At 61.7% G+C, this 57,671-nt stretch carries 45 protein-coding genes, 1 tRNA gene and 6 pseudogenes; 17 read left to right on the top strand and 35 right to left on the bottom strand.

The genetic code is table 11. The annotated features are described in order from the left end of the window. Positions 1-889: 889 nt before the first annotated feature. A pseudogene (locus tag ACOIX3_RS29440) lies at positions 890-1,280 on the top strand (helix-turn-helix domain-containing protein); the annotation flags it as partial. Here the strand turns inward: ACOIX3_RS29440 and ACOIX3_RS29445 are convergent. Then, positions 1,279-1,461, bottom strand: a pseudogene (locus ACOIX3_RS29445) (IS256 family transposase); the annotation flags it as partial. The pseudogenes ACOIX3_RS29440 and ACOIX3_RS29445 sit on opposite strands and share 2 nt — an antisense overlap. A 450-nt stretch (positions 1,462-1,911) precedes the next feature. Between ACOIX3_RS29445 and ACOIX3_RS29450 the strand changes: the two are divergent. From ACOIX3_RS29450 to ACOIX3_RS29460, 3 genes and pseudogenes are all read left to right on the top strand, one after another. After that, entirely contained in the window at positions 1,912-5,007 is a 3,096-nt protein-coding gene (locus tag ACOIX3_RS29450; RefSeq protein WP_420965471.1) for a Ulp1 family isopeptidase, read from the top strand. Between the two features lie 1,151 nt (positions 5,008-6,158). Further along, positions 6,159-6,368: a hypothetical protein gene (locus tag ACOIX3_RS29455; protein ID WP_420965472.1), complete on the top strand. Its 210-nt coding sequence runs from the start codon at positions 6,159-6,161 to the stop codon at positions 6,366-6,368. Positions 6,369-6,916: 548 nt separating this feature from the next. Next, positions 6,917-7,849, top strand: a pseudogene (locus ACOIX3_RS29460) (class I SAM-dependent methyltransferase). 749 nt (positions 7,850-8,598) lie between these two features. On the opposite strand, the gene ACOIX3_RS29465 reads toward ACOIX3_RS29460, so the two are convergent. Next, positions 8,599-8,853 (bottom strand): membrane dipeptidase, encoded by a 255-nt coding sequence (locus tag ACOIX3_RS29465; protein WP_420971821.1) that lies wholly within the window; start codon positions 8,851-8,853, stop codon positions 8,599-8,601. Then, complete coding sequence (locus ACOIX3_RS29470; protein WP_420965473.1) at positions 8,799-9,161, bottom strand: membrane dipeptidase; 363 nt, start codon at positions 9,159-9,161, stop codon at positions 8,799-8,801. Before ACOIX3_RS29470 ends, ACOIX3_RS29465 begins: the two co-directional genes overlap by 55 nt. A 239-nt stretch (positions 9,162-9,400) precedes the next feature. On the opposite strand from ACOIX3_RS29470, the gene ACOIX3_RS29475 reads away from it, so the two are divergent. Both ACOIX3_RS29475 and ACOIX3_RS29480 read left to right on the top strand, forming a co-directional pair. Continuing rightward, complete coding sequence (locus ACOIX3_RS29475; RefSeq protein ID WP_420965474.1) at positions 9,401-9,670, top strand: hypothetical protein; 270 nt, start codon at positions 9,401-9,403, stop codon at positions 9,668-9,670. An 88-nt stretch (positions 9,671-9,758) separates the two neighbouring features. After that, positions 9,759-10,037, top strand: coding sequence for an HU family DNA-binding protein (locus ACOIX3_RS29480; RefSeq protein ID WP_060910361.1), 279 nt, complete (start codon positions 9,759-9,761; stop codon positions 10,035-10,037). 263 nt (positions 10,038-10,300) lie between these two features. Here ACOIX3_RS29480 and ACOIX3_RS29485 read toward each other — a convergent pair whose 3' ends face one another. Beyond that, positions 10,301-10,741: a hypothetical protein gene (locus ACOIX3_RS29485; protein WP_420965475.1), complete on the bottom strand. Its 441-nt coding sequence runs from the start codon at positions 10,739-10,741 to the stop codon at positions 10,301-10,303. A gap of 295 nt (positions 10,742-11,036) precedes the next feature. Between ACOIX3_RS29485 and ACOIX3_RS29490 the strand changes: the two genes are divergently transcribed. Continuing rightward, positions 11,037-11,705, top strand: a complete 669-nt coding sequence (locus ACOIX3_RS29490; RefSeq protein ID WP_028343832.1) for a hypothetical protein — start codon at positions 11,037-11,039, stop codon at positions 11,703-11,705. A 68-nt stretch (positions 11,706-11,773) separates the two neighbouring features. Here ACOIX3_RS29490 and ACOIX3_RS29495 read toward each other — a convergent pair whose 3' ends face one another. From ACOIX3_RS29495 to ACOIX3_RS29540, 10 genes and pseudogenes are all read right to left on the bottom strand, one after another. Continuing rightward, complete coding sequence (locus tag ACOIX3_RS29495) at positions 11,774-12,703, bottom strand: DUF2493 domain-containing protein (protein ID WP_420965476.1); 930 nt, start codon at positions 12,701-12,703, stop codon at positions 11,774-11,776. A 329-nt stretch (positions 12,704-13,032) separates the two neighbouring features. Beyond that, complete coding sequence (locus tag ACOIX3_RS29500) at positions 13,033-14,100, bottom strand: DUF7146 domain-containing protein (protein ID WP_420965477.1); 1,068 nt, start codon at positions 14,098-14,100, stop codon at positions 13,033-13,035. Continuing rightward, the gene (locus tag ACOIX3_RS29505) at positions 14,100-18,428 is read right to left on the bottom strand and encodes a strawberry notch-like NTP hydrolase domain-containing protein (protein WP_420965478.1); all 4,329 of its coding nucleotides are present in this window, start codon (positions 18,426-18,428) and stop codon (positions 14,100-14,102) included. Before ACOIX3_RS29505 ends, ACOIX3_RS29500 begins: the two co-directional genes overlap by 1 nt. Before the next feature lie 274 nt (positions 18,429-18,702). After that, entirely contained in the window at positions 18,703-19,116 is a 414-nt protein-coding gene (locus ACOIX3_RS29510; RefSeq protein ID WP_420965479.1) for a hypothetical protein, read from the bottom strand. 99 nt (positions 19,117-19,215) lie between these two features. Continuing rightward, complete coding sequence (locus ACOIX3_RS29515) at positions 19,216-21,354, bottom strand: ParB/RepB/Spo0J family partition protein (protein ID WP_420965480.1); 2,139 nt, start codon at positions 21,352-21,354, stop codon at positions 19,216-19,218. 256 nt (positions 21,355-21,610) lie between these two features. Continuing rightward, complete coding sequence (locus ACOIX3_RS29520) at positions 21,611-22,579, bottom strand: ArdC family protein (protein WP_420965481.1); 969 nt, start codon at positions 22,577-22,579, stop codon at positions 21,611-21,613. Positions 22,580-22,678: 99 nt separating this feature from the next. Continuing rightward, positions 22,679-23,174: pseudogene (locus ACOIX3_RS29525) on the bottom strand (DUF932 domain-containing protein); the annotation flags it as partial. Positions 23,175-23,869: 695 nt separating this feature from the next. Continuing rightward, the gene (locus tag ACOIX3_RS29530) at positions 23,870-25,285 is read right to left on the bottom strand and encodes a DUF6035 family protein (protein WP_420965482.1); all 1,416 of its coding nucleotides are present in this window, start codon (positions 25,283-25,285) and stop codon (positions 23,870-23,872) included. 71 nt (positions 25,286-25,356) lie between these two features. Continuing rightward, complete coding sequence (locus ACOIX3_RS29535) at positions 25,357-25,824, bottom strand: hypothetical protein (protein ID WP_420965483.1); 468 nt, start codon at positions 25,822-25,824, stop codon at positions 25,357-25,359. 117 nt (positions 25,825-25,941) lie between these two features. Continuing rightward, positions 25,942-28,437 (bottom strand): AAA family ATPase, encoded by a 2,496-nt coding sequence (locus ACOIX3_RS29540; protein ID WP_420965484.1) that lies wholly within the window; start codon positions 28,435-28,437, stop codon positions 25,942-25,944. 333 nt (positions 28,438-28,770) lie between these two features. Between ACOIX3_RS29540 and ACOIX3_RS29545 the strand changes: the two genes are divergently transcribed. The 5 genes from ACOIX3_RS29545 to ACOIX3_RS29565 are packed head-to-tail and all read left to right on the top strand — an operon-like array spanning position 28,771 to position 30,800. Further along, positions 28,771-29,001, top strand: coding sequence for a type II toxin-antitoxin system RelE/ParE family toxin (locus ACOIX3_RS29545; protein ID WP_420965485.1), 231 nt, complete (start codon positions 28,771-28,773; stop codon positions 28,999-29,001). Between the two features lie 17 nt (positions 29,002-29,018). Further along, positions 29,019-29,198 (top strand): hypothetical protein, encoded by a 180-nt coding sequence (locus tag ACOIX3_RS29550; RefSeq protein ID WP_420971822.1) that lies wholly within the window; start codon positions 29,019-29,021, stop codon positions 29,196-29,198. Between the two features lie 31 nt (positions 29,199-29,229). Next, positions 29,230-29,400 carry a hypothetical protein gene (locus tag ACOIX3_RS29555; RefSeq protein WP_420971823.1) on the top strand — a complete coding sequence of 57 codons (171 nt, stop codon included), beginning with the start codon at positions 29,230-29,232 and terminating at the stop codon, positions 29,398-29,400. Then, positions 29,354-29,464: a hypothetical protein gene (locus ACOIX3_RS29560; RefSeq protein ID WP_420965486.1), complete on the top strand. Its 111-nt coding sequence runs from the start codon at positions 29,354-29,356 to the stop codon at positions 29,462-29,464. The genes ACOIX3_RS29555 and ACOIX3_RS29560 overlap by 47 nt, the downstream gene beginning before the upstream one ends. A gap of 22 nt (positions 29,465-29,486) precedes the next feature. Continuing rightward, entirely contained in the window at positions 29,487-30,800 is a 1,314-nt protein-coding gene (locus tag ACOIX3_RS29565; protein WP_420965487.1) for a DUF2130 domain-containing protein, read from the top strand. A gap of 62 nt (positions 30,801-30,862) precedes the next feature. Here ACOIX3_RS29565 and ACOIX3_RS29570 read toward each other — a convergent pair whose 3' ends face one another. From ACOIX3_RS29570 to ACOIX3_RS29580, 3 genes are all read right to left on the bottom strand, one after another. Next, entirely contained in the window at positions 30,863-31,264 is a 402-nt protein-coding gene (locus ACOIX3_RS29570; protein WP_420965488.1) for a hypothetical protein, read from the bottom strand. Between the two features lie 210 nt (positions 31,265-31,474). Beyond that, positions 31,475-31,747, bottom strand: a complete 273-nt coding sequence (locus tag ACOIX3_RS29575; RefSeq protein WP_420965489.1) for a WGR domain-containing protein — start codon at positions 31,745-31,747, stop codon at positions 31,475-31,477. A gap of 17 nt (positions 31,748-31,764) precedes the next feature. After that, positions 31,765-31,899, bottom strand: a complete 135-nt coding sequence (locus tag ACOIX3_RS29580) for a helix-turn-helix domain-containing protein (RefSeq protein WP_420971824.1) — start codon at positions 31,897-31,899, stop codon at positions 31,765-31,767. Positions 31,900-32,460: 561 nt separating this feature from the next. On the opposite strand from ACOIX3_RS29580, the gene ACOIX3_RS29585 reads away from it, so the two are divergent. Next, on the top strand, positions 32,461-32,763 hold the full coding sequence (locus ACOIX3_RS29585; protein ID WP_420965491.1) for a helix-turn-helix domain-containing protein: 303 nt from the start codon (positions 32,461-32,463) through the stop codon (positions 32,761-32,763). 1,185 nt (positions 32,764-33,948) lie between these two features. Here the strand turns inward: ACOIX3_RS29585 and ACOIX3_RS29590 are convergent. From ACOIX3_RS29590 to ACOIX3_RS29605, 4 genes and pseudogenes are all read right to left on the bottom strand, one after another. Next, positions 33,949-34,216 (bottom strand): annotated as a pseudogene (locus ACOIX3_RS29590) (integrase); the annotation flags it as partial. Between the two features lie 9 nt (positions 34,217-34,225). Next, positions 34,226-35,167 (bottom strand): restriction endonuclease, encoded by a 942-nt coding sequence (locus ACOIX3_RS29595; protein ID WP_420965492.1) that lies wholly within the window; start codon positions 35,165-35,167, stop codon positions 34,226-34,228. Next, the gene (locus ACOIX3_RS29600) at positions 35,164-35,613 is read right to left on the bottom strand and encodes a type II toxin-antitoxin system VapC family toxin (RefSeq protein WP_420965493.1); all 450 of its coding nucleotides are present in this window, start codon (positions 35,611-35,613) and stop codon (positions 35,164-35,166) included. Before ACOIX3_RS29600 ends, ACOIX3_RS29595 begins: the two co-directional genes overlap by 4 nt. Continuing rightward, the gene (locus ACOIX3_RS29605) at positions 35,610-35,912 is read right to left on the bottom strand and encodes a hypothetical protein (RefSeq protein WP_420965495.1); all 303 of its coding nucleotides are present in this window, start codon (positions 35,910-35,912) and stop codon (positions 35,610-35,612) included. Before ACOIX3_RS29605 ends, ACOIX3_RS29600 begins: the two co-directional genes overlap by 4 nt. Positions 35,913-36,451: 539 nt before the next feature. Between ACOIX3_RS29605 and ACOIX3_RS29610 the strand changes: the two are divergent. The 3 genes and pseudogenes from ACOIX3_RS29610 to ACOIX3_RS29620 all read left to right on the top strand — a co-directional run. Continuing rightward, positions 36,452-36,724, top strand: a pseudogene (locus ACOIX3_RS29610) (recombinase family protein); the annotation flags it as partial. 852 nt (positions 36,725-37,576) lie between these two features. Beyond that, positions 37,577-37,813 carry a hypothetical protein gene (locus tag ACOIX3_RS29615; RefSeq protein WP_420965496.1) on the top strand — a complete coding sequence of 79 codons (237 nt, stop codon included), beginning with the start codon at positions 37,577-37,579 and terminating at the stop codon, positions 37,811-37,813. A gap of 58 nt (positions 37,814-37,871) precedes the next feature. Beyond that, positions 37,872-39,398: a hypothetical protein gene (locus ACOIX3_RS29620; RefSeq protein WP_420965497.1), complete on the top strand. Its 1,527-nt coding sequence runs from the start codon at positions 37,872-37,874 to the stop codon at positions 39,396-39,398. 345 nt (positions 39,399-39,743) lie between these two features. Here ACOIX3_RS29620 and ACOIX3_RS29625 read toward each other — a convergent pair. The 9 genes from ACOIX3_RS29625 to ACOIX3_RS29665 all read right to left on the bottom strand — a co-directional run bounded on the left by ACOIX3_RS29625 (position 39,744) and on the right by ACOIX3_RS29665 (position 49,255). Beyond that, a tRNA-Lys gene (locus ACOIX3_RS29625) sits at positions 39,744-39,819 on the bottom strand. Between the two features lie 165 nt (positions 39,820-39,984). Beyond that, positions 39,985-40,566: a Spy/CpxP family protein refolding chaperone gene (locus ACOIX3_RS29630; protein WP_420965498.1), complete on the bottom strand. Its 582-nt coding sequence runs from the start codon at positions 40,564-40,566 to the stop codon at positions 39,985-39,987. 211 nt (positions 40,567-40,777) lie between these two features. Further along, positions 40,778-42,061: a TRAP transporter large permease gene (locus ACOIX3_RS29635; RefSeq protein ID WP_420965499.1), complete on the bottom strand. Its 1,284-nt coding sequence runs from the start codon at positions 42,059-42,061 to the stop codon at positions 40,778-40,780. After that, positions 42,061-42,633 carry a TRAP transporter small permease gene (locus ACOIX3_RS29640; protein ID WP_420965500.1) on the bottom strand — a complete coding sequence of 191 codons (573 nt, stop codon included), beginning with the start codon at positions 42,631-42,633 and terminating at the stop codon, positions 42,061-42,063. Before ACOIX3_RS29640 ends, ACOIX3_RS29635 begins: the two co-directional genes overlap by 1 nt. Before the next feature lie 151 nt (positions 42,634-42,784). Next, entirely contained in the window at positions 42,785-43,789 is a 1,005-nt protein-coding gene (locus ACOIX3_RS29645) for a TRAP transporter substrate-binding protein (RefSeq protein WP_420965501.1), read from the bottom strand. Between the two features lie 1,138 nt (positions 43,790-44,927). Further along, positions 44,928-45,704: a DUF4239 domain-containing protein gene (locus ACOIX3_RS29650; protein WP_420965502.1), complete on the bottom strand. Its 777-nt coding sequence runs from the start codon at positions 45,702-45,704 to the stop codon at positions 44,928-44,930. Between the two features lie 197 nt (positions 45,705-45,901). After that, on the bottom strand, positions 45,902-46,303 hold the full coding sequence (locus tag ACOIX3_RS29655) for an Imm1 family immunity protein (RefSeq protein ID WP_420965503.1): 402 nt from the start codon (positions 46,301-46,303) through the stop codon (positions 45,902-45,904). 986 nt (positions 46,304-47,289) lie between these two features. Then, entirely contained in the window at positions 47,290-48,501 is a 1,212-nt protein-coding gene (locus ACOIX3_RS29660) for an ABC transporter substrate-binding protein (RefSeq protein WP_420965504.1), read from the bottom strand. Between the two features lie 115 nt (positions 48,502-48,616). Beyond that, entirely contained in the window at positions 48,617-49,255 is a 639-nt protein-coding gene (locus tag ACOIX3_RS29665; RefSeq protein ID WP_420965505.1) for an exopolysaccharide biosynthesis protein, read from the bottom strand. A gap of 38 nt (positions 49,256-49,293) precedes the next feature. Between ACOIX3_RS29665 and ACOIX3_RS29670 the strand changes: the two genes are divergently transcribed. Then, on the top strand, positions 49,294-49,830 hold the full coding sequence (locus tag ACOIX3_RS29670) for a hypothetical protein (protein ID WP_420965506.1): 537 nt from the start codon (positions 49,294-49,296) through the stop codon (positions 49,828-49,830). Positions 49,831-49,868: 38 nt separating this feature from the next. On the opposite strand, the gene ACOIX3_RS29675 is transcribed toward ACOIX3_RS29670, so the two are convergent. The 5 genes from ACOIX3_RS29675 to glp all read right to left on the bottom strand — a co-directional run bounded on the left by ACOIX3_RS29675 (position 49,869) and on the right by glp (position 57,484). Further along, positions 49,869-50,564 carry a substrate-binding domain-containing protein gene (locus tag ACOIX3_RS29675; RefSeq protein WP_420965507.1) on the bottom strand — a complete coding sequence of 232 codons (696 nt, stop codon included), beginning with the start codon at positions 50,562-50,564 and terminating at the stop codon, positions 49,869-49,871. 70 nt (positions 50,565-50,634) lie between these two features. Further along, a complete protein-coding gene (locus tag ACOIX3_RS29680; protein WP_420965508.1) occupies positions 50,635-51,429 on the bottom strand; it encodes a dienelactone hydrolase family protein in 795 nt (264 codons plus the stop codon). A gap of 56 nt (positions 51,430-51,485) precedes the next feature. Next, positions 51,486-54,272, bottom strand: a complete 2,787-nt coding sequence (gene fdhF, locus ACOIX3_RS29685; protein ID WP_420965509.1) for a formate dehydrogenase subunit alpha — start codon at positions 54,270-54,272, stop codon at positions 51,486-51,488. Positions 54,273-54,308: 36 nt separating this feature from the next. Continuing rightward, a complete protein-coding gene (locus ACOIX3_RS29690; protein ID WP_420965510.1) occupies positions 54,309-56,021 on the bottom strand; it encodes an NAD(P)H-dependent oxidoreductase subunit E in 1,713 nt (570 codons plus the stop codon). 209 nt (positions 56,022-56,230) lie between these two features. Next, positions 56,231-57,484 carry a gephyrin-like molybdotransferase Glp gene (glp, locus tag ACOIX3_RS29695; RefSeq protein WP_420965511.1) on the bottom strand — a complete coding sequence of 418 codons (1,254 nt, stop codon included), beginning with the start codon at positions 57,482-57,484 and terminating at the stop codon, positions 56,231-56,233. Positions 57,485-57,671: the final 187 nt, after the last annotated feature.

Here is a 57,671-nt window from a genome sequence, read left to right on the forward strand (position 1 = left end):
CACAACACCGCCACGAAGCATGCCCCTCTGCGACGACCGGTCGAGCCTATATGCCCGCACGACTCTTCGTCCAATTTCGACGATGAGGAGCACAAGTACGCTGGAGGCCTTGTCCCATCCCGCTCCAATCGATATGACGCTATCAGCCACAGCAATCATTGCCCAGCAGGTTCGGGCGCGGCCGTCCCGGTGAAGCGGATGAACGCAGTGATGCTGACTGCAATGGCGGCAGCAACAGCATATTTCGTCTGCCAGATCGGTGAAGCCATCGCCATCAGCTCGATTCCGTCACTGTAATCGGCTGCAGTTGCGGGCGCGACATTAGGAGCCGAAGCGTATTGCGGAATTTTGGAATAACCGCTTCAATGGCAAGAACATCTCAATTGTTCGCTCAAGGTCCATCCTGAACATCACGCCCACGCCCGACATGCTGCCAACGTCGCTCCGGGCCAAGAACGGCAACTCCCGTGACATCAAGTCGGGAGCGCGATGACCACAATTATTCGGCACTGCCCGCGGTCATGACGGGAAAGTGCCTTCTGGTCGTCCCCGAAATCAGCGTCAGCGATCTAGCACGCGAGCGTGTTTTAGCTGTGGCAATTGGACCTTCGCCCTCAGCTACGATCGCTTGCTGTGCATTGGCTCACTGTGCTCTCGCATCAGCGAAGCCGCGCGGCGCGAGGCGGTGTGGCTGCCCCAGCGCCGCTACCTGCACGCCAGTTTCGGCGACAGGATTCGCCCTTGGCATCTGCTCTTGAAATGGTCGATCGGCGTCGACCAATGTGACTGCACCAATACAGTCGCGGATCGGCAAATCAGGACTCACCGGCGGCTTCGGAAACCCTAGTACCCACTTTTCTTGGAGCATGAGTCATGATTCATGGTCGGGATGATACCCGAAGCAAGAGAAGTCCACCTTTCCAGGAAAGATCGCAAGGTGCTTGAGGCATGTTGTCGCTCGCCAATGACATTGCAGCGCGATTTGAAGCGAGCGCGGATAGTTCTGTTGGCGGCGGCCGGGCGCAGCCGCGGATTGTCAGCCTTTGGCGGCATCGCTATGCCGATCATGGCCTTGAAGGGCTGCAAGACAAGCCGCGGCCGGGCAAGCAGCCGATCTATACGAAGGCCGCCGACAAGCGGATACGGAGGCTGCCGGACAAACCGGCACCGGAAGGGTTTGCACGCTGGACCGGGCCCCTGCTGGCCGGGGCGCTGGGCGATGTTGACGTGCAATATGTCTGGCGGTTCCTGCGCACAACAGGATTGACCTCGCTGCCCGCGCGCTGCGTCGCGATCGTGGCGCGGCCCGCAGGCCGCCGTGAAATCCGCCTCCATCATCGTGCCGAGCGCCTCGATCCCTGCCGCAAAGGCAGAACCGATCGAAGCTCGCCCGCACTTCTGCGAACGCTTCGTCCACAGCCCGGTCGCCGGCGAACCAGCCGGTGTGATATCTCTCGTCATGGCGTTGCTCTCCTTTGTGGAATCAGCACCCCGAGCCTACCGGCTCAAAGTGGGCAACGCCGACCGCTTCGGAAATTCAACAGAACCCGGGACATCCCCGTTGCCTATCTTGCAGTCGGATAGTCATCGCCTGATAGTCCTGAGACAAGCTCCCCCAATCATTCTTCCCGCATTCGAACGCCAGCGCCCTTCCCGCCCTTCGGCGCAATTAGTTTGACACCCGCTTCCTCAAGCGCGCGTTGAATTGCTTTTGCTGAAAAGCTTGTTGGGAGGCAGCGTGTCGACCTGGTTTGCCTACGGAGCAAAAAGAAACGCAGCATGAAAAAAGGCCTTGAACCCCACTTAACGTCAAGTTGTAGCCTCGAAGTATGCTGACCGGAAGATATGTCACGCCAGATCCGAGCTCAGCTCGCGAGCTTGCGAAGTCTGTCTGTTCAAGGGAGAGAGTGTGTGAATCCGATCAATTCAATCGACCCATGGAATACGGAATCTTGGGTGCAGAGGTACGCTGCTCGGCAAGAGCAGCAGCCGGCGAGGCAACAGGCGGGTAACATGCCCGCGGGTCAAGCGGGATTTGAGCAGCAGCTGAGTGAACTGCAACTCAGTTCCTCTGATGAGAGCTCCGCAGAGGGTAGTTCGCCTGATGCGAGCCCCGCAGACGGCGATGCGACCGCCGCGGAGGGCGAGGCATACATCCAGCGCACTGATATCGGCGATTCCATACGGTCGCGGTCCAACCTGCCGACCAAGCTGTTCCCCAGCACGCGCTACGGCCTGGATGCCCCTGATGCGGATTCAAACAGCTTGCAATTCAGGCCATCAACATCATTGGTGGACCCGTATCAGGCTTCATCGGAGGCTCGTGAATCCTCCTCAAGGCCGCACAGCGAGCGCCACCGACTGCTGTCGCGCTTTAAAGAAGGGGTCAAGGGCATCAAGAAAGCGTTGGGGCTAAGCAGCCGAAACAGCCTGTCCCGGGCTTCGAACCAGGAAGAGCTACCTTCGACAGAGCTTCGCATGTATTTCGCCAAGCGGCGCAACGCGATTGAGCCCTTTGAGTCGGACCAAGTGCTTATTTCCAGGTTCATGAGGGCGTCCGTCGGCAGTGTGTTCATGCACACCGCCCAGAGGAATGCATCTTATTTACGCAACTTCAGTGCCTGGCTTAACGAGCACGAGAGGAGCCCTATTGCCGATCGGCTGAACGAGCCTGGGTTGGAGAACGATGCGCTGGACTACGCGCAGGAAATGGACCCCGCTGGCAACAAAGAGATCAAAGATCAAGTCATTGAGGCGTTGACAAATGTCCGGCAGTCCGATCTTCCACCAGTCGAGCTCTCAGATGACGAGAAACTCATTTCCGAGTTCAGGGAGGCGGCCAAATCTGCCGGCCGCAAGCGCGACACTGTTAGTCGGTGGGTGTTGAATCTGCAGAAATTCGTCATCTGGCTTCGGTCCAAGACCTTGACGCTGTCCAGCTTGCTTGACCGTCCTGATGAGTTGAAACGACTTGCGACACTCTATGTGGAGAAGGGTGGCAAAAAAGACGTCCATCCGGCGTTGAAGGTGCTTCGGGAGTTCCACATCGCAAAAGCCCAGGGACGCTCCGCAAATTTCAACCCTCTCCTACGACAGCGCTTGGCTGCCCCTCCGGCCGAAGACGCTGAGCTCATGAGCAGGTTCAAGACGGCAGCCCGAGAAGCCGGAGTTCCCAAAAACACCATTGACAGTATTCTCATCCATGCAAAAAAATTCGCTAACTGGCTCCATGAAAACAACAAGGACCTCTTGGCTTCTCGGTTTCGCGATGACACGCTTGCGGACGATATCGATGAGTATAAAGCGCAAGGGAACGACCCTAAGAACCTTCTTGATTCGACGCTGGCTCATCTCCGCAGGCTTGGGCCAGGAGGAGAAAATATCGAACAGATGGGACCAGGCCCGCGTCTCATGGGACGCCGCCTCCTGCACCCCTATCCAGCAGATGGCCGCCTCATCGACGGTATGCTCGATGAAGCCCTGCGCGGCGTTGTGGGCTGGAAGCAGAGGTGGCCTTTTCAACAAAAGGCCAGCCGACTTCGTGGTTTCAGTGACTGGCTCCAAAGGGAAGGTAGGGGCAGCATAGTTGGCCGACTCAGCGGGGACGGGCAGCAGCATGCGTTCGACCAAGATCTTGAGGAGTTTGAGAAGACCAACACTAAATTGCCGCGCGCAGCTTTGAGGATGCTTCAAAACTACCTACAAGCTGTTGAGGCGAATCGGGCGCTTGGGTTACCCGTCGCTGGGCAAGAGGATTCGCCGGCCGAAGCTCACGCCGGAAGCTACGATGGGGAGTACCCGTGGGAGGTGGAACAAGCCAGCGGACAGGAACCTGCCGGGTCAACCTCCACGTGGTCGCCGCAGTTGCCACAGGACTTCAATATGAGTGAGTGGCCCACGCCGGAAGCCATGCCACTGTCGCCTGTCGCGGCTCGGTCGTCCGACATCTACGGCGGTCTAGAGTCTCTGGTTGATTTGCCATCCACACCGCACGAGTTACGTAATGATGCTCGCTCAGTTCCTGTGCCTAGCGCTTCCGCGGCTCGGTCGTCCGACGCCTACGGCGGTCTAGAGTCTCTGGTTGATTTGCCATCCACACCGTACGAGGTGCGTGATGATGCTCAGTCTGCGCCGGTGGTTAGCCTCGCGAGACCACCATTCGTCGTCGGGCCATCTGGCGCGCCTCAGGAGCTACAGGATATTGGATATCTCATCGGCGATGACTGGGGGGAGCACGGCTCCCGACCGGTCTCGGACGTCCAGATCGACATACTGGAGAACCTCGACCTCCTGCCAAACCGGTTCAGCGGCCCTAGCCCGGTCTTGATCAATGGTGAGCTCTACTTGGTCTCGTCGGGGCCGGGAGGGCGCAGAGACTTTCAATTCGTTTATCAGCCTCGTCAGATCGGCGCTTCGGTTACCGGCGCCTCTTCCGTCGACAGCGCACGGCTGCTGGGTCACACGGACTGGCTCGGTGACGAGCATATCCAGCGGGACTATGAGCTCCTGGAGCAGGAGTTGCGCCGGAGCAATCCGGATCTCGCCGCCCGGACGCGGTTCGTGGATCCCCTGATCGCCACTATGCTGAGTCACGGCGACCCTGGAACCGTCTCACGCGAATTGCGTCGCCTTGCGAGCGCCGCTATCCTGTTCGTGCCGGTGAACGATGCTGCCCCTGGGGGCAGGAACCGCGGCTCCCATTGGTCGTTTCTGCTGGTCGACCGCCGCAATCAGGCAAGGCCGGTTGCCTATCACTATGATTCCAACTGGGGGTACAATGCCGGACCCGCAGCGCGGCTCGCAGACCAGCTGGGGGCCAACCTGGAACGGGCCACAATGAGACAGCAGGACAACGGCTATGATTGCGGCGTCTTTGTCTTGGACGGTACCCGGGAGCTGGTTAGGCGATTGGCGGCGACACAATGGCCAGACCTGAGCCTCAACAATCTCGACGTCAATCGGCGGGCACTGCAGGAGCGACTGAACAGGCCGCGCGCAGCTGATTGAAGTGCGACTTCTTGCCGCCTGAAGCTCTGCAATCGGCGCGTTTGCAGATCCTCATGGTGGCTCACAATGTGGAGCGGACGCCGGAGCTAAGGTTGCTTCCAAAACAGCGAAACAGCGGAGGAGCCCGACGGGCGATTTCGGAGCCAGCGTCTCCGGTGGTCGCACAGCCGTCATCAAGCTCTCCACTATCGTCGCACCACGTAGCCGCAGCTGGGACTGAAATCCCAGCTGCGCGCAAGGCGGATAAACCTAGACGTTGTGGCAGAAGCGCCCGCGAGGTTTTTAGCTACCAGGATGGAATTATCCTTTGGCCAGCGGTCGGTCACCGTCAAGAGTTTATGATCGACATAAACGGCGCCGCCTTGATGCGACTCAGACGCCAAATCTTGTGTGTGGTGGTGAAGCGCACTCATCCTTTCACCACCGAGATGAAAGAAATCGCGGCTGGGTCGCTAAGTTCTGATAGGCCTCTGGGAGCATGAGCTGGCCTCGGGGTCGGGTTCGTTTAGTGTCTCGACTTCACCGCGTCGAACATGACGTGAATCGGACGATGCCAGAAGCGCATCGTGGCCTTCCCACCGCCTTGCCAGGTTTCACTGAAGTTATAGTTCACGAAATAGTTCTCGTGACTGGCCAGCAGGGGGTCCATGAAAGGTGGTGCGCGGAGAATACTAAAGGGCCGCCTTACGGTAGCGGCCGGTTGATTCCGAAATGGGGCGTGACCAATGGGAAGCTAGTGCATGACGAGCGAGGCGAGAATCAAATTAAAGGAAACTTGTCATCAGCGCGTCGAGATTCCTAGTCAGGCATTCGGCCGCCTCGCCGTATCTAACCCGCTCACCCGACGATGACGGGCCGAGCCTCGGCGCCGACCGCCGCGAAAACTGTCTGCCAGGTGGTGAAGCTATTATCATCTGTTCTGAGGCGGGGATCATCCCCGCGCGACAGGCGCCCGCGTGTCCGGGCGTGGGCCGCAATCACCGCGCAGGCGAAGACAAAGCGGCGGCACGCTTCCGCGTAAGCCGACCCCTTTGCGGGTTGATGGCGCCAAGCCTGCGCGGCTCTCGGCCGGAACATTGTTGCCGTCACGGTGCGGTATGGCTGATTGACTAGAATGGATTGTGAATCGATGTGCGGTTAAGGAGGCCGGCGTGGCGGCGTTCACAGGACGCGATCTGCATCTGGTGAAAAAAGCGCTCGCGATCGCGGTGCTGACAATCGAGCGTCAACCTGGGCCGTTTCAGTCGGCTTGCGATCAAAGTGACATGAAGACGTTGCTCGATCATATGATCGAGAACGACACCGAGTTGGCGTTTTACGCGCACGTGGCAAGGATCGCCGTGACCGGCGAGCCCGACTGAAAGGGGGCCGATCACCAATGCGGAGCAGTCCATCGAGCCTCTGGGCGCGAATGAGGAAGCAAAAGTCCTCGCATTTTAAATCGCCGTTCAAGGAAACGGTAGTGAAGCAATCGATTACGATGTGATGGCTGCCGCCTATCGGAATGACAATGAGCACAGCGCTTGGAACACGCTATACGAAAGGTGCGCCATTCTCGCCTTATTCGGCGCTTGCCTATACCCAACGATCGAGACGATAGCAATCGACAGGATCGAACGACGCAGCGCATCGCTCTGCGCTCACTCCGGCCATCATCGTGCCATCAACGTGTGGTCATTGCGATCGCTGCCGATCGACACTCAAGAAGTCATCAACGTCACAACTTGGATGCTGAAGAACCTCGCGGCCTTTAGAGCATACGTACTCTCAGCCCCCCAGCTTCATGAAGCGCGATTGAGAAAACGGTGGGGTTTATGCGCCGGCCAATCTCTGCGACAAGGGACCGAGTCGCTTGAAGGCACAGCCGTCGACTGGCTTGCAAAATGAAATAGGAGGCATCGGGTTGCGAATAGATTTTCCGCGTATCAATCGGTCTAAGGCTGTCTTCGATGAAATTTATGCTTCGGATGATCCCAGGGCATATTTCACCGTGCTGGGAGACCTGGATTATATGATCCCGGACGTGGCTGAGCCGGTTGTGCGCCAGATTCTCGCGGCGAACGCATCGGCAACTGGCGTTAAGCCGACCGTGCTTGACATTGGCTGTTCATACGGCATCAACGCTGCGGTGCATCGGTTTCCACTGACGTTCAAGGGCTTGCGTCATCGCTAACTCGGCGCGAGATGAGGGGCAATCAGCTCTGAGACACTGGTGCGTCTTGATCGCAGTTTCTATGCGTCTTGGCCCGATGTCGGACTGGCGCGATTTATCGGTCTCGATGTATCGGCACCGGCGATCAGCTATACAACAGGTGTCGGACTCCTTGAGCAGGGTATTGTCGCTGATCTTGAAAAGGAGACGCTATCGACGGACAGCGCGCTTATCATCCGCCCCATTGAGGTTATCATGTCGACGGGGTGCATCGGCTACGTTACCGAGAAGACGTTCAGCAAAATTCTCGATGCGACAGAGAAGCGTCCATGGATTATCTCCTTCGTGCTACGAATGTTCCCATTTGATTCTCTGGCTGCAACGCTCGCGAAGCGTGGCTTTGTAACGGAACGTCTTACCGGCGCGACATTTATCCAGCGTCGCTTTCGCGATGCTGAAGAGTTTGAAAGTTGTTTGGCCACCTTGGCGGCTCTTGGCGTCGATACTACCGGTCTTGAATCGGAAGGGCTGTTTCACGCCGATTTGCTCTTGTCCCGCCCTGAGATGGATGCGCGCGCCACCCTTCTGGAAGACATTGTCACCGTCGCCAGCGGCAGGGGTCGGCCTATCGGGCCACGTCATGTGCATATTGGAGGCAACGCGGGCTTGCAGGTTGCGTTGGAGCCGTGACGGGTTCCTTTTCCGAGGATAGCTGTGGGTGTGCCCCAGGGAACCGTGCACCGAGGTGGATCATGCCCTGACTTTCTGCATGATTACTTTCTGTCAGGTCGGTAGCCTTACAGAGAAGCCTTGGTCATGACGACTTCGCCGACTTCGAATCCATCTGTTGCCGTGCCGTATGTCGAGATCGACGCTGCGTCAGATTCCTACGATCGAGTGCGGCGTGTTGCTGTTTCCACGTATCGCTCGAAGTGCGGCAAGCTTCATTGATCGCGCTCGTAGGTGGCTCGGGATCTGACAAGACCACGCTATTGACCATCAATCGTCCGTCGATCCTGACGTCGGAGACGTCAGGATCGACGGAGCGCCTGTAAGCGAAGCCGAACCGCCAATGCTGCGGCGTAGCATCGGCTACGTCTTTCAGGGATCGGTTTGTCAGCGCCGATCGTCACCCCCCACGGGCCCACGAGACCGCAAATCACCAAAAACCGACCAGCGCCCATGCCGCCACCGTCACCGCTGCCCTCGGCCAATCCTCGGCACCGCAAACCTCATTCCTTGCCCAATGAATCGTGTGAAAAATGCGGGCTACAGCACTTCCCGCTTCAGCAGCGAACGAGCACTGCATCGTCGACCGACCACGTCGTCACTGGTGCATCTCCGTTTCACTGGAGCAGCGCTTTCGATGGTCGGTTTTCGAAGAGAGGGGGTCTGTCGTCTCAGGACGAGCCGCGTGCGCGATTTGTCAATGAAATGGATTAGGCACCCCAAACATGCTGGAAGACACGCAGCCAGTTCTCGCCCAGCACCTTCCGCGTATTTTCAGGGCTGAAGCCGCGCCTCATGAGGCCTTCGGTTAAGGTGCCCATTTGCTCTGAATTATCCAGGCCAACTGATCGTAGTGCGGAGGTCTGGGATACGTGGCTGGATCCCAGCGCCCGCGAGCGATAGCCCGCTGCTACAGGGTGTCCGCATCTAGATCGCTTGAGAAGGCTGCACGTCCCACCAAAAATCGAGACCCAACCCTACGTGGTCGATTCCGGCCAAGTCTGTGCGCGATGTGACCAATGAACTCGTCCAGGGTGGGACGCCGCCCGGCTGCGACAAAGTAAGGACAAGCGACAACGCCTGCGAGGCCGCCCCTCCTTGCCGCGGCGCGCGCCTGCTCGTCAGTGAAGCTGCGCCGCGGATCGAGATGAACCTTTGATTGGAGTGCGAGAACACGACCGTTGCGCTGATGCGTCAATCGCTTCCATAGTCGTGCGGTATCCGGTATGTGTGACGTCGGCGCGTTTTGGTTCGCGTTTAGCCGCTCGATCACGTGCGTGCCGAAGCGGCTAATTCCCGCATCGGTCCATTCCTCGCTCCGTCACTTACAAGGTTTCACGTTGTAGGTCAGCATGACCACGCGCAGTTCAAGCGCTTGATAGGGATCGACCAGGTCCAGATCCGACTCGAACGGTTCCGTACCCTGAGTCCGAACAGTTGGCCACTTCAGGACATCTTGGGTCGGCCAATGAAGTATGCAGCCTGCTGCGCCAATTCTGCTTGGACTATCGAATGGATCCGCAAGCGCGAGCCGACGGTCGGCCGGCTCGTCGCCAAGCGCCCCGCTTCGTCGGAACGCCGGAGCAAATCGCGGACGAACGCCTGCGCTGGCGAGAGGCGGGGATCGACGGCATCAGCCTGATCAACTGGACGATCCCCGGCTGCTACAAGGAGTTCACGGAGTACCTACTGCCCGTCCTGCGGCAGCGCCCATTCGCGAAAGCTGCCGACCTTGGCCGAATTTTTGGGATAATTCGCGCAAGCGGCCAGGCCGCGTCTTGACGTGGCTGCGATGCGCGCTCCTCTATGCTGAGAGCGCCGAGGCTGCGCGTAGCCAATTGCAACCGACATCCCCGAGGAATGCCACACCATGACCACCGCCGCTGAAATCGCCGACGAGATCGCCAAGGCGTACAATCTGCCAAAGGCGCAAGCCAAGGCCATCGTGGACGGTGTCTTCAAGTCTATCGCCGATGCAGCGGCGAGCGACGCTGAAACCAATGTGCCGGGCTTCGGCAAGTTCAAGGTGAAGCATACCCCGGAGCGCGAAGGCCGCAATCCCTCAACTGGCGCGGCGATCAAGATCGCGGCGTCGAGGAAACTGACGTTCGCCCCGGCCAAGGCTCTCAAGGATGCGCTGAACGGCTAAAGGCAGGGGCACAGGCCGGGCCCCTTGTCCGACGGTTCTCGATGCGGACCAGCCGTGCCTTGAGGAAGGCGAGCGTGCGGATTGGACCGGCCAACTCGTTGTTGCAGGTCTTCCGGAAGGTGCTGATGGTCGCCACAGTGTCTTCCTTGATCTCTGTTTTCGCGCTCGCACCATCAGCGCTAAAGCCGCGCTTAGCGCAGGCTCGATGATGAAGGATTGGTGCCAGTCTGGATGCCTGGACGGGACCCACCGTCTTACCGATATCAGCCGCGCGCCAAGCGCTGTTTGGCTGGTCCGCGTGCGGCCGTTCCGGTCAGGCGGACGAACGCCGTGATGCTAACGGCAATGGCCCCGACGACCCCGAAAATCGTCTGCCAGGCGGGTGAAGGTATCGCTATCTGGGCGATTCCATGGGTGGCGCTGTAGCCGGCGATGGTAGCGGGGGCGACATAGAGGATGATGATCAGGAACCGAAGCCAAGTCCATGTCACAAAGACGAGCGCGAGTTGGCCGATGCCGAAGGTTGAGCCGCCCGCCACGAGGCCCAGCGCGATGCCGCCGAGCACGCCGGCCCCCGTGTGGAAGGCCCACATGCCGATCATCACGCCGGCGAAGAAGGGCAGTGCGAAGACAGCAAGCGTGAAGAGTAGCCAGCCGAAGAAGCCGATAACTAGGATAACGAGCAGTGGTCCGAGGGTGATCATGGCGGTGGGCTCCGTGAGATAATGGTCTGACGGTCGCGCCTTCCACCACCACCACGGCGCGAGCAACACTATAGCGACAAACGCCAGCGACCGGAATCGATACAAATCCGTTGCGCGCGACAGACGGAACGCCCATATTGACGGTCAGGAGCCGATCGCCCGGGCTGCAAGCGACCCAAAAGGCGGCATCTCGATTCCCTAATCGAACACCCGAACGGCATCCATTTTGCTGGCGCGTGGTGGTCATGAAGCGCTTGTGACTGCCACTAAGACGCCGGAGTAAAATGGATTTGCCATGTCTACCATCCAAAAGCACTGCGCAGACTTTCTGCGTGTGACGTTCAACAATCTGACCGGCGGTAAGCTCGGATCAGGTCACGCCCATGAGATCGTGGCTGCGTATTTTGGCTATGGTACCGCGGCGGCTCTAAGGGCCGAGCCGAAGTACCAGCTTGCGGCTTTGGACAAAGCCGCGATCCTAATGCCTGATCTGCGCTTGATGGATCAGCGCGTGCAACAGCTCAACGGTCTTCCCGCGGGCCTACCCGTTGTTGACGAACTGGCGTCGCAGCTCTCCAACTTTCTTAGCGCAAACGGCTACTTTTCTGGTGAGGTTTGGTACACCCGAGACCTCGACGAGTACATCAACGTGTCCTTCATTCAAGAAGATCCCATGATGATCGAGGACGCCCTCTTGGGTGAGATGGCGATGACGAACGCTTTTTTTGACGAGCTTTACATCAAAGAAGTAAGTCTGGACGTTGGAGACGATGTCCTTGTGGCAAATGTCTCAGGTGCGCTCAATGGGGAGAGCGATCCGGATAAGCCGTTTCACGGAGATTCGATCGCTTTCACAACGATCATGTCATTTGAGCGTGTCGCCGGTCGGGTCGGGTATATGCGGCCCGAGCTGGAGACATCGGGCGCCATTGATGATTCACATTACTATGATGAGGACGCCTGAGGGCCGTTAGAGATTCATGGTGCGATTGGGCTCTCAGCTCGCCCGTCGTTCTGCAGGTACGACGGCGCCTATGCGCCGCCGAACCTCCAGACCGGGATGCCGAGCTTCTTCGCCTTGTCAGCGAGGTTGTCCTGGATTCCCGTACCCGGGAAGTGCATTACGCCGATCGGTAGCGCCTCCAGCATCGCATCGTTGCGTTTGAACGGCGCGGCCTTGGCATGCTTCGTCCAGTCGGGCTTGAAGGCGATCTGCGGAACCTTGCGATTGTCGGCCCACTTGGCGGCGATCAACTCGGCGCCCTTGGGGGATCCGCCGTGCAGCAACACCATGTCCGCATGCTTGGCGTGCACCTGGTCCAGCTTGGCCCAGATCAACCGATGATCGTTGAAGTCGAGACCACCGGTCAGCGCGACTTTCGGTCCGGGCGGAATGAGCACCTGATTGTCGGCGCGCTTCTTCGCGACCAGGAAGTCGCGGCTGTCGATCATCGCGGAGGTCAGATTGCGGTGGTTGACCCTCGACCCGTTGCGCGGCCGCCAGACGGAATGGGTGTGGCGTTCGAACTCGTCGGCGGCCTGGTCGCGCATCAGCTCGAAGGCGTTGCGTCGCTCGATCAGTGTTTGACCTTCCGCCGTCAGGCGCTCCAATTCGACGGATTTCACCTCGCTGCCGTCCTGTTCGCGCTGGGAGCGCTGCTGGGCCAGTTCATTGCCGTCGAGCTCTCGTTCGATCCTGTCGCTGGCGCGGTGGAAGATGTTCACCGTCGACCAGAGCAGGTCTTCGAGGTCCGGCTCAAGGCGGGTATCGGACAGCGCCACCACCAGGGCATCGAAGATGTCGGCGATGCTGCCGGCGAGGACTCCCGCTTCAGGGAGCCGCCGGGGATCGGGCTCATCGTGGAAGGGACGGTAGCCAAAGAGCTGGAGTTCCTGGAGCACTTGGTCGGTTGGGGATGAGCTTTGGTGCGGCTCAAAATCGTCGTTGTGGTCGGTGGTCATTGCGGCTTTCCCTCGTCGGATCGACCGCGCCCATCGCGGCCTTCATGGCGACGAAAGCGGCGGGCGGAACGGACTTGCACCCGCAGCGCAGCGGAGGGCCGGAGCGTTAGCGGAGGACCGAAGGGGGCCGACTATTTTGCCTCGCGATGTAAAGGCGGCTCTGCCGCCGACGGAAAATAGTCGGTCCACGAGGTTGCCGGTCCGGGCCGCTTGCCGCCCGATCGCCCTCTCAGAAGGCCGTGGGGCGGTCCTCTCCGACGCCGAGGGGAAGCAGGACCACCGGCCTCGCGATAACGAAGCGGCCGCGTCGCACCTCATCCCCGTTCCGGCTATGCCGCCAGCTCAATAAAGCGCGCGACGTCCTGCGCCGCGATCTGCACGCGACTCGTGGCCCGAAGAGCGTCAAATCCGAGCAGACGAAGATCCTCGTTGAAGTCGCCAAGCCGTGGCGAGATCACGATCGCCTCGATCCCGGCCTCCTGCGCCCGATCGATCAAGGTCGCCACGGCACTGTCACCGGCAGGATCGTCATCGCGGGCGATGTAGAGCCGGCGGAGCGTGTCCGGGAGAAGGACGGCTGAGAGATGCGCCGCCGAGAGGGCCGCGACCATCGGCATAGTCGGCAAGACACAGCGGAGCGACAGCATTGTCTCGATGCCCTCGCCGGCCGCCATGACCTCACCCGCTAGGCCAAATCGAACGGCGTGACCAAGCAGGTCGCCCATCGCCCGTTTCGGCGTATCGATCAGCGCCTTGCCGAGCGTCGTCTCGCTGAAGCCTCCGGGGTCAAGCCAGGTGCGATGCGCGCCGGTCAGGTGGCCGCGGAGATCGGTGACGGCGGCGATCATCGCCGGCCAGGTCTCGGTCGCGCTGTGGTCGTCGGGCCGGTAGTAGCAACGTGGGTGAAAGCGCAGACTTCCGGTTTCGTGCAAAGCCGTAATGCCGCGATTGCGGAGATACGCTTCTACGAGTGTGCCTGCGATCGAGTGCGACACGCCGAAGAGCCGCCGCGCCGCCTCCGGCGATCCGAGGGGGGCGGGCGACGTTCTCGACCGTAGGCGATTTGGCTCCGGCTCCAGTTCTGGACGCGGCAGGCTCAGAAAGCGTCGTGCCTCATTGGTGACGTCGCGAAAGTTCGTGAAACCGCAGCTCTCGCGGATCACGTCGAGGAGATCGCCATGCTCGGCCGTGGCAGCATCTCGCCAATGCCCGGCGGCGCCGGGTCCGGATTCCGGTCCGGTGAGCCGGACGAACATCGACCGACCTGGCGTATTGCGGACGTCGCCCACCATCCAATAGCGGCCCTGGCGCCGCCCGTTGCACAGGTAATGGCGGCACACCGCCTCGGCGTCACGCGCGAGACGGCGGGCCAGTTCGGAGGCGTTGTCGCGGGCCATCAGGCGACCTCCCGCTCGCCGATGCGCGCGACCGGATAGTGGTCGAGCACCTTTGCCAACACCGCAGCGCCGGTCGCATCTGATGGCACGAACATGCGCAGCTTCCACGAGATGATCTCGCTGAAGAGACCGTAGGCGCGCAGCCGGTCACGCATCGTATCGGTGAAGCCGGACAGCTCGATGCGATGGGTGCCCATCACGCGGACACGACGGAGCTGCAGGTTCTCGGCGAGGTCGAGCACGGCGCGCCCCTCCATCAGCGCCGCGAAAGCTTCGTGTGGGGTCAAGCTGCAGGTAGCAGTCGCGCAAGTGTTCGCCGCCCAGGCTGGCGAGACCCTGCGACCGATGATGCGCTCGCCGGCATCGGTCTGGAGCCGATAGACCCGCGTCGACTCGTTCGGCAACCGCTTCCAGATGGGCAGCAGCAGACCTGCGACGATGTGGAGCGTGCTGTCGGCGAACTCGGGAACGTCGACGACTTCGCCGTTCCATGCCGCGGCGAATGTCTCGCGATCCGTAGGCTGCCAGTGGCTCTCGTCCATCATCTTCATCGAAGCATGATGGTGCTCCATGGGGCGGATCAGCCGCACGCGGCATTCGATCTCGCCGTCATCGAGCATAAGGCTCGGTGCCGGAATCTGCACGGCGGCGCGCCCCGAGCGCTCATTGACCAGTAGCACCGCCCGAGCATCGGCGAGATAGTCGAGCGCGTGATCCAGCGTCATGGGGCGATTGCGCCGGCGTTCGGTGATCGTGAGCAGCCGGGTTTCCGCGCCGGTCACGGGGTGCGTGTAGATCGGGCGCCGATCGGTGACGATGAAGCTCTCAGCCTGCAGTGTCTCAAGGCCGATATCGTAGACGCCGCTGGCGATAGCGCCCTCGATCTTCGCGTTCAGCAACTGCTCGAAGGCCGTGAACAGCAGACCTTGCAGGTCGATGGTGAGCGCGAGCAGGCGATTCAGGAACGTCGTGATCGGCGGCAGTTCGTCCTTGATGCCGTTCGCGTCCATGAGCTTCAGGCCCGTAGCGTCCTCGAAGGTCTGGAGTGAGCAGCCTTCGACCTTGCCGCGCACGAGCAGCAGATAGAGCTGGCGCAGCGCGTCGCGGGCATAGTGGCTCTCAAGATTGTCCTCGGGCCGGAACAGGCCCTGGCCGCCGGTCTGGCGCTGGCCGCGCGTGATAGCGCCCAGCGTGTCGAGCCGGCGCGCAATGGTCGAGAGGAAGCGCTTCTCCGCCTTGACGTCGGTCGCGATCGGCCGGAAGAGCGGCGGCTGCGCCTGGTTGGTGCGGTTCGTTCGACCGAGACCCTGGATCGCGGCATCGGCCTTCCAGCCCGGCTCGAGCAAATAATGGACGCGAAGCCGGCGATTCCGCGCCGAGAGTTCGGCGTGGTAGCTGCGGCCCGTGCCACCAGCCTCCGAGAAAACAAGCACGCGCTTCAGGTCGTCCATGAAGGCGGCGGTTTCTGCAAGATTAGCGGAGGCGGCACGGTTCTCGACGGCAAGGCGGTCACCCCTGCGCACCACGCGTCGCGAACGTCCGGTCACTTCCGCCACGAGGTCAGTGCCGAACCGCTGCACGATCTGGTCGAGCGCGCCGGGAACGGGCGGAAGCGAAGCGAGCCGCTCGATCAGCTCATTGCGGCGGGCAACCGCCTCGCGGCTCTCGACCGGCTGGCCGTTGCGAAAGACGGGCCGCGACGAGAGATTGCCCTCGGCGTCGGTGAAGGGCTCATAGAGCTGCACCGGGAAGGAATGGGCGAGGTAATCCAGCACGTATTCGCGCGGCGTGATGTCCACGCGCACGTCGTTCCATTCCGCAGGTGGAATCTCGGCGAGCCGGCGCTCCATCAGCGCCTCGCCGGTCGACACGATCTGGATGACGGCGGCATGGCCCTCGGCCAGATCCCGCTCGATGGAGCGGACCAGGGTCGGCGTCTTCATGCTGGTGAGCAGATGACCGAAGAATCGCTGCTTGGCCGATTCGAAGGCCGAGCGCGCGGCCGACTTCGCCTGGCGATTGAGCGTGCCGGTCTCGCCGGTAATGTTGGCGGCCTGCATCGCCGCGTCGAGGTGATTGTGGATGACGCTGAACGCACCGGCGTAGGCGTCGTAGCTGCGTCGCTGCTCGTCGGTGAGCTGGTGCTCGACCAGCTCGTATTCGACACCGTCATAGGAGAGCGAGCGTGCAGTATAGAGACCGAGCGAACGAAGATCGCGAGAGAGCACCTCCATCGCCGCGACCCCGCCCTCCTCGATCGCCTCGACGAACTCGGCGCGCGTGGCGAACGGAAAATCCTCGCCGCCCCACAGGCCGAGCCGCTGGGCGTAGGCGAGATTGTGGACGGTGGTGGCGCCGGTCGCCGAGACATAGACGACGCGGGCATTGGGCAGCGCATGCTGAAGGCGCAGGCCCGCACGCCCCTGCTGCGAGGGCGCGACATCGCCCCGCTCGCCCTTGCCGCCACCGGCATTCTGCATGGCATGGCTCTCGTCGAAAATGATGACGCCGTCGAAGTCGGAGCCCAACCATTGAACAATCTGCCGGACGCGCGAAAGCTTCTCGCCGCGGTCGTCGGACCGCAGCGTAGCGTAGGTTAAAAATAGGACGCCTTCGGCCAACCGGATCTCACGCCCTTGAGGGAAGCGCGAGAGCGGCGTGACCAGCAGACGCTCCATGCCGAGCGCCGACCAGTCGCGCTGTGCGTCCTCGAGCAGCTTGTCGGACTTCGAGATCCAGACCGCCTTGCGCCGGCCCTGCAGCCAGTTGTCGAGAATGATGCCGGCGGACTGGCGACCCTTGCCGGCGCCGGTCCCGTCACCGAGCATGAAGCCGCGACGAAAGCGGACGGCGTTCGGTACGTCGTCGCGGGCGGCCGTGACGAGGTCGAAGGTCTCGTCAACCGTCCAGGCGCCGGCGAGATAGTTGCCATGCGCCTCGCCGGCATAGATGACCGTCTCAAGCTGGGCGTCTGAGAGGACGCCGCCACTGACGAGGCTGGCTGGCAGCCTGGGCCTGTAGCTCGGCTTCGGCGGCGCGACCGAGGCCATCGCGGCCGACTGCACCAGTTTGGTTGGGTGCGCCTGCGCGCCGTGGATCCGGATCGATTGCAGCCGGTATTCTTCGTAGATGGCGTCGCTGAGGCGCGCGCCCTCGGGCGGCGTCCAATCGGTCGTCTCATAGACGAGTTCAACCGCTTCGGGGTCGGCGACCGCCGCCTTGGCCGACTGCGCGGTCCGCCCCAGATAGCCGCATACGGTACGAGGCGCCGGCGATGCCGACAAGGGACGTCCACCCGTTGATGCGACGCTCAGGCGAGGTGGAACGTGTTCGCCGATCCAGCGGAGCAGCGTCGCGACGTCGGGCGCCATTCCCGGCGACTTGGGGAACGCATGTGAGTCGGCGGCCGGCACCTTATCGATGACGGTGATGCGCGTCTCGATCGTGGTGCCGTGCTTGGCATAGACCGAACCGGCGATCGCCGCGGTGAACACCACGCGGCCGCGTTCCTGCAATAGGGTGAAGGCGTCGCGCCAGGCCGAGGCTTCAGGTGAGACGTTTGCGCCTGATATCGTGACCAGCCGGCCGCCATCGGCGAGACGCGCCAGGGCGGAGGCGATGTGACGGTACGCGGTGTCGGCCATGCGGCCCGAAACGTTCGCCATCGCCGAGAACGGCGGGTTCATCAGCACGACACTCGGGACCACCGTGGGATCGAGGTGGTCGTCGATTTGGGCCGCATCGAAGCGTGTGACGGAGATGGCCGGAAAGAGGGAAGAGAGCAACGTGGCCCGGCTCTTGGCCAGTTCGTTCAGCATGAGCCCGCTGCCGGTAATCTCGGCGAGGATGGCGAGCAGCCCGGTGCCTGCGGACGGCTCGAGCACTCGATCCGCCGCAGTAATGGCGGCCGCGGTCAGAGCAGCCAGGCCGAGCGGGATCGGCGTCGAGAATTGCTGGAAAGCCTCGCTTTCGGCAGAGCGGCGCGTGTGGGTCGGCAGAAGTCCCGCGATCTTGTCCAAAGCGGAAAGTCGTGAAGCCGCAGAATCAGCTTTGCGGAAGAGCGCCTTTCCGTATTTGCGCAGAAGCAGGACGGTGGCGACCTCACAAGCGTCATAGGCCATCTTCCAGTTCCAGGCGCCCGTCGCATCGGATGCGCCGGACGCCGCTTCCATTGCGGCGCGGAGTATCGCGGCGTCGATGCGTCGGCCACGCTCGAGATGCGGAAGGAGATGACTCGCGGCAGCGATGATGACACTGGCGCCCTCGGGAGCGCGAACAGGCGAGATCGGAGCGGCCGGGTCGGCCGCGATCGGGGAAAAGTTATTCATGGAGCAAGCCTTAAGGAGAGCGGGAACGGGCGAGCCGATCGGCGCTCTCTCTGACCGCACCGGCTCAAACCCGTCCCGGCCGTCCTCTCCCTCTCAGCATCAAGGCGGTGCCCGACATGAGAAACGGCGCCCCACCGGATGGCGGCGCGCCGTGTACGGAGCGTTCATCAGTATCCGAGCTGCCAAGATGGCGAGGCTTGGCCATCATCAGCGACGGCGACCGCTTCCGCGCGGTAGTTCTCGTCGCCTTCGACGAAGGTGACGATGTATTTCGTCACGACGTAGCTCCCTCGGTCGGATCATTTTCGCCCGCGAGAATGGCCTCGGCCTTCGCGATGGCGGCGTCCGCCCGCCGGCGCCAAAGCTCGACATCGACTGAGCCTTCATCCGGAGCGTGGATGAGTATCTTGAGCAGACCGAGCAGCAACTCGAAATGGCCGGCCTTGCGCTGGACCTGCTCGCCGAAACGTGAGGGAAACGGCAGGCGCCGGCCGCTATAGGCAGCCTCGCGGCCTTCCCAGGCACCGGTAACATAGGTATCGCCAGACGTTTCGACGTCCGACTTGTTGTCGTCCCAGCCCTCGTCGGCGATCGCAAGATCGCAGGCTTCGTCGAGCGTTTCGGCTTCGTAGGTTCGCTGCCGATAGATCGGCAAATGATAGGTCGTCTCGATGGTGAAGAGGGGCACGAGAGCCTCCAGAATGCAAAAGCCCGGCTTGCGCCAGGCTTTGGGTTGAATGGCAGTGAAAAGACGCGGGACGGCCTAAGGCCGCCCCGCGTGCTCGAGCTATTCGGCCGCGATCATGCGCGGCTCGTCCGCTTCATCGGCCGGAGTTTCTTCCTCGTCGGCGCCGGCGAGGAATTCCGGCAGCGCCTCGCCATCGCCCTCGGGCTCCGCGGCGTCGACAGTCGCCGCCTGGTCGGCGCCGGTCATTCGCAGGGGCTCGGGCAGCCAGCCGGTCTCGGCCAGGAGGCGCTCGGCCTCTTTGGCCATGTCGCCCTTCTTCAGATGGTCGATGAGCTGGGCGGCCCGCTCGCCGGCGCCCTCCCGCACCGCCTCCAGGATGCGGAGCTTCGGCACGCGGCCGAGATAGTTTTCGACGGTCGGGCGCCAACCGGACTCCACCATGTCGAGGTCGACGGCCCGGGCGATGCGATCGGCCTCAGCGATCCGCTGCTCGATGGTGTGCGGGGTGGCGCCGCCGCCGTAGCGATCGCCCTTCTCGTAAAGCGCGTTGACGCCAAACGAGGCGCAGTGCGCGAAAAGCGCCGCCTGCTCGTCGCCCGTGAGACCGCTGAGCCAGTCCCAGAGATCGGCTTTGTCCTTGGGCAGGCGTTCCTCCCACGTCTTGTGGCGCGCGTCGATCGCCTTGGCCGCCGGCGCGTCCTTCAGCCCTTGCGCCTGCACCGGGAAGCTGGCGTTTCGCACCGAGACCTCCATCGCCGTCCCGTAGGAGGAATAGCGGGAGAAGACGTCGAGGCAGAATTTGTGCAGCACCGCCTGGAAGGCGACCGAAGGCGTGATCGCCAGCCTGTCGCGCAGCGCCAAAGTCCGCTCCGCCGTGAGCTCGGTTAGCAGGCGATCGGGTAGCGGCTTCACCGCATCATCATCCTCATCCTCTGCCTCCGCGACCTGCCCGCCTATGGTGATGACGCTGCGCTGGATTCCCGGCGCTGATGGTTCGGCGCCGTCGAGGGTCGCGGCAGCGGGTTCGCCATCGCTGCCCTGCTCTGGCTCGGCCACGGGCAGCTCGTCCTCAGGCCGGACGTAACCGCGATCAACCAAGAGCGTGCCTTCGGCGTCGATGCCGACGAACACACCCGCGCGGGCGATGTCGGCAGGCTGATAGCTGATGGGTCGATCGTCAAAGACGGCGAGAGCCGTCTCGATTTCGCCGAGTCGCTGGTCAACCTCGTCGGGAAGCTCATCCGCGCCGTCATGCTCGGCTTCGAGCCTGGCAAATTCGGCCTTGAACGCCTCGATGGCCGCCTGCTCTTCGGCGGTGAGACCGGCGGGTATGCCGTCCAGTTCGCGCAGGCCACGCGTGTGGCCGTAGGGGAAGTCGATCGCGACCTCGATCCACTTCCAACCTTCGGCTGCGATCGTTTCCGCCTCCGCCTTCAACTTCTCGGCGAGCAGACGGTCGAGCAGAGCGACGTCCTCGAGCCACCCGCCGTCGTCGGACTGGAACAAGTCGCGCAGCACCACACCGCCGGCCGCCTCGTAGGCGTCGAGGCCGACAAACACGGCTCGCCGGTCGGAGGCGCGCACGGTCTTCTCCGTCAGCATCCGGCGAATCTGATAAGGCTCCTTCTGCCAGGAGCCGGAGATAGCCTGCCAGACCTGTTCCTGGCGGCTGTGATCCGCGGTGACGGTGAAGGCCATCAACTGCTCGAGCGACATGCCGTCGTCGGCATAGACGTCGAGCAGCGCGGGCGAAACTGAGGCAAGGCGCAAGCGCTGCTTCACCAGGTTGACCGAGGTGAAGAAGGCAGCGGCGATGTCCTCTTCGGTGCGGCCCTTCTCGCGCAGAGCCTGGAAGGCACGGAACTGGTCGAGCGGGTGCAGCGGAGCTCGCTGGACGTTCTCGGCGAGCGAATCTTCCTCGGCGATGCCGCTGTCGCGAACGACGCAGGGCACCGGCGCGGTCTTGGCCAGGCGCTTCTGCTTCACGAGCAGCTCCAGCGCACGGTAGCGCCGGCCGCCGGCCGGGATCTCGAACATGCCGGTCTCGGCGCCTTCGGCGCCGAGGACCGGCCGGACGTTGAGGCTCTGGAGCAAGGTACGCCGGGCGATGTCCTCAGCCAGCTCCTCGATGGAGACGCCGGCCTTCACACGCCGGACGTTTGACTGGCTGAGCACCAGCTTGTTGAAGGGAATGTCGCGCGAGGACGACAGGGTGATTTTCTGAACGGCAGTAGCCATAGGTAATACTCCGCGACGGGCGACCCAAAGTCTCTCTCTGGACCTCCAACCCGTCACGAAGCGCGGCGCCGCCCTCTTCCTCTCAAGGGCAGCGCCACAAACTGACGATCAGGAAAGACGGAAAGGCACGAAGTAGGAAGCACGCCTTTCCGCATCTCCGGCTTTCCGGGTGTCAGGTCGCGCGGTCGGGCAGCTTCTTCGCGCGGGCCTCCAGCTGGAGAACGTGATCGTCCAGCATCTTCAGGTCCGCGCCCTGCTACAACGTGCTAGCGACAAGAGGAAAATGAGACTGGTACGCATCCGTCTCGTCGGGGACTGCGGATGAAGTCTGACGCTCCTCAGCAGATACGGGCTGCTGCGCGTGCATCCAGTCGGCGGCCTGCTGCGCCTTGCTGGCGGCAGTAAAGATGGCCCGAGGATCGTCCTTCAACACTTTGATCCACGACGCAATATACGCTGCGTGATCGGGACGCGGATAATGGGCTACGCCCAAATCGGCAAGGACAAGCCCGCTGAGAATCTCCACGCAACATTCCTCGGCGGCATAGGCGGCCGAGCCGAACCGACCCGAGAGATCGCGGTCAAGCCGGTGCTTTGCCCCTGAGGCATGGCCGTCCTCATGCAGCCAGACAGCATAGAATGACGCGGCATCGCGGAAGGACGCGAAGTCCGGCATGAATACCGTGTCCGATGACGGGAGGTAGTAAGCCTCGGATCCGCCGAATACAGTCTTGATCCCGAGGTTGGCGATGAAAGCTTCCGCATGCGCGAGGCGCTCGTTCTCTGGAAGGACGTTCGTCGGAGGGCGCTCGTATCCGTCCACCTGAGCGACGTTGAACACCGAGAATGCTCGGGCAAACATCCGCCGATCGCCGCCATCGTGATCGTCGTCAGCCGGCTCGGACGGAGCGACCTGCTTCCACAGCACAACAGTGGTAGCGCGTTCGCCCTTGCGCACCTGCGCGCCAGCGTCCCGCCATTGCCGATAGGTGCCCCACAGGCCATCGCTGTAATGGCTGGCCGTGGCTGCGACCCAGAGCGCCACCGTGTTTATGCCCCGGTAGCGTCTGCCCGAAGCGACGTTGATTGGGCGAGCAACACTCGTCCCGTTGTGGAACCACGGCGCACGCCACTGGCCTGCACCTTGCTCAATTGCCGCGATGATCTCGGCGGTGATGCGCGTGTAAACATCGGCACGCGCTCCGGACTGCATCCTGAAAGACATCGTGATAGCTCCTTGGGAGCGACCCGAGCGCACGGGATCGCCACCGCTTGCGGCGGCGTCACGCTCAACGTCGATGGGAAGGGATCAGTGAAAAGCTGGTGAGACAGCTTGACTGTTTAGATAACGGCCATATTCGGGACCCGTAGCGGCGCGAGGCTCGACGCGACCATCCTCTATCTCGAGCGTCTTGAGCTGCTCGGTTCGATAAGAGCTGAGGCCGAACCGCAGGTTGATGCCAGCGAGCGGCCCCGGAAGCTGACGGAGGTAAGCCGCCGGCGCTCCGCGCCAAGCTTACAAGTTGGCCGAAGCTCCAGGGAGTCGGCGCGTCGGAACCGGGCAGCTGCAGAGCGAGGCGCTCGGCATCGTCGCGGCGGCCTCAACCCGGATCGCGGCGCTCTCGAGCGTTCGGGTCCGGCTTCGCTCGGACCGTCTACGCACCGTGGCATAGAGGTCCGACAGGGATAGATAGCGCTCGTCCGGTGGCCGCGAGAACCATTCCGACGATACTCGGCCGACGCGCTCGCCGCGGGTCACGTCCACCTTGTTGCCGCCGACATGGTCGCGGGCGGCGCTCAGAACTTCTGACTTGGGTCATGGGTTATCTCCACGACAGGCGCCGGAGGCCTCTCCTCCGTTCTTCAACCCGTCACGGCGAAGCGAGTCCGCCCTCTCACTCTAAGGGGGGCGTTGGGGTTCTCCCCACAGAAGGGGTCGGCCGAGACCTCAGGCTCGGGCGTAGGGGAAGGCTTTCCCCTCAAAGTGCGTTTAAGGGCGGAATACGCGCCATCCGTGCGTTCGGCGGCCTTGCCGTCTATCGCGACAAAGCGGCTGCGAACATGAAGCAGCGATCTTTCGAGCAGATGATCAGTGATCTTCACAGCAAAGGAGACGCAATCCCGATGGTGGACATTCACCAAGTTCAGTGGCGAACTTCAACGGTAACGGCGAACCTCAAATTTGAGGGCGTAGCTTCACCGATTTTTGTGCACCCGAAATTCAGAGAGAAGTCCAGGTAATCAAGTAGCTCTTCCGCGTTGAAGACGATATCGGTCATTCGCTGTCAAAAGCCACGACCTGAGTCTAAACATCTATTTTGTCCGAAAGGGCTCCCTCACGGGAGCCTTTTCCTTTGGTGATCCAATTGTCAATCCAAGGGGCCCGCACAGATTGTGCTGAACAGCGCCAGCCCCAACGCTTGGTTCCATGATTTTGATATTGTGATCGTTGAACATTTCGGTCGCTTGACGCGTGTCGCAAAATCGCAAATGCGGTTACACGACAGACCCTGAGTTAGCTGGTTGATAGGCCCTTGCGTCGCACGAACTCTGCCAGGCGCGCGCCCACTTCGGGAAATAAGAACGATAGCGCCGGCATCCATTGCTGCGGCGGGGTATATCTTGGATCCCCCTTGAGCAATTGGACACGCATCGTTTTGCACCGTGAAGCCCATTTTCCTGTCGAGTCCTGGCTCTCCAGCAACTCCTTGTGACCCGCCACTTCGACAGCAAAGGCAAACGCGAGCAGGCTTTCCGGATGCATTTGGGCAGTCTGGTGCGCGCACTGGATCAATGTATCAAACTGCCATCCGACGCCACGCCCCTTCAGAGCACTCAACACGGCATGCATCATGCCCTTGAAGCCGCCATCCCATGCCGGACGGGTTGGTACGATGACGTTGCGCTCTGCAAGTTTCTTCTTGATTGCGAGCCAGCGATCCTGATGTTCCGGACTCCCCTCCATCTGCCGGGTCATATTCGCCGCCCAATAGGCAATGACTTCATCACGCAATTGCTGGTCAAAGGACTCATGGCACTTCGCTTCTTGCGCCCCATAGTCGAAGTAGTAGGCACGTTGCTGGTCGATCTCCTTTTTGACCGCGCTAAAGGGAACGACGCTTTCCTGCCATTTGTCTGTGATGGAGCCTCCATTGCAGAACGGAATGCGATAGTGGCACCGCAAGTGAAACTGTTTGGTTTCCTCCGACAGCCGAACCGTTTCCTCGTCGACGACCAAGACATTCGAATTGTTGGAGAACAACAGGTCGTCAGTGGTCATACGCCTATAGTCTTCCGAGAAACTTGCCAAAACCCAGATCAGGTGCGCTCCAACATCGCGATAGAACATCCGACGACTGACCACGACGTCCAGAAAGGTCGTCGATAACTGCGCCTCGAAGGCAAACCGACCTTCGGTCGAAGTTGCCTGCACGTCGGGCTTTCGCCACGTGTGGGGATCGTCTGTCGCATTCCAACGTTTCTCTTGAATGATTGTCTCCGTGTCGAATGCCGGGTCCGCTCGCAAGCTGCGTTCAATAAGGTACTTGATCCGCTTGTGTGCTTCGCTTTCACGCAGACCGTGATATTTCCGCGCCCGGATTTCTTCTTCGCTTAGCGAACTCCGCGTTACCGCTGGGCATGAGCCATCTTCAGTCTTATGGCGAAAGAAGAAGCGTTTGCGCATGTTAGCGACCAGGTGAACCGGCGTGCCGCAAATCGCGCATGTATGCCGTGGCCGCCCCTCCTTCATCGCCTCGCGCATGGCGACGCGCGCTTCAACCAATTCGCTGTAGCGGTGTGCCGCTATAAACGTCGTTGCGCGCTGTACCTCACCTGAGATGAGGTCGATAACCTCCGCAATCTCCGGGTTATCCACTGGCGCCGCGAAGGCGCGCGCTTCGATCGTGACATTATGGCCGGTAAAGATCATTGGTCGGAATGCGCCCAGGCGGGAGGCCGAACGGGCGACGACTTTGGCCGATTCGCCCGTAGAATGCTCAATTAGGCTCGGCCCATTCGCAAGAATTCGTGAGGATCGACATCCCATGCTTCGCCACGATAAACATTCTCGGCAGAGTCCACGCAAACGGGCGTGAGTTTGACTTTTCCGGTCTGCCCGTTGGCCATCAAAGCCTCCGCGATGTCCGAATACGGCAGCAGCAGCTGGGCACTTTGGCCGTCCGACAATGACACTGGCAACCGGGTATCGGGCATTCCGGGAAAGCGATCGGCGAGCATGGGCGCCAGGCGGACCCCGCTCGGTATCTCGAATGTTAGCGTCTTGACGGTTACAACCCGGTGGCCGGTATTGACCGCCTCCAATTTGGCATACGGTGCTCCAAGTTGATTGCCGTAGGTAGGCATTGCCGATGATGCGGTGACGGTAATCTTGCGCCGATCTTTCTTCAGGGCCTGCCGCCAATTGAACGTCGACAGCGCCGCGCCATAGATGGCAATGGCGAACAGCACAACGTCTCTAACGAGAGGAAACCACGTTACCACTGGCATGCCCCCGATTGCTGGTTTGAGTCTAGCACAAGCTGATGGTCAAGACCGCGAAGCGCCCAAAGGACCCAGCCGCGATGGCTAGTCTAGGACCTGGGCCGCCACAGGCCCTGCCTCATAGAGTTGACCTTCTTTTTCAAGTGTCTTCCGGCGCGTGTTTGCAACCGCGACAAACGAGTTGAGCTTATCAAGGTCTGCCTTAAGTTCCGTGAATTTGGGAAGATCTGCCGGCACCCCTGCTGATTGGTCGTGGCCGGAGAACTTCGAACATCGCGTCATGCCAGCGTACACCGCTTCGTAGTCCGCTTTCTCGACGCGGGCGGCCCTCAGTTTGAGGGTTGCAACATTGGGCCGGAAGCGGCCGACAACCCCGGCGAAGAGGACCTCTTCGACGGCATGTTCCCACGTCTCGCGCATCTTGGTGTACACATCTGTCACAAACGAGCGCTCAGCCTCATCGGTTTCGGAATACGTCGGCTTTTTCCTTTGCAGCAAGCCGTCGATGATTGCGAGCCGCTTCGTGACACCCATGGAAATCCAGGGCTCCTGGCCGGCGTCAATGACGCCGAACCGTCCATCCGCGTGCTTGGCGATCCATTCCTCGCGAAGAGGCACCTTCATGTCCTGCGCAGCTTCCAACACAGCGTAATGAAAGAAGAGATTGTGCGTGAAGATAACGACTTGCCGTCCGGCGGCGGCCTCTTTCACCAACCGCTTCGCTACCGCCTCCATCCGGGCATGATCCAACGAGGACACCGGATCATCGACCACGATCCCATGCCTGGCGCCCACTTCGTTCAATTCGGCGAGGAAGCCTGCCAGGGCGAGCGCCCGCTTCTCTCCTTCGCTCAGGATATCACTGTTCTTTCCGACCTTCTGTTGAGCCTCAAGTCCGATATGCACCTTGCTTTTGCCGACCTCCCCTCGGTCGGCAAGTTTCAGGGGCAGATGCTGAAGGTCGAGGGCTTCAATCTCGTCTTGAAGGCTGGTTTGCAGGGAAGCGGTCAAAACCTTCCTTCTTATTTGGGTGATATGGGAGGTGATCCCGGCGACAGAACAGGCCGTGACGCACGCCTTGGTTTTCAGAAGCAGGTCGAGCGAATTCCGCCGCGCCACGAACGTCTCAACGTCGGCCGAGAATTTCTTCCGCGCTTCCAACTCATCAAATTGTTGCTGGCGATTGAGCCGCTTGGCGGCCTCGTCCGCCGTTGGTTTCAACCCTTTGATCTCGTTGGCAAGGCCGGTCACTTCAGCCAGCAACTCGTCGATGATCGACCGGTCGAGATCCGCGAGGCCGTCGAGACCTGCGTAGTCGACTGTCTTGATGGCTGTTGAAACCAGGGCGTGACGTTCCTGGCAGGCACCGTAAAACTGTTCAACCCCATCTGCCAGCGCTTGGCGGGGCACCGACCCCTCCACGAAATTGACCAGCCTGTTCTTGATGTCCTGGCTGCTGGAGACCTTGAAGTCGAGGATTGCGCGGGCGGCATCCGCGAACTCCTTCTTTGCTTTCTCGGCGTCCCCGTTGGCCCGGCCCTCGATATAGTCATCAAAAGCTGCGAGTCGCGTGCGCGCAGGCGCATCGAGAGGCTGATGGCAGAGCACACACGTATCGGCCGTAGCCAGTTGGGGCGGCTGAAGGTCCGGGTATGCTTCGACAGCAAAGTCGCGCGCGTACATCAGCATCTGGCGCCAGGTCTCATTGCCCAGCTGCGGAACTGCTGAATCCGCGGCCAAGGCGAAAGCAGCTGCCTTCGCCGTCTCGCGCGTTGCCGCTGCTTTCTCTCGCGCCTCCTTTAGTTTCGTAAGGCCGGCATTGCCGATTGCGTCGAAAATCGTGTTTGCATCGGCAACCAACGTCTCGACTGCCGACTTGGTGGCCTCCTTCACTTTCGACAGAAGAACCGGGTCCTTGCTCAAGTCGAGCGTGAGCGCCTGAAAATCGGACTCGTCCTTTTCAGCCCAGGCTGCAAACGCGCGCATCGCTTGTTCGCTCGGAAGCTTCTGGTCGGCCTTCAGAGTCGAAATCATCGCCGATACTTTAGTACGCTTCTCATATCCGAGCGGCAGGGGCGCCTGGTGCGCCTTGTTCAAGCTCGCTTCCTCGGCCTTGAAGCGACCGTTTAAGGTTCGCAGAGCTTCAGCGAGGTTGGTCAGCAGGGCAAGCTCAAACGGCAAGAACTCGATATTTCGCTCGGCATCAACATAGAGGCCCGCTGCGTCACTATCGAAGACGGAGATTCTGCCCAGTTCCGGTGGCGGTGCGCTTCGGTCATCCCAAACCACGCTGCGCGTTTTGTCGCCATCGACGCGGAAGGTCAGGGTGACCTCCCGGGGATCGGATGACGCGGGCTCGAACACGTTACCCCGCAGGGTCACGTCGTGCAGGCAATGACAAATCTTCTTCGCAATGCGGCAATACCCGCTCTTCCCCGAACCGTTCGGACCGTAAATCAGCGTCACGCCGTTGATCGCAAACTTGAGCGGCGGTTGTTCCGCAGCCAACCGGTCGATGTTGCGCAGCGGGCCGATCGACCCCAGAACGGTGACTGGCGCGAATTGATTGCCCGCCTTCAAGTGGGTCTTTGTGAGCGCAGGCCAGGCAGGTGGCTTTCCAGCGGAAATCCCTGCTTCCGCTCTTACAGCGTCCTCAAGTTGCCTGAGTTCATCCGCATCGAGGGTCGGCTTAGTGGTCAGGAGCCGTATAGCTTCCTGTTGCCAGCGCGGACGTGCAGCGCACCAATCAAACAAATCGCCATCACTCGGCATAAATACACCAAAAGCAATTGTATGTCGGACAATGCAAAATCATTGATTGCAGCAATGGAAAGCGACCGGTTTCGGTTGTCAAGACATCCTTCCTAAACCTTTGGGGGAGACGTTGACACCAATCTGTGGGACTATAATGGCTTGAATGATCTGCTGCGCGCGATAAAGCCCACGGTATTCGTAGGTTCGAGCAAGAAAGACCTGCGGGCGTTCCCTGCAGCCGTCCGAAGCGAGATCGGCCAGTCCCTTTTCGAAGCGCAGCTCGGCGAACACCCGCGCAACGCGAAGCCCCCAATAGGCTTTGGCGGGATTTTGGAGATTCGCGACAACTTCGACGGTGATACCTACCCGCCGTCTACACGACGCGTCTAGAGGGCGCTCTGTACGTTCTGCACGCTTTCCCGAAAAAGTCGACCAGCGGAGTCGCGACGCCGCAAAGGCATATTGACCCTGCGCGACGCCGAGGCAATCCACGAGGCAACAAAGGGAGACCGATGATGGCACGAAGAAGAAGCTGCCCGCCCACAGCCGGGCTCCGGCAACATTTTCGCCGATCTCGGCCTGCCTAATGCCGAGGAGCACCAGCTCAAGGCTGCCCTGATCGTTCAGCTGAAGCGGCTGATGGCCGAGCGGGAAATCCCCCAAACTGAAGCCGCGAACCTGGTTGAGATGAAGCAGCCCGACCCTGTCCAAGCTGCTTCGAGGGCATTTCAAGCTGGTTTCGGTGGAAAAGCTGCTGCGCATGCTCACGGCGTTCGACCAGGACGTTGAAATAACGGTAAAGCCACATCGGAAGCGTGGAGAGGCTGGCCGGATCACGTTTATTCCAGCCTAGAGCCTGCTGAAAGGGAGGGTTCATGACATTCAACGTGACGGCGGCCAAAACCGCTCATGAGCCAACCCTGCACTGTCCGAACTGTAACCACGAAATCCCGCTGACCGAGTCGCTTGCGGCTCCCCTCCTCGCGGAGACGCGCCGGCGTTTTCAGGAGCAACTGGCGAGTAAGGACGCGGAAATCGCGCGAAGGACCGAGGCGCTCCAACAAGAGCGCGAAAAGCTCCAAAGGGATCGCGAGCAGGTCGAAGACTTGGTCGCCAGCCGGCTCGCGGCTGAGCGGAGCCAACTCGTCGCTGCGGAAGCGAAGAAAGCCCGCGACGCGGCCGCGGCCGACGTTCAGGCCAGGACGAATGAAGCAGCTGAACTCCGCCAGCAGCTCGAAGCGAACAACGCAAAGCTGGCGGAGGCGCAGCAGGCGCAGGCCGAACTCATCCGCAAGCAACGCGCCCTGGATGATGAGAAGCGCGAGCTTGACTTGACCATTGAGAAGCGCGTTCAGGCGCAGATTGACCCGATCCAGATCAAGGCTAGGCAGGAGGCCGACGAGGCCGCACGGCTCCGCGTCGCCGAAAAGGACCAGACCATTGAATCGATGACGCGCACCATCGAGGAGCTGAAACGCAAAGCTGAACAAGGATCGCAGCAGTCCCAGGGCGAGGTGCTGGAGCTTGAGCTAGAGGAACTACTGCGCGGCCGGTTTCCGACCGACACAATTGAGCCGGTTGGAAAAGGCGAGCTTGGCGCCGACGTGATCCAGCAGGTCAACGGATCGATTGGCCAGCCTGCCGGCATTATTCTCTGGGAGACCAAGCGTACCAAGGCGTGGAGTGACGGTTGGCTTGCGAAGCTGCGGGACGACCAGCGCCGCTCCGGCGCTGACGTCGCCTTGATTATCTCCCACGCCCTGCCCAAGCATATCGAGCAATTCGACCTGGTCGACGGCGTCTGGGTGGCCCATCCCCGCTGCGCCTTGCCTGTCGCCGTCGCGCTCCGCCAGGCGCTGATCGACGTGAGCACCTCGCGTCTCGTCCAGCAAGGTCAACAGACCAAAATGGAGCAGGTCTACCACTACCTGACGGGAACGAAATTCCGGCAGCGTGTCGAGGCCGTCGTCGAGAAGTTCAACGACATGCGCGAGGATCTCGACAAGGAGCGGAAGTTCATGGGCCGGCAGTGGGCGAAGCGGGAAACTCAAATCTTGGCGGTCATCGACTCCACGGTTGGAATGGTTGGAGACCTTCAGGCCATCGCGGGCAAGGCCATGCCGGAGATTCCGAGTTTGGAAGTGCCATTGCTGGAAAATGATGGCGAACTGGAGCGAAAGCTGCGATGAGCACCGCGGCGGTTGAGGTGCACTCCGGAACCACACTGTTAATCGCAGGTGCGACAATGCGATTAAGCCAATTTTCGGAGTCGATCGACCAGTTGAGCATACCGAGCGCCGACTCCGTCGGAAAAATGCTCGCACCACGCCGCAAGGAAGCGTTTCTCTAAATCCAACTTCTTTTCGCGCCGTAGAATGATGGCAAAGCGCCAGGGATAGTATGGCGCCGGCACTTCGCCCATCTTCAGATACTTAGAAAAACCGTCGGCAACGATGGCCGTCTGCTCTCCGAGATTGTTATCGATTGCCTTCAGGTGATGTCGGAATTCGCCTTCGCCCAGTGAAAGAAAGGCAGGTCCGGACGAGGCTTGATTCCAGGTTTCGCCGCTCGCAAGCATTCGCTCGATAACGGCATGCCGGTTGGCGGACGAACCAACGATCTCTTCATGGGAGAGCGGAGGCGTCTGCTCCATACAGTCATCAGTACGCGTAGTGCATCATAGTCCGCTTCACTCACCTTGTTTTCAGACACAATGGAAGCCCTCTGCCTCTGGCATGCCTTACCACAGAATTGAGAGGTGGACAGAAGCGGATTAGGCCAGCTCTCCTTCGAGGGGGCGCACGGCACGATCACTACGGCGCCGCCGAACTCCAAACCGGTGATCGTGTAATCGTAAGTGCGATTATGTGATCTCCGACAATTCCATTCTGATTGCTGGGGAGGAGTTGCGGTAGCGGTAACCACGCTTGAGCTTGCGCATCCGGTTCAAGGCCACAGCGATGTCGGCCGGACCTCGACTCCGGTACGTTTCGATGCGAACGGTGCCAGCACGGCCTATTCGGCCCCATTCCCTGACGAGTGAGCATTCGCCGAACAGCGTCGACTGCACGTCCAGCTTGTAAAAGCGCGCCACATTACGACGGCTGTCGGTGCGGGTGAGCATGATCGCGGTCATGCGATTTCTTCCTCCTCTTATTCTTTGATGGTCGACGTGCGGAGAACAGCGGACACGCGAAGGTAACGATGAACGGTCTCTCGACTGACACCGTACTCGCGCGCGACGGCAGTTTTCGTGACAAAAAGAGCTGGCCGCCATTCCCCAGCGATGCCTGGTCGTTACCTGATTGGCCAGGATCATTCGTGCAAGGGACGGCGTGTGCGCTGCGCATCGCCCTCTGAAATGGCACCCGGAGAGCGTGAGCATAGCGACCCGAAGGGGCACGCGGGTCCGAGTGCAACGACGAGACCGGCTTAGCAGCGGCACCCGGGAACGGGGCAGTGATAGCGGTCGCCGAAGGCGAGCCCCTTTTCCGAGTGCCCCGGCGAGGAGCACATTATGTCTTGCGCGATGGGATCGTTACCCGCATGGGCCGAGACCCCGTTTCCGTAAGGGACTCGGTAAGCGCAGCTCATAGAGCCCGGTTCGCGACAGCGAACGCGCCCTGTCTGCAATACGAAAATCGCATCTAGTCTAGGTACGTGGCCTTCGCCAGAGATGAACAAACCGCACCCGATCTTGTCCAGTCTGCCTCGCTCATAAAACGGAACATCGACAAGCCTTGGGCTGCCGGGTCGGCAAGCGATCTGCCGCGGCTTACTTTCGCGAAGAACTAATAGTGGGGTTATATCCAGTGGTTTGACGGCGCGGCCGAGGCCATAGTGTGGCACATGAAAACTCGCGCCCTGGTGGCCTGGAATGTGCGTCGGATTCGCGTAGAGCGAGGTATCTCGCAAGAAAAATTGGCTTGCGAGGCTGGGATAGACCGCGCCTACATGAGCAGTCTTGAACGGCAGTCGAAAAACTCGACGATTGATCTTCTTGAGCGGATCGCCGACACACTCGGCGTTCATTTGTCCGAGCTCTTTGTTCAGCCGCCCAAGGGTACTCGGATTCCAACCTCGTCCAACGGTCGCAAACCGGAGCGCCCGCGGCGCAGCAAGAAACAGTTGCGGTCAGTGCAAGTCCGCTGATGCGGTAACAGTCTCGTCAATGATAGCCCGTGAAGGTTACCGCTGACCGAAGTGTTCGTCGTATCAGCGCCTCCAAGCATTCGGAGGCGCGCATACCGCATGACGCACGGGTCCATCCTTCCGTCAGGGAACGGTTCAAATTGGACGAGGTCACCCAGTGTGCGGGACACGGCCCATACAGGCCTGAGTCCATGAGGTATCACGACGAGTTCAAGATCTACTATTCGCACTCTTAAGGGATTGCCAGGGCCGTAAACGTTGGGGAGCCACCGTGTTAAAAACGTCTGAACAACGAGCAGGCGAGTTTTTGGCGGAGATTCAGGCTGCCATCGACATGCACACCAAGGCTACTCAAAGGATGCAGGGTGGCATCAGCTCATCGTCATCGTGTCCGGGGCTTGCGGATTGCTATGTCTGGCGGCCGGGGCCGCGGGTCAAGCGTTTCTTGCCGGCGTTCTTGGCGGTTTCACGACGATGGGGTCGATTTTGACTCAAACCTTGCACTGCGTGAAAGCGCAAGGGTAGCAAATCGCATGAGGGCGGAGTTGGACGGCATCCGGCTCCAGTTTGTCTACGAACACGGCTCCGTCCCACTCCTGAAGCCCTGGCTGGCCTCAGCAAACAGTACCGGGAGTTACAGTCGAAGATGTCCAAGAAGTAGGAACGCACCCTGAGCTCGCAGTCTGGCGGACTGAACGTCAGGTTGCCCAAACTAAAATCGCCCAGCGGTGCCTGAGGTTAAGCCAGTGACCGTGGTCACCCCATCAATCGCTGCCCGACCGTGGTTCCTGCCGAGGAGGCGAGTGGTTCGACCGCAAATTCGTGTACCTGTTTGCGTTCGCTGGGCCAGCGGGACATCATTTCCAGGTGGTCGATCGGTGATGTTCTACCGCCGAAGCGACTGTTAATCCGCCCTTCGAACTGTGGAAATGCATGCGTCACACGCTGTCGTCACAACTCCAAATCTATCGGACAAACAACGCGATACAATCCGCCCGAAAAGGATGAACGGTGCAGCGCTATGAGCCCTTCACCGACGCTGAGGGCAATCTCTCGTCCCGGCCCGTCTTCCGCGACGGCCAGCCCGGTCGAGAGCCGCGAGGCCGCCGCCCGGCGCAATGAGCTGATCGGGCGCGGCGGGAGAACGCCAGCGATCGGCTATGAAGGTCAGCAGCCATCGGGAGACTAGGCGGCCCGCCGCTCGTCTTCAACACCCGGCGCTTCCTCTTCCCCCGCGGCCTTTCGTAGGAAGCGTGCGAGCGCCGCTTTACGTGAGTAGCGGTTAAATACGTAGGCCCGGCGCTTGAACGCCTTCCTGTCCAGCAAGCTCTCAATGTAGCCGGTGATCGTGTCGCGGCCATGATCCGGGCCGTGTCGAGCGAGTGGATGCATTTATTGGTGACGGAGCCCTTGGCATGGCCGACCAACGCCGCGATCTCACCTCCGTGAAGCCGGGGCGACGTCATTCTAGGACGACCTTGAAGGAGGGATACGACCGTCGGAAAGCGGCAAGCACTCGATCGCGCGCCCGGTCCATCTCGCGAGTTGCTGCGTCCGTAAGCGTGAAGGTTGGGCAAGTGGGATTGCCGCAACCGCAAGGCCTGATTTGTCCGGAGGACAGCAGCGCTTTGAATCGGCGGCGAAGCTGATCCAACTCACGGACCGTCAGCTCCAGAGCGTTGCGGATGCCCACATCGCGGATGTGGTGAAGCGAGGGAAGTCGGTGTATTTCGACGCCTTCTCGCGTTTGCCAGATGCCTGTGCTGAGCACTCGGATAGTGTCGTCGATGGCTTGCTGGAAAGCGTGTAGATTGGTCTCTTGCTGGAATGGCGTCCGAAACGCTGGCCGGTCGAAGGCGCGGGCGAACATTGCAAGGGCTTGCTCGTCATCGATGTCTTGAAACTTATCGACGAAATTGCGCAGCTCGCCTTCGCTATCGGGAAACAGAATGCCCTCGACCAGGCGGCGCAGGAGGAATTCGGCTCGAAGCCGGAGATGCTCCTCGAATTCCGCGCCGGACCAGATCGCTACTTTAGGGACACCCAGTTTCGCGGCCGCCACGCGAACCTCATCGCGACGCTGGGCGGAGACACTGCCGCGGCATACGAACTTGAAGGTGTCAGGTTTGCCGGTTACTGCGTTCACCGCCGCGGCCATATCCTTCTCCGCCTTCGCGTGGGTCAGGCTGCCGCGATTGACGCATTGAATGACAGTGCGCTCGTCCGGTTGGTCGTCGAACGGACGTGTGCCGATGATGTCACGCCCTTGGTCACTTCCCGTCTGACCGAACCAAGCGAGATCAGTCCAGCCATCGCAAAGGTGGTAGGCAAACACGAGGCGTTCGAACTCGGTGCCGCTGAAATCCTCGAAGTGAATCGGCCGGACCGTCCGAGCTATCGTCACCTGCCTACCTCCTGGCTCCCAGAGCTACGGAGCGGGTTGATGATCTGAATGTCCTCGAAGTCCTTTTCATTATCGGTCACGACGACGCACTGGTTGGCTTCGGCTACGGCGGCAATGATTGTGTCTAGCGCGCTTCGCGAACGGCCTTTGGCTTTGCCGTTGGCCATCAGCCGCGCCCACACGAGGCCAGCTTTCTCGTCGAACGACAGCACGCGGCCAGCGAACAGCGCTTGCGGACCTTCGGGGCCCGCGAACCAAGTTTCAAGGCTATTGCGCTTCTTGCCCTTTGGTTTCTCTAAGATGCCTCGGCGGATTTCGGCGACGGTAAGCGAAGCAATGAAGAGGTCGTCGTCCTTCTGAGCACCCATCCAAGCCAGCAGCGAGTCCGACGGCTCCGACTTTACGATGTTGCTGATGATATTGGTATCAAGGAGGTAGCGCGTCACAGATCAACCTTACGCCCCTCTTCTCGCGGACGGCTGAGGCCGAGATCCGTGCCGACCATCGGTGAGCGACGCAGCGCGGCGAGAATACCCCCCGCTTTTGGAGGCTCACCCGCCACTGCCTGCCGTATGGTCCGGCGAAGCTGCCCGGCTTCCGGACCGTCTTCCGTCAATTTCCGGGCAAGGGATCGAAGTAGATCGCGGTCGGCGTCGAGCGCCTGGATCTCGAACCGTGCGATGCCACGCTTCGTCAGGCGGGTCCGGTAATTCGCGAGGGCTCTCTTCTGCGCACTGTTGCTCATCGCGGGCCTCCGTGCTATATCCAGATATATAACCGTATTTTCTTTGGAGCGCAAGGCTGGCGGAATTGTTATCGGTGAAGATGGCCTCTCCAAAGCGTGTGTGCCGGCGGGGGGGGGGGGGCGCCACCATGACAAGACGCCCCTCTTCCAAGGGGGTGATCACAAACATATTATTGCTACGACGACGGTCGACCGGTGCCCCCGACTTACAATACATTTTACCTTGCCGATGCACTGTTACTGTGCATCATTGTCGCGATGCGGGTATTCCGCGCTAGGACAAGGACACGATCGTGGCGCGACAGCGACGTACAACAGCCGAACAGCTTCTTGTGGTCGCCGAAGCGACCCGCGAACCGGTTGCGCTTGCATCATCAAAGCCCGATCCACGCCTCGTCAATCTAGTCCGACTGCTGGCGCGACAGGCCGCACGGGACTTCGTTCGAGTCGAAACTGATAGCCGGACGCGAGACCACCTTCCGGAGTAAGGAGGTCGCCTCTACGCCCGCTACTCATCAGACAATCAGCGAGACGCTTCAATCGAGGATCAGTTGCGGCTGTGCCGCCTGCACGCCGAGAAGCAAGGCTGGACGGTCGTCGACAGCAATACCGATCGCGCGATCTCCGGCGCGTCGCTGTTGCGTTCCGGCATTCAGGAACTGATCAGCGATGCGATGCGCGGCAAATTCGTCGTCGTGCTCGCAGAGGCGATGGATCGTCTGAGCCGCGATCAGGAGGATATCGCTGGACTGTTCAAGCGTATGGCTTTCGGCGGTGTGCGTATCGTTACGCTGTCGGAGGGTGACGTGACGGGCTGCGATCCTTCGGTTCGCCGCGAACAAGAAAAACCCCGACATTCTTGCGGAACCCGGGGTTTTGGGCGCCTTGCTTTCGCAAGAATCGTTGGTTGCGGGACACGCAACACCCGATTCTTGCGATTGGTCGAACAGTCCGTTCCGCGATTGGCAGCGTAGGTCAACCACTGCCCTCCAAAGGTGGAGGCCACACGTTCGAATGGTGTCAGCAGCGCAGTAATGACAGCGCGAAACTGCAACACCAACTCCAGATCCGGCCTCGCACCTCTTTGGCTCGGCCCACGGGAGCGCGGTACTGGATTTGTACTCCTAGAAATGAGCTTCATTTCGGCGCAGGCCAAAGCCGTTGCGATGGTAGCTAACTCTTCCTCTGTCGACCAAATTGCAGCTCCAAAAGGGTGATCACGAAAATGTTCTTCGTGCGCTCGACTTTGCAGTTTCCCGACCGGCTACGCTAGGCAACTCAGATCCGCGCATGGCAACGATACAACACATTGATATCGCTTGTCTCTTTCTCTTGCATTGCGACCGCAACTGGCCATCTTTGTCACGATGCAGAGCGATCCGCGGACAGGGTTTGAACCTGCGATCTTAAACTATGGGACTGAAGGTCGAGACTCAACCGTACCAGCCGCACCAGAGAGCGAACAAACATCACGAACTAGCTCGAACCTCGGCGAAAGCGATGGATATGTTGCCGCACATAGCGGTCCGGTTGCAGGTTCGCATAGAGGCGGCGGGCGAATGCACAACGTGGTCGCGGACTTATCGAATTGCACGTGCCGAACGGTCCACAGGATGATGGCGCCCTATTCTTCGACCGAAGTCGCAACAGCGATAGGTATCTCATTGAACACCTTCTATCGCACGCGTCAAATTCGGCACGAGCGCGACGGCTTGCCAGCGCCGATCAGCGAACGCGGGCCGCTCAAGTGGGAACGTACTGGCTTCGACGCCTGGCTGACCCGGCATCATCCCATGCGCCCGAAGACAATCGCCAATGACAGATTTGCGCGACCGCCGGCAACAAGCGATGAAGAACATCGCGAGCGGCTAAGAATGGCCTATGGGGATCATGGCGCTTGACATTCAAGGTCGCGCTAGATTCCAATGGTGCCCTCTCACTTCGGCACCGAGGCTTTCAATGGCCGATCCGAAATTTCCGTACGTGAAGTGGCGTGAAGGCCGTCCGCGCTCATCGCATGGCGCTTACGCCAGAGTACTCGGCTTTGTGGATACCGACCTGCGCCATCCGCCGCACGATGGAAAGGGCCGTCCGGTTGGCGCGTGGTTCAATCTTCAGGAGGCCTCCGACTTTTCAGATAGGCGAAAATCTGAAATCGATGCGGCGCGGCGGGCTGGCAAACTGCCCCAAAAGAGTACTGTACGGAAGCGTGCTACGATAGAATATCTTCTCGACGACTGGAGCAAGTCGGCAGAGTTCAAGGCGCTGTCGAGCGCCTCGCAATCATCCTACCGAAAGTGCATCTCCGCCATACTCCACCGGCCGCAGACCCGCGAGGCCGCTGCAAGGATGCGTGCCGAGATCCGGGCCGCCAGACTACTTGGCGTGGCGGAACCTGCGCGAGAACCGGAGCCGATCGCAACCGCGACACCATCCTCGATTGGCAAGCCGGAGCTCCGCGCATTCTACAACTATGCGAAATCGGTGCGCGGCCATCATATGGCGCTGTCGATGATCGCGACGCTCTCAGCCGCATTCACTTGGGGCCAGGAAAGCATCCTGTGGCGCCTCGGACCCAACCCGCGAGAGGGCATGGAATTCGATCATCCGGACGGCCGGATCGTGCTAGTCGCGATGCGGGAATTTTCGGCGTGGGTTGCTGCGGCCGATGCAATCGAACGGGCCTCGATCGGCGACAGCTTCTATCTCGCGCTATTCACCGGGCAGCGCCAGACCGACCGTCTGATCATGCGTGACGAGGGTGACGTCGAAGGACGGCACGCGTTTCGGCAAAGCAAGACTGGGGAACTTGTTGACATCAAGGAGGCACCGCAGCTCAGCGCACGGCTTAATGCCTCGCGCGCACGAATAAAGGCGCTCAAGCTGCGGCTTCAGCTCGAGAAGGTGCCGCTCGAACTCGTCGTTAGCGAGGACAACGGCGAGCCTTATGACGAGAGTACCTATCGCCATTGGGTATCGACCGCACGCGCCGTCGCTGTTTTCGGCTTTCTCGCACGCGATACCGTGCGCCAAGCGGTCGTCCGCGCGGAGCGGCTGACGGCCGAACTGCTCAGAACCGTAGACAAACTGTTCGCGCCTTTCTCACTCGATGACGAGAACAAGGCGAAGCGCGCCCGCGCGGTCGATCAGCGCGCGCGTGCGTTGGTGCAATGGCTGGATGTGCAGGCGGCACGCGATAGCAATGGAGAGGCGGGGGCATGGCGCCTGAAGCCCTGCCCGTCTCTGATGTTCGTTAATGGCGCCGGTGAACTCGACCAGAAGCACGACCAAGATCTGCGCGATACCTGTGTGATGCTGCTTGATCGCGCCGGCTGCGACCTGCTGACCATCTGCGACATCACGGGGCACTCCTACCGAAGCGCGCAAACCATCGTGAAGCATTACCGCGCCCGCAATGCCGATCGTGCCGACGCCGGCATCGATCGGCTCGAATTGCAGGTACGCAAGGAAGGGATGAAGGGTTAATCGCCAAAAGCCCGATGGCTTGAAAGGTTGAAGCTGTCGTTATGATAACGAACGCCATCCCGTTGATGGCTTTTCGAGTCTCGCCAACGCTTGGCCACACGGCCGGCTATAAGCTCAGCACACTCGACTCACGCGGCGCACCGCTTCGTCTTGGCGGCGAAGTGCCGACGATTCTTCCGTGCAGTTTGACGGTCACGTGCAGATCGGGTTCCATCGAAGACATTCAGCGAACATGGTCGGCTCGTCGCATGGTGTGCGACGTACGACCACAAAAAGCGTCGCACGAGACGTGTTTTGTTCTCGACCAACATCTCGCGAAGGTCTTGGAAAATAAGGATTTTCCTTTGGTGGGCGCACCAGGGCTCGAACCTGGGACCCGCTGATTAAGAGTCAGCTGCTCTACCAACTGAGCTATGCGCCCGGAACTTGTCCGGAAATGACCCTCGCAAGAGAGGCCGTCGTTTAGCAAAGCGATTCCGCGATGTCCAGCAAGCTGGCGCAACTTTTCCCGACTTTCTGACAGCCGAAAGGCCGCCGGATTCCGGCGGCCTTTCATAGGCTTGGCGAGGATGTCGGCGGCTGGCTCTCAGAGCCGGCCGGAGCGCTCCTGATCCGGACCGTCGTCGCGGTCGAAATGATGGTCGCGGCCGCCGCGCTCCCAGCGGTCCATGCCGCGCTCGAGGCGATGGCGGCGCCAGCCCTCGGCACCGAAGCCGCGCCCTTCCATGTGGGTGAGCATGGTCAGCCGCCGCTTCTGGTTGTCGTCGAGCGTCTTGTAGAGCGGGTCGGCGGCATCGGCGATCTTCTTCAGCGAGGTCGCGGTCGCCGCCATGTTGTCGGCGCGCTCGCGCAGGCGGGCGACCGGATCATCCGGCGTCTGCGCCTTGTCCGCATCGGTCTTCTCCGCGGCCATCCGCGCATTGGCGCGATCGAGCCGCATCTTGGCGAAGTCGCGCACCGCGGTTTCGACCGGCGGCCACAGCTTCTCCTGATCGGCGGTCAGCTTCAGCCCGGCGTGCACTGCGGCAATGCGCGCGTCGAGGAAGGCGGCCCGGTCCTCTTGGCTCATCCGCATCTGGCCATGGAACCACGGGCGATGCTGGGCATAGACCGCGGTCGAACCGGCAATCGTGAGCGCCGCGATGCCGGCGAGCAGAACTTTCTTCATCCAAACCTCCTTTGAAGGTTGCCTGAGGATGATACCGCCGTCGCTCGCCTTCAACTTACGGATTGGACAGAGAGACCTTTCTTGCCAAGATGTAATCCGCTTCATTGCCCGTCAGAAACAACCAAAGCGCAGGATCGCGCTTTGGTTTTCTGATTGTTTGCGCATGATCTTGTCGGAAGACCGCTTCACACTTTTCCGGATCATGCGCCGGCTAGATCATTCCCAGCAGTCGCGGCAGCCACAGCGAGATCTCCGGCACGTAGGTGATCAAGCCGAGGAACACCAGCATCGCGCACAGCCACGGCAGGACCGAGATCGTGATCTCGCTGATGCCCATCTTGGCGATGCTGCTCGCGATGTAGAGATTGAGCCCGACCGGCGGATGGCACAGCCCGACCTCGGTGTTGACGATCATCAGGATGCCGAGATGCACCGGATGAACGCCGAGCTTGGTCGCCAGCGGAAACAGGATCGGCGCCATGATCAGGAGGATCGACGACGGGTCCATCACGTTGCCGGCGAGCAGCAGGATGACGTTGACGACGAGCAGGAACATCCAGACCGAGAAGTTCTTGTCGATGATCCAGGCCGCCATCTCCTGCGGGATCTGTTCATGCGTCATCAGGAACGAGAACAGCACCGCGTTGGTGATGATGTAGAGCAGCATCGAGCTCATGCTCGCCGCCTGCAACAGCACCTTCGGCACCTCGGAGAGCTTCAGCTCCTTGTAGACGAACACGGTGATGAAGAAGGCGTACGTCGCGGCAACTGCCGCCGCCTCCGTCGGCGTGAAGATGCCGCCATAGATGCCGCCGAGCACGATGACGATCAGCGAGAGGCCCCAGATGCTCTCGCGGAACGCCTTGAACTGTTGGCCGATGGTCGCGCGCGGCATCTTCGGATAGCCGTTGCGCTGGGCGACGAAGAAGGTCACCGCGGCCAGCATCAACGCCAGCAGCACGCCCGGCACGATGCCGGCCATGAACAGCGCGCCGATCGAGGTGTTGGTGGAGACGCCGTAGAGCACCAGGATGATCGAGGGCGGCACCAGGATGCCGAGCGCGCCCGAGGTCGAGATCACGCCGACGCCGAACCGCTTCGGATAGCCATGATCGACCATCGCGGGCATCATGATCGAGCCGATCGCCACCACGGTCGCGACGCTCGAACCCGAGATCGCCGCGAACATCGCGCAGGCCGCGACGCCGGCAAGACCGAGGCCGCCCGGCAGATGGCCGACCAGCGAGGTCGTGAAATCGATCATCCGCCGCGCGACACCGCCGCGGGTCAGGAAGGTGCCGGCCAGGATGAAGAACGGGATCGCCATGATGCCGAAATTGTCCAACCCTGAGAACAATTTCAGGCCGACGCTCTCGATCGGCACTTCCGTCATCGTGAACAGGAAGGTGAGCACCGACAGGCCGAGCGAAATCGAGATCGGCATGCCCGTCAGCATCAGGGCAAACAGCAATCCGAAAATAAGTGCGGCGCTCATCACGCTTCTCCAAGCGCGATCGGCGCGGTCTTGCTGGTCTCGACGCCATCGACATGGGCGGCGTCATGGTGCGGCAGCTCATTGGTCCGGATGTAATTCCAGCACACCTGCAGGAAGCGGAAGGACATCAGATAGGAGCCGAGCGGAATGCAGGCGTAGACGATCCAGCTTGGAATTTCGAGGTCGGGCGACACCTGGTCGGTGTGCATCAGCTCGTAGACGAACTTGGCGCCCATGGTGCCGACGATGGCGGTGAACAGCGCGCCGCCGAGCAGCCCGAACAGGATGACGATCTTGCGCCAGCGGTCATTGAGGCGGTTGATCAGCACATCGACGCCGACATGGATGCCGGTGCGCACGCCATAGGCCGCGCCGAACTTCGCCATCCAGATGAACATGTAGATGCACAGTTCCTGCGACCATGCGAGGTTGATGCCGAACAGATACGGATAGAGCACCGGCACGTCGACCAGGAAGCGATGCACGACCGTGACGAAGGTCAGAAGCGTCGCAGCGCCCATCAGGCTCGCGATGATGATTTCCTCGAGCCGGTCCAGAATTTTCAGCAGCATTGATCTCCCCTGACATGGCCTGATGCGGCAACCGGCCACGGCACCCAGTCCGCGGCCTCACGCGGCCGCGGCATTCGTTGGATTTGCGGTTCAGATCCGCGATTTGTTGAGCATGATCGGAAAGCCGGTGTCCGCCTTTCCGGATCACGCCTTAGTTCATCGGGCTGCGGCCCGTTTCCTTGAGGAATTCGTCGATCAGCGGCTGGCCGACGCGCGAGGCGACGTCCTTGTAGACCGGCATCATCGCCTTGCGCATCGCCTCGTCCTGCTCCGGCGTCAGCGAGATGATCTCGGTCTTGCCGGCCTTCTTGATCTCGGCGAGCGCGTCCTCGTTCTCCTTGGCCGACTGGTTGTTGCCGAACTCGGTGGCTTCCTTCATCGCCTTGTTGAGTTCGTCGCGGATGTCGGCCGGCAGGCCGTCCCAGAATTTCTTGTTCACGACCACGACATAGCCGATGTAGCCGTGATTGGTGACGGTCGCGTACTTCTGCACCTCATGCATTTTCTGGGTGTAGATGTTCGACCAGGTGTTCTCCTGGCCGTCGACCACGCCGGTCTGCAGCGCCTGGTAGACGTCGGAGAACGCCATCACCTGCGGGATCGAACCGAGCGCGCGGAACTGGGCCTCCAGCACCTTCGACGACTGGATGCGGAATTTGAGTCCCTTGTAGTCGGCGGGCGCGAGCAGCTTCTTGTTCGCGCTCATCTGCTTGAAGCCGTTGTCCCAATAGGCGAGACCGGTCATGCCCTTGGAGTCCAGCTTCTTGAGCAGCTGGGCGCCGAGCGGACCATCGGTCACCTTGCGCAGCGATTTCAGGTCGGGGAGGATGTAGGGCAGATCGAAAACTTCGAATTCCTTGATGCCGATCGGGCCGAACTTCGAGTTCGACGGCGCCAGCATCTGCACCGCGCCGAGTTGCAGCGCCTCGAGCTCTTCCTTGTCCTTGTAGAGCGTCGAGTTCGGATAGACCTCGACCTTCACCTTGCCGCCGGTGTACTTCTCGGCGAGTTCCTTGAACTTGTCGGCCGCCTTGCCTTTCGGCGTATCCGAGGCCACCACGTGGCTGAACTTGATGACGATCGGCGACTGCGCCGAGGCCTGCCCGACAAAGGTCAAAGCCGCGATCGACGCCGCGGCCAAAATGAACTTACGCATGTTTCCTCCCGCGTAATTGCGGAGCACGAATACCGGCCCCGAGACATCCGGTCGCACCATTACAGACAAGCAACGCCGATTGCCATTGCCCCTTTAGCAGGGGCCGATTTGCGCCGTTGCTGCACTGCAAAAATCGATACGGCGGTATCCCTTTCGGCTCTTGCGACCGTTCATGACACCGCCCGCACGCTGTGCCCGGCCATGGCGGCACGGTCAATGCGAGGTTTGGCAATGGCGAGTTCGCCGGGCGCGAATGCTGGTGCTTCTTGCCGGCTGTCGTCCCTGCGAAAGCAGGGACCCATACTCCGCAGCGAGAATTGTGAGCGGGACTTGTCGTTTGTCGTCCCGGCGCAGGCCGGGACCCATAACCACAGGGTTGAGTTGTTGAAGAAGGCTGTGGCCCCAGCGTCGCGCAACAATGAGCATTGGTGGTTATGGGTCCTGGCTTTCGCCAGGACGACGATGAGGATGGTTCTCGCACGATGTAATGCACCGTCATTGCGTACTTCATCCCGGTGTCATCGCCCGGTCGAGCTGTGCGATGACAGTTGAAGATGAGGACGCAGCTTCGCATTCTCGCGACACCATCTGTCCGGAGTTTTGCATTTCGTTCCGCCCTCTCTTGAAGAGGGCGCAGGGAAAGCCGGGTGCCGATCGCACCCATGGGCCCCGTGCAAAAGGTAGAAAGCACGGGGGTAGGACCACAGGTGTAACCGGAGCAATCCGGCTTTCCCTGCGCGATGGGTTACGGCTTACTTCGTGCTCTCCCCGGCGAGACTGGGCTTGCTTGTCACCGTCTTCGCAACGCGCACCGCGCAATCGGAAAAGACACCTGCCGCTAGGGCGTCAGGACCACACGACTTCACCGTCCGCCTCATGCGCACTCGTCAGTTGCGCAATCCGCGTCCACCGCATCTCGACCCACGTTCGTGACGATCGCGAAGCGCCCTCGATCGGGTGAGATGGACGTATTGAACATCTGAGTTGGGTGAAACGCCAAGCGGAATATTTTCTTACCACGATATTGACAGGTTTTGCTGAGTTGCCCGTCGTGTCCGATCGGCAACACACCTCCGAACGAACACAGCGCCATGCGGCACGCACGAACGCTGCGCCGGCGGCAACGGCCGCCGCATCCTCATTGCGTGATGGTCTTCGCGAGTTCTGTAAGAGGTCCCGGCTCGACCCGGATATCCCCGGCGAACGGACGCTCCTGCAGACCAATGAGTCTCAGCGCCATCACCACCGCGATCGAGAACACGCTGAGCGCCGTGATCTGCGCACCGGCCTTGTTCAGATGCACCAGCCCGATCGCGGTCTGCGTGACCACGCCGAGGACGATCACCAGGATCCATTTGGCATCGATCGTGCGATCGGACGCCAGCGCAAGCCGTTCGGAGCGGGCGCTGCCGGCGCGGACCGCGGCATTGAGCAAGGCGGTCTGCACCGGTGCGCCCGCTTTCTGCGCGATCCTGGGATCACTGACTTCCTGCAGCAGCGCGTTATAGGCGGACTCGGCCGTGCGCGCCTCATGGTCCTCCGTCATCGCCGGCCACTCATCGTTCACCAGGGCCGTGACGTATTTGGCAAGGACGGATCGGACGTTGCGCATGTCCAGGGCAGAGGCGATGCTGAGCGCATCGACGTTGCGCAATTCCCCCGCCTCCGATTGCATCGCACGGGCCGCTTGACGGTTGCGATCGGCAATATCACTGGCGAGAAATCCGGTCAGCAGCGCAAACAGCACGCCGACCGCACCAAAGAACGGAGCCACGACGCCTTCGACGCGGCGCCTCGCCTGAGCGGTTGCCGGGCTGAAACTGGCGATAACGATCGCAGCGCCGGTCGCCGCATAGAGGACGACGAGAACCGCAAACAATTCGTATGTCGGAAAGTCCAGCCAAGCCTTGATCATCGTTACGGCAACGCCCCCACAGCGACTGCAACCAGACTAGGGGCGCGTGACGTTCACGTCATCCAAAAACGCCCGCACCGGAAGGCGTACCCCTGAATGGAAGTCGTTGGCATGTCTGGGCATGGTCTCCTTTGAGCCGAAGAAGACATTGGCCAGATCGCAGTAATGTCCGCTCTGGGCCATATGCAGACGTTAGACTACGTCTCGATCCACTCTATCGACTTTGGAAGCGTCTCAGACTCGGCAAACTCCCGAGCGGCACGTAGGCCCTTCTCATAGGGTATGACATGCTGCCGTCGAAATTCCGTATGATGGGCGAGCCCGACGTAACAAGTCATAACCGGCTGCGTCCTGGCCTGATCACCGCGACTTACATAGTACGGCGGGTTGTGGTGTCCGTACTCAAAAGCGAGCACTGTCTCTTTGCCTCCCACCACCAGCGCAAGATCATTACCGTTTGAGGTCTGGATCGAGATCAAGTTCAATCTGCCTAGCGTTCGCGCCTCATCGCGAGCCTTATTGATCGCTCTATCAAAGTCGACAACAGTCGAAACTCGAACGGCCTTCTCGGCGTCATGAACGACAATCGAAAGATCCACAATCTTGTCTCGCTGGTCGTTGCTATCGGCGGAACGATATGCCTTGCTCTGCCGTCCGTCACCAGGTCAGCTTTGGGCCAAAAGGCGACCTCGAGCAGCGCCGCCGCAATGTCCGCTTTGGGCCAATAACAGACGTGGCAACGGCCTTGGACGCGTGGTCCGCATCCTCCCCGGCAACCATGTCAAGGGCGGTCATCGGCAGAAATTCCTCTGCCCTCAGTGGCCAAGTTCTGGAATTTCGGCTAGTTGAATCTGCGTGGCAATGCAATTAGGACGGCATGTCCGTCCTCGAGAGGACAAGGTCATGAAATTGTCGTCAAGGTTTGTCGCGCCATCCGCCGTCGCTATCCTGTCAACACTCCTGCTGAGCGGCCCCGCTGCGTCGCAAACCGCAACAGGCTCCAGCGCCCCGCTTCCCTCCATCACGGTCGACGCGCCGAAGCAGGCGGCAAGGCCAGTCGGGCCGAAGGAGGTCGCAAGCAGCAGGGTGGCTGCTCGCCGGACATCGCTGGCCGGCCACACGTCATCCTCAACCGCGCGAACGCCGTCGCCTGCGCCGGATTCGGTCTTGGGGAGGATTGCAAGTCTGGAGAAGGTCGCCAGCAACTGCAACGGGGGTTGCGAGTCGAGCCTCCCCCACGGCAAAGACCCCTGGGTTGGGTGTAGCGAGTCGGGCGGCGGACAAACACATGGACCTTTCTCGGCAACGTGCAGGGACAACCTTACCTACAAATCCTACGTGGATTGCGTCGAGACGAAATGGTTCCTGGGCGAGTACCGAAATAGAGCCTACTGGCTTTGCAGCAGCCTGCAGGCCGCGGGGAAGTTTCAAGTCGCCGACCTCAAGCGATCAAGACGTCCGCACTAGAACGTTTTCGAGCCATTGATCGCTTGGGCCAACGACGACATTGAAAACGCTTCACGTGGACGCAGTACATCTGCTGCGTCCACGGATGCTCGTCAGTGCGGCCGCTTCTCGCTTGTCCTCACCGCGACGCGGTGCTGATGTTCTCGCCAAAGAACTTCCACGTCTTGCCGTCGAATTTCGCGAGCTTGAACGTGTCGAAGGTGGAATAGTCGGTCGGCGACACCGATACCGTGATGCCGGGAAGCAAGAGCGGCAGCGAGACCTTGCTCAGGTTGGTGGCCTGCTTCAGCAGATTCTCGCGCGTCAGCACGTCTCCGCAGTTCTTCAGGATGATGGCCGTGAACTGCGCCGACAGATAACCGATCTGGTTGCTGCCATCGATCGGATTGCCTTCGGGATACCACTGCTTCATGAAGGCGAGATAGTCCTGCACGCCCTTGTCGGTGTCCCATGCGGGGTCGCCCACCACCTTGGTCGCCAGCGCGGTCATGAGACCGGTGGATGCTTCGAGGCCGGCAGGCTCGAGCACGCCGCCGATCGAGCTGGCGACGGACACGATGAAGTGCGTCGGCTTCCAGCCGAGATCGGTAACCTTGCGGATCGCCTGCGCGCCGAACTTCGGCGTCGTAATCGTCATCAGCACGTCGGCGCCCGCGGCTTTCAGATTGACGATCTGGGAATCGATCGTGGGATCGGTCACCTCGTAGCTGAGCTCCTTGACGATGAGACCGGCCTTCTCGCCCAGCCCCTCCTTGAAGCCCTTCAGATAGTCCTTGCCGAAGTCGTCGTTCTGGTAGATCACGCCGATCTTCGCGTTGGGCAGCTCCTTGGCGATGTACTTGGCGTAGATCTTAGCTTCCTGCGCATAGGGCGGATAGAACGGCGTGGTCCACGGGAATTCCTTCGGATCGTTCCACTTCGAGGCCCCGGTGGAGATCAACAGATGCGGGATCTTCTTGCCGTTCAAATATTTTTGGATCGACGAATTTGTCGGTGTGCCCAGTGAGCCGATATTGGCAAGGACCTCATCCTGCTCCACGAGCTTGCGCGTCTGCTCAACCGTCTTCGGCGGGCTATAGCCGTCGTCCATGCTCAGCAGCGTGATCTTCCGGCCGTTGATTCCGCCCTGGCTATTGATCATCTTCCAGTATGCGGCCTCGGCCCTGCCCTGCGTGCCATACGCCGAAGCCGGACCGCTGTAGGGCATGGTCTGCCCGATCTTGATTTCGGTATCGCTGGCGCCGGGATCGTATTTCTTGTCGGCAGCGAGAACCGCCGAAGTGGAAACAAGGCTGAGCGCGGCGACGGCCGCGAGCGTGATGCAACGCATGTGTTCTCCCCATTCGCGTCGCTGTTTGCCGCGACGTCCGGCGAGATCATGATCAAGCCCGCGCGAGATGTCGACCCCTGAAGTCGGGACATCGAACTGCGCTAGCCGTCGAGCGTCACAGCCCCATCCAACCCATCACGGCGCCGAACGTTGCCCACAGCGTCCATCCAAGCCCGAGCAGGCAGATTAGCGCAGCCGCCATCGCGATCGTCAGCAGCAGGCCGTCCTCCTGCAGGTAGGCGACCGCGATCAGGACGACCACCATTCCCGGAATGACGTTCACCAGAGGCAGCGGCCAGCCTGCCGAGAAGGCGAGCAGAAACACCACCAGTCCGACGAGGCGGTCGATCACGTCGCGACGCGCGTCCCAGCGCGGCCGGCTGATGCGCTCGATCGCCTGCAGCATCGGACGGACGAGAACGGTGAATCGCTTGAAGCGCTTGAAGTCGAACTGTCGCTTCGACAGGAAGCGCGGAAACGACGGCGCGCTGCGGCCACGCATCATCTCGACCGCCGGAAACAGCAGCGCCAGCGTCGCAACCGTCGCGACGCCGGGGATGATGACCAGCAGCCCCAGGAGCAGCAGGAGCAGGCCGAACGACCGCTTGTCCAGGTTGCTGAGGAGCCATTCGAGATCGACGGGGCCGTCCGGTGCTTGAGCGACGAGTTCCTCAAGAAGTTGGGACGTATGCGTGGGCGCCAATGGGGCTCCGGACGAAGGGGACATAGCTGCCAAAGTGGTCAGACTCGGCATCGATTGCAACAGCTGCCGAAGCAGACTAGGAAGCATGGGTGACCAACGATTCCGACCAGGCATGGCAGCACCATGCGCCGTCAAGCCCGATTCCCGCCGCGCGCCGCCGCTGGCCGTGGTTCCTGCTGATCGTCGTCGTCGCCTGTGCGGGCGCCGGGGGTGTCTATGCCTGGCCGCAGATCGCGCCGCTGGTCCCGTCCCTGGGCAACGCTGCGGCCAGCGACAGGGTGGCCGCAGGCGACAAGGAGACGTTGCCGGATCTGCTCGCGACCCAGCAGAAGCTCGAGGACGACATCGGCGCGCTCGGCAAATCGGTGGCGGACCAGCAGGAGCAGCTGAAGGCCGTCGTCGACCAATTGGCGAGCCTGACGTCGAAGGTCGACGCGCTGCAGCGCCCGGCTCCAGCCCCCGTGCCATTGCCGGCCACCGCAGCGGCCGACCAGCCGCGCGCGCCGGTCGCGCAGGCTGCCCCGAAGCCCCGAAAGCCGCCGCCGGCTCGGGCGCCAAAACCGGCAGGTCCGATTTCGACCGGTGGCGCACCGCTCAACGTGGCACCCGGCACCGGGGATCGCTGAGCCGCGCGGCGATCAGCGCAACAGTCGGCGACGGCAGCCTATCCGCCGGGCCGCTCCATGCCGGCCCGCTTGATCGCCGCGCGCAAGATAGCGGTATCCGAGGACAGAAAATCGATCAGACGCCTGGCAGCGTCAGGCGACTTTGAGTCGCTGACGACAGCGCCCGTGAAGGTCTGCACAAGCTGCAGATCCGGAGGCAGCAGACCGACCACCTCGATACCGGTCTCCTGAACCAGCTCGCTGGTCGGCCCGATCGAGAAATTCGCCTTGCCCGCGCGCAGCGCTTCGGCCGCCTCGGTTCCGCGCGCCTCGAGGGTGAGCTGCACCGTGTCCGGCAGGTTCAGCCTGGGGAAGACCTTGTCGCGAACGTATTGTCCGCTCGTGCTGCTTGGCGCCACCACCTGGCCCGCATCGATCAAGGCCTGTCTCAGCGCAACAGCGTTGCCGATGTCCGGCTTCGCAGCGCCTGAGCGAACCGCGGCCGCCAAGGGCGCCGTCGCGAGGCCCGTGTCGGATCCCGCACGAATCCGCCCGTCCTCGTTCAGCCCGCGAAGTCCCTCGCGCGAAAGGATCACCACGTCCGCTTTGGTGCCGTGCGCAAGCTGGTGCCTGATCGTTTTCGGACCGGAGCCCTCCGATGCGCCGGATCCGGTCTCCACCTTGATGCCGGTGCTGCGCTCGAATTCGGGCAGGACTTCCCGGTAGACGGCAGCGAAGCCGCCGGAAATGATCACCCTGATCGTTTCCGGGGCATCGGCGGTTGTCGGCGTCAAGGCAGCGGCACCATGTCGGCGGCCCGTTGGCTCATTTCTGAAGGTTTGCGGCAAACAGCTTGGCCGCTTCGGCTTTCGATTCCTGATCGGCCTTGGCGTCGTACCGGAGCGGCAGGTTGAACTTCTTGCCGAGCTCGGTGGCTTCGGGGTTCGTGAACGCGTGCACGGCGCCCGGATATTCGATGATCCGGTAATCGGCCTTCGCTGCGTCGAAATCCTTCTTCAGCGCATCGTACTGCTCGCGTTTCACGAACGGGTCGTCGGCGCCGTTCAGAATCAGGATTTTCGCCTTGACGGTGCCCGGCGCCGGTGCGGGAGTATTGAGACCGAGCGTAGCGTGAAAGCCGGCAACGGCGGCGAGATCGGCGCCGGTGCGCGCCATGTTCAGCACCACCGCGCCGCCGAAGCAGTAACCGACGGCGCCGATCCGCTGCGGATTGACCGAGGCCTGCTTGGCGAGCTGCTCGCGCGCGGCGTTGAAGCGCTGCTCCATCACCTTCGCATCCTTCATCACCGATCCCGCGAGCGCGCCGGCGTCCTTCGGATTGTCGGCGGTCTTGGCGTCGCCGTACATGTCCGCAATGAAGGCGACATAGCCCTGCTCCGCGAACTTCCGCGCCTCGTTATGGATATGCGGGGTGATGCCCCACCATTCGTGTACCATGACGATGCCGGGCCGCTTGGCCTGGCTCGCGTCGTCATAGACGACGAAGCCCTTCATCGTGGTCTCGCCGTCGGAGTAGGTGACCGGCTCTTCCTTGACCGCGGCGTGTGCGCTCGCGACCATTGCGATGGCGCAAAGTGCTCCGACGATGATCGTTCGCATGCTGATCTCCCTGCGGGTTGGCGTCGCCGCGTTGCGTTTGTTTTTGGCCCGGACGGCTATTCCGCCGCCGTCCGGATATCGATCTTCTCGGCGCGGACTGCGCAGAACTTGAACTCCGGAATCTTGCCGAACGGATCGAGCGCCGGGTTGGTCAGCAAGTTCGCCGCCGCCTCCGCGTAGCAGAACGGCATGAAGACCATGTTCTCGGGCACGTCGCGGTCGGCGCGCACCTTGACCTCGACCGCGCCGCGGCGCGTCTCGAGGCGGATGAAGTCGCCGGGCACGAGCCCCTTCTTGCGCATGTCCTTCGGCGTCATGAACGCGACCGCTTCCGGCTCGATCTGGTCCAGCACCTGCGCGCGGCGCGTCATCGAGCCGGTGTGCCAGTGTTCGAGCACGCGTCCGGTCGACAGCACCATCGGGTACTCGTCGTCGGGCAATTCGTCGGGCGGGATCACCTTGGCCGGCACGATCTTGCCGCGGCCGCTCTCGGTCGGGAAACCCGTGGTGAAGATGATCTCATTGCCCGGCTTGTCGGGATCGTCGACCGGATAGGTCACCGCGCCCTCACGAACCAGCCGCTCCCAGGTGATGTTCTTCAGCGACGGCATCAGCTCCGCCATCTCGGTGAAGACCTCGCCCGGCCCGGCATAATTCCAGGCCAATCCCATCCGCTTGGCGATCTCCTGGATGATCCAGAGATCCTGCCTTGCGTCACCCGGCGGCTTGATCACCTCGCGCGCCAGCTGGACGCGGCGGTCGGTGTTGGTGAAGGAGCCGGACTTTTCGGCGAACGCCGAGGCCGGCAGGATGACGTCGGCGTGGAACGCGGTCTCGGTGACGAACAGATCCTGCACGACGAGATGATCGAGCTTGGCCAGCGCCTGGCGCGCGTGCTGCAGATCCGGATCCGACATCGCCGGGTTTTCGCCCTCGACATACATGCCGTGGATCTCGCCGGCGTGGATCGCGTTCATGATCTCGACGACGGTCAGCCCACGCACCGGATCGAGCTGCTGCCCCCACAGTTTCTCGAAGGCGCCGCGCATGTCATCGCGGCCGACCGGCTGATAGTCCGGCAGGAACATCGGGATCAGGCCGGCGTCGGAGGCGCCCTGCACGTTGTTCTGGCCGCGCAGCGGATGCAGCCCGGTGCCGGGACGGCCGACCTGGCCGGTGATCAAAGCGAGCGCGATCAGGCAGCGCGCATTGTCGGTGCCGTGGACATGCTGGCTGATGCCCATGCCCCAGAAGATGATCGACGACTTGGCGCGGGCATAGGCACGCGCCACCTCGCGCAGCGTCTCGGCGGGAATGCCGCAGATCGGCGACATGCGCTCCGGCGTGAACTCCTGGATCTTCGCCTTCAGCTCGTCATAGCCCTCGGTGTAGCCGGCGATGTACTGCTCGTCGGTCAAGCCTTCGGTGATGATCGTGTGGATCATCGCGTTGAGCATCGCGACGTCGCTGCCCGGCTTGAAGGCGAGATGCTGCGTGGCGTGGCGCGACAGCGCCTGCCGCCGCGGATCCATCACGTAAAGCTTGGCGCCGCGCTTGGCGGCATTCTTGATGAAGGTCGCGGCGACCGGATGGTTCACGGTCGGATTGGCGCCGATCACCCAGATCACCTCGGCGTCGGCCGCGGCCGAGAACGGCGCCGACACCGCGCCGGAGCTCAGTCCCTCGAACAGGGCCGCCACCGACGAGGCGTGACACAGCCGCGTGCAGTGATCGACATTGTTGGAGCCGAAGCCGGTGCGGACCAGCTTCTGGAACAGATAGGCTTCCTCGTTCGAGCCCTTGGCCGAGCCGAATCCTGCGAGCGCCTTGGCACCCTTCTCGTCGCGGATTTTCCGCAGGCCCGCTGCGGCCAGATCGAGCGCCTCTTCCCAGGAGGCCTCGCGGAAATGGGTGTAGGGATTTGCGGGGTCGACCTGGTCGTTGGCATCCTTCTTCACGCCCGGCAGCCGCACCAACGGCTTGGTCAGCCGGTTCGGATGATGGATGTAGTCGAAGCCGAAGCGGCCCTTGACGCAGAGCCGGTTGTGATTGGCGGGACCGTCACGGCCTTCCGCGTAGATCACCTTCTCGTCCTTGACCTCGTAGGTGACCTGACAGCCGACGCCGCAATACGGGCACAGCGAGTCCACCTTGCGGTCGGGATAGACGACGCGCGTCTGCTTGTCGTCGAGCATCACGGCCGGCATCAGCGCCCCGGTCGGGCACGCCTGGACGCATTCGCCACACGCGACGCAGGTCGATTCGCCCATCGGATCGTCGAAGTCGAACACGATTTTCGAGCCGTGACTACGATAAGCCATGCCGATCACGTCGTTGACCTGCACCTCGCGGCAGGCCCGCACGCAGAGGCCGCACTGGATGCAGGCGTCGAGATTGACGCGCATCGCCGGATGGCTGGTGTCGGCGTGCCAGCGTTCGGTGGCAGGGAAGCGGCTTTCGGTCACGCCGGTCTTCTCGGCCCAGTGCCAGAATTTCGAGTCCGGATCGTGCGAGGTCTCGCGCGCCGGCTGATCGGCGACGAGCAGCTCCATCACCATCTTCTGCGCGGCGACGGCGCGCTGGCTGGCCGACTTCACCTTCATGCCGACCGAAGGCGTCCGCTTGCAGGACGCCGCGAGCACGCGCTCACCTTCGATTTCGACCATGCAGGCGCGGCAGTTGCCGTCCGGCCGATAGTCCGGCTCGGGCGAATAGCACAGATGCGGGATCTCGGTGCCCTGGCGCTTGGCGACCTGCCAGATGGTTTCGCCGACCCGTGCCTCGACCTGGTGCCCGTCGAGCTCGAACTGGATCGTCTGGCCGGAGTTGTGATCGTTGCTCATTCAAAATCCTCGTCGAAGTTCGCCTGCTTGGTCCGCCTACTCAGCGGCTTGCTGCGGACGAAACCCGTCCGGAAAATATTTGATCACCGAAGTCAGTGGATTGGAGGCCGCCTGACCGAGCCCGCAGATCGACGCGTCACGCATCGCCTGGCTCAATTGGTCGAGCAGCTCCTTGTTCCAGACCGGTTGCTGCATCAAGAGCGCCGCCTTCTCGGTTCCGGCGCGGCAGGGCGTGCATTGCCCGCAGCTCTCGTCCTCGAAGAACTTCATCAGGTTCAGCGCGGCCTCCCTGACGTCATCGGCCTGCGAGAGCACGATGACGGCGGCGGAGCCGATGAAGCAGCCGTACTTCTCCAGGGTGCCGAAATCGAGCGGGATGTCGTCCATCGATGCCGGCAGGATGCCGCCGGACGCACCGCCCGGCAGATAGGCCTGCAAGGTGTGGCCGTCGGCCATGCCGCCGCAGAACTCGTCGATCAGCTCGCGCAGGGTGATGCCGGCCGGCGCGAGCTTGACGCCGGGATCCTTGACGCGTCCCGACACCGAGAAACTGCGCAGACCATGGCGCTCGTTGCGGCCGTGGCTCTTCCACCAATCGGCGCCCTTCTCGACGATGTCGCGCACCCACCACAACGTCTCGATGTTGTTGATCAGCGTCGGCAGGTCGAACAGCCCGACCTGGAACGGATATGGCGGCTTGTGCCGCGGCAGGCCGCGCTTGCCCTCGATCGATTCCAGCAGCGAGGATTCCTCGCCGCAGATATAGGCGCCGGCGCCGCGCCGCAGATGCAGCACAGGGCCACCAGGCGGAAGCTTTGCGATCTCGCGCGCGAGGATCTCGCGGCAGGCCGGGTACTCGTCGCGGATGTAGATGTAGACTTCGGGCGCCTCGACCACGAGGGCGCCGATCAGCGTGCCCTCGAGGAAACGATGCGGATCGGTCTCGAGATAGTAGCGGTCCTTGAACGTGCCGGGCTCGCCTTCGTCGCCGTTCACCGCCATCAGCCGCGGACCGGGTTCGCCGAGCACGGCGCGCCACTTGCGCCCCGTGGGGAAACCGGCGCCGCCGAGACCGCGCAGCGACGCATCGTCGAGCGCCTTCAGCAGGTCTTCTCGCGGCAGCTCGCCCGAGCGCAGCCGCGTCAGCAGCTTGTATCCGCCATCGGCAACATAGGCGTCGTAATCGACGTAAGGCGGAAGATGCACATGGGTGTCGCCGCTCTTCGCCACAGCGAGCACGTTGGTGACGGTGGCATGATCGACGAAGTTGTGGCCGACCTCGGCAGCGGGTGCGGTGTCGCATCGGCCGACGCACGGCGCCCGCACGACACGGATGCCGGGGCCGGCGCGGCTCTGGAGATCCTTCAAAAGCTTCTCGCCGCCGAGCATTGCGCAAGTCAACGAATCGCAGACCCGCACGGTGAGTGGCGCGATGTCAGGCTCGCCTTCCTTCACGATGTCGAAATGCGCATAAAAGGTCGCGGTCTCGAACACTTCGGCGAATGACAGCTTCATCTCGTCGGCGAGCGCCGCAAGATGCTGCGCCGAGATCTGGTGATACTTGTCCTGGATCAGATGCAGGTATTCGATCAGCAGGTCGCGACGCCTCGGCCGGTCCGCGAGCAGTGCCTCGATCTCATGAGCGGCCGCAGGGTCGACCTGGCGTCCTTTGGGCGTGGCTTTCGCGCGCTTCCTGCCTGCTCCAGGATGCTCGAACGCGCGGACCTTGTGAACGTCGTCTCCACTCATGAAACCTCGCCTTGGAACCCGGCTTTGCGCAAGTTGCGCCGGTTCGACCCAACTCTATTCTCTGGCATGCCACAGGCAAGCACATTTAGAACGCCTCTAGCAGCGTCGGGTTGCCGCGCAGGCCGTTGTTAATGTTTGCCTATCGGTCGATCTGATTTCCCAATCACGCGCGCATCCAGCTCACGCGATCTCGACCGCGTCTCGCGGCCTCAGAGCAGGTCGGCGTAGCCGAGAAAGCCGACCAAATCGCCCGGCTCGACCCGCACGACGGCTTCGCTGAGCTCGATCAGCCCATCCGTGTCGATCAGCGACGACAACAGGCCGGCCCCTTCGCGCGGAAACTTGATCGCCTCCAGCGCGCCGTCCACCGCCCGACGCAGCGAAGCGCGCACATATTCGCGGCGGCCGCTCTTCTTCTTGTAGCTGAAGGCGGCTCGAACCGGCATCGGCAGCAAGGCAGACGGCACGGCGCCCGAGAGCGCCAGCACGGTCGGCCGCACCACGTGAACGAAGGTGACGAAGCTCGCCACCGGATTGCCCGGCAAGCCGATCAGCGGCGTGCCGTCGATGATCCCCATCGCCACCGGACGGCCCGGCTTGATCGCCATCCGCCACAGCACCAGCGAGCCCGCCTGCTCGATGCCGGCCTTGACGTGGTCCTCTTCGCCGGTCGAGACGCCGCCCGTGGTCAGGATCAGGTCGTAGCGTCGTGCGGCCTGCGTGAGCGCGGCAGCAAGTTCGGCCCGTTCGTCGCGCAGGATGCCGAGATCGCCGACCTCGCAACCGAGCCGCCGCAACATCGCGATCAGCATGAAGCGGTTGGAATCGAACAGCTGCGCTTCGGCGCGCGGGCTCCCCGGCGCGGCCAGCTCGTCGCCGGTGGAGAACACCCCGACGCGCAGGCGCCGCACCACGTCGAGCGTAGTAAGCCCGAAGGCCGCGGCGACCGCGATGTCCTGTGGCCGCAGCCGCCGGCCCGCCGCCAGTGCGACATGGCCGCGTGGAATATCCTCGCCGGCCGGACGCACATTGGCGCCGGCCTTTAGGCCCGACGGCAGGATCACGTTGCCGGCATCGTCGATCCGCACGTCCTCCTGCATGAACACGGTGTCGGTGCCCTCGGGCATCGGCGCGCCGGTGAAGATCCGCACTGCCTGGCCGGGCCGCGCGGGCTCGGCCGGCGCTCCTGCCTGCACGCGCCCGGCGACGGGAAACGCGCGCTCACCGCTCGCCGGCAGGTCTGCGCCGGAGACCGCGTAGCCGTCGACGGCGGAATTCATGAAAGGCGGCAGCGGCAGCGGCGCGGCCACGTCGTGGCTGAGGATCCGCCCGTCGGCGTCGACCAGGGCAACGGCTTCCGTCTCGCCGACCGGCTTCACGCGCGAGGCGATGATCGCGACGGCCTCGTCGACCGACATCATCGGTCCGCCGAACGCGAAGCAGTCGTCGGAAAGCTGCGCCATGATGTCCCTCAGTCCTCGGCCATCGACAAGATTTGTTCGACCCACATCGCGAACCGCGGCGTTATCCTTAAAAGCCGGACCATCCTGACGAATCCCTGCCAGTTCCGGCGAGGCGGCGGAGAGTGGCCAGTCCGTCTCCGATCGTGCTTATATCTCCTGCTTCGCTGCCATGTGAACCCATTGGGAC

Source organism: Bradyrhizobium sp. B120 (assembly GCF_049075665.1).
GTDB lineage: Bacteria > Pseudomonadota > Alphaproteobacteria > Rhizobiales > Xanthobacteraceae > Bradyrhizobium.

Excerpts from the sequence above, each read along its gene's own strand:
- ACOIX3_RS29475 (WP_420965474.1), top strand. The coding sequence starts at position 9,401 with ATGGATCCGCAAGCGCGAGCCGACGGTCGGCCGGCTCGTCGCCAAGCG.
- ACOIX3_RS29480 (WP_060910361.1), top strand. The coding sequence starts at position 9,759 with ATGACCACCGCCGCTGAAATCGCCGACGAGATCGCCAAGGCGTACAAT.
- ACOIX3_RS29485 (WP_420965475.1), bottom strand. The coding sequence starts at position 10,741 with ATGATCACCCTCGGACCACTGCTCGTTATCCTAGTTATCGGCTTCTTC.
- ACOIX3_RS29490 (WP_028343832.1), top strand. The coding sequence starts at position 11,037 with ATGTCTACCATCCAAAAGCACTGCGCAGACTTTCTGCGTGTGACGTTC.
- ACOIX3_RS29495 (WP_420965476.1), bottom strand. The coding sequence starts at position 12,703 with ATGACCACCGACCACAACGACGATTTTGAGCCGCACCAAAGCTCATCC.
- ACOIX3_RS29500 (WP_420965477.1), bottom strand. The coding sequence starts at position 14,100 with ATGGCCCGCGACAACGCCTCCGAACTGGCCCGCCGTCTCGCGCGTGAC.
- ACOIX3_RS29505 (WP_420965478.1), bottom strand. The coding sequence starts at position 18,428 with ATGAATAACTTTTCCCCGATCGCGGCCGACCCGGCCGCTCCGATCTCG.
- ACOIX3_RS29515 (WP_420965480.1), bottom strand. The coding sequence starts at position 21,354 with ATGGCTACTGCCGTTCAGAAAATCACCCTGTCGTCCTCGCGCGACATT.
- ACOIX3_RS29520 (WP_420965481.1), bottom strand. The coding sequence starts at position 22,579 with ATGTCTTTCAGGATGCAGTCCGGAGCGCGTGCCGATGTTTACACGCGC.
- ACOIX3_RS29530 (WP_420965482.1), bottom strand. The coding sequence starts at position 25,285 with ATGATCTTTACCGGCCATAATGTCACGATCGAAGCGCGCGCCTTCGCG.
- ACOIX3_RS29565 (WP_420965487.1), top strand. The coding sequence starts at position 29,487 with ATGACATTCAACGTGACGGCGGCCAAAACCGCTCATGAGCCAACCCTG.
- ACOIX3_RS29570 (WP_420965488.1), bottom strand. The coding sequence starts at position 31,264 with ATGGAGCAGACGCCTCCGCTCTCCCATGAAGAGATCGTTGGTTCGTCC.
- ACOIX3_RS29575 (WP_420965489.1), bottom strand. The coding sequence starts at position 31,747 with ATGACCGCGATCATGCTCACCCGCACCGACAGCCGTCGTAATGTGGCG.
- ACOIX3_RS29585 (WP_420965491.1), top strand. The coding sequence starts at position 32,461 with ATGAAAACTCGCGCCCTGGTGGCCTGGAATGTGCGTCGGATTCGCGTA.
- ACOIX3_RS29605 (WP_420965495.1), bottom strand. The coding sequence starts at position 35,912 with ATGAGCAACAGTGCGCAGAAGAGAGCCCTCGCGAATTACCGGACCCGC.
- ACOIX3_RS29620 (WP_420965497.1), top strand. The coding sequence starts at position 37,872 with ATGGCCGATCCGAAATTTCCGTACGTGAAGTGGCGTGAAGGCCGTCCG.
- ACOIX3_RS29630 (WP_420965498.1), bottom strand. The coding sequence starts at position 40,566 with ATGAAGAAAGTTCTGCTCGCCGGCATCGCGGCGCTCACGATTGCCGGT.
- ACOIX3_RS29635 (WP_420965499.1), bottom strand. The coding sequence starts at position 42,061 with ATGAGCGCCGCACTTATTTTCGGATTGCTGTTTGCCCTGATGCTGACG.
- ACOIX3_RS29640 (WP_420965500.1), bottom strand. The coding sequence starts at position 42,633 with ATGCTGCTGAAAATTCTGGACCGGCTCGAGGAAATCATCATCGCGAGC.
- ACOIX3_RS29645 (WP_420965501.1), bottom strand. The coding sequence starts at position 43,789 with ATGCGTAAGTTCATTTTGGCCGCGGCGTCGATCGCGGCTTTGACCTTT.
- ACOIX3_RS29650 (WP_420965502.1), bottom strand. The coding sequence starts at position 45,704 with ATGATCAAGGCTTGGCTGGACTTTCCGACATACGAATTGTTTGCGGTT.
- ACOIX3_RS29660 (WP_420965504.1), bottom strand. The coding sequence starts at position 48,501 with ATGCGTTGCATCACGCTCGCGGCCGTCGCCGCGCTCAGCCTTGTTTCC.
- ACOIX3_RS29665 (WP_420965505.1), bottom strand. The coding sequence starts at position 49,255 with ATGCCGAGTCTGACCACTTTGGCAGCTATGTCCCCTTCGTCCGGAGCC.
- ACOIX3_RS29680 (WP_420965508.1), bottom strand. The coding sequence starts at position 51,429 with ATGCGAACGATCATCGTCGGAGCACTTTGCGCCATCGCAATGGTCGCG.
- fdhF (WP_420965509.1), bottom strand. The coding sequence starts at position 54,272 with ATGAGCAACGATCACAACTCCGGCCAGACGATCCAGTTCGAGCTCGAC.
- ACOIX3_RS29690 (WP_420965510.1), bottom strand. The coding sequence starts at position 56,021 with ATGAGTGGAGACGACGTTCACAAGGTCCGCGCGTTCGAGCATCCTGGA.
- glp (WP_420965511.1), bottom strand. The coding sequence starts at position 57,484 with ATGGCGCAGCTTTCCGACGACTGCTTCGCGTTCGGCGGACCGATGATG.